Genomic DNA, 56,818 nt, shown 5'->3' with positions numbered 1-56,818 from the left:
GGCCCAGGCCCAGCACGGCGAGGAGGAAGGCGTTCTTCAGCAGGGACTGCAGGTCAATCTCCGCGAACCCGACGTTGATACTTTGATAAAGCGACCCGAGCAGGCCCCAGAACACCAGCTGCACGTACACCGGTGTCCCACGGAACACCCACAGGTACACCCATGCCACGCCGCGCAGCACCGGGTTGGGCGACATGCGCATGACGGCCAGCGTCGCGCCGAGGACCACGCCGATGAGCATGGCCAGCACCGTCAGCGCCAGGGTGTGCAGGGCGGCGGTGGCGATGCGGGTGTCGAAGAGGTACGCCCGGTAGGTCTCCCAGCCGTAGGCCTCGTTGCGCAGCGCGCCGATGATGAACCAGGCGAACAGGCCCAGCACGACGGCCGCGAGGATCCAGCGGCCCGGGTGGCGCAGCGGCTTCGCCTGGATCGGTGCCGGAGTGGCGGGGGTGCTCATGCGATCTCCTTCTCGTTGATCATGGCGCGGTCGATGAGACCGGTGGTCACGCCCCACTGGGCGAGGATGCGCTCGTAGTCACCGGTGTCGATGAGGTGCTGCAACGCGGTGGCCATCGCCGGGCCCAGCGGGGAGTCCTTCGGCACGGCCCAGCCGTAGGGGGCGGCGTCGAACATGTCGCCGGTGAGCTCCAGGCGGCCGTCGGAACGCGAGACGGCCCAGGCGGTGACGGGGGAGTCGGCGGACAGGGCGTCGGCACGCCCGATGAGCGCGGCGAGCGCCGCGTTGTCGGAGGTGTCGTAGGACAGGACGGTGACGGGGTCATCCCCGGCCTCCTCACACGCCTGGGACTTGGGGCGGACGTCGTCGGTCTCGGAGACGGTGGTGCGCTGCACCGCGACGGTCAGACCGCAGGGGTGCGCCGGGTCGACGTCGGACCCCGTCGGCTGCGCCCACTGGATGCCGGCGTAGAGGAAGTTGACGAAGTCGAAGTTCTTCCGCCGCTCCTCGTTGTCCGTCAGCCCCGTGGTGCCCGCGTCGAGGGTGCCGGCCTGCACGGCGGGCAGGATCATGGCGAAGTCCTGCTCCACCGGCTGGAACTCGAGACCCATGACGGCTGCGGTGGCCGCCGCCAGGTCCATCTCCAGGCCGATGATGGTGCCGTCGGAGTCCTTGAGCTCGAAGGGCGCGAACGGCGGGTTGACGCCGCCGGTGAGCACGCCGTCGGCGGCCACCTCATCCGGCACCAGCGCCGCGATTTCGGGAACCTCGTCCGGGATGATCGGCTGCCACCCCTCCGGGTGGCCGTCCTCGACGTTGGTGACACACGCCGACATGCTTATCGACGCCGCGACCGTCACCGCCGCCAGGAGGCTGCGGCGGGCGGTCATGCCGGCTGCTCGGTGGCGATGATCTCGGACTCGCGGCGGGTGGTGGCCACGCGGTCGGCGATGATGAACGTCGCGACCACGGCACCGCCGAGCACGATGAGACCGATGACCGGGAGAACGTTGTCGCCCGGGGACAGCAGGTCCGCGTCGGCGGTCTGCCACGGCCACAGGGAACGCAGGGAGCCGAGCATGAGGCCCGCCATGATGGTCAGGGTGATCGTGCGGTGCTTCTCCAGGGCCCAGGTGAGGACCTTGACGAACAGGGCGATACCGACCAGGGCGCCGGCCATGAACGTGAAGATGACGGGCCACTCGCGGTTCGACAGCGAGCCCATGATCGGCGTGTACAGGCCGACGGCCAGCAGCATGTAGGAACCGGAGATACCCGGCAGGACCAGCGCACACACCGCGACCGCCGCCGCGACGAAGATGATCGGCAGGGCGGGATCCTCGCGCGGGGCGGAGACGAAGCTGGTGCCCAGGAAGCCGACGACCGCGGCGACCAGGAACAGCGGGATGACCATGCCGACCCGGCGGCGCAGGTCACGGGGGTCCATCATGGCCAGCGGCACCCAGATGGACACGGCGACCATGCCGAGGAAGAGGGCGCGGGCGTACTCAGGGGAGTTCTCCACGAAGTTGTGCAGGACCGTGGACAGGGAGAACACGGCGGTGACCATGCCCACGCCGACGGCGATGAGGAACGCCCAGTCCACCTTGCCGAATTCACGGCGCAGGAGCTGGTTACCGGTGTTGAGGGCGCGCTCGTAGATACCGACGACAAGCGCGACGGTGCCGCCGGAGATGCCCGGCACGAGTTCCGCCATGCCGATGAGGCCGCCGCGGATGACATTCGCCAGGACGTGCAGCGGGGTGCGCGGCGTCTTGGCGGGGTAATGATGGGTGGTCGTCATGACCGTTCACATTACGGCACGGTGTCGGTTAGTTCTCCTCCGGGATCATGGATATGGCACCGCACGGACACTCCTCCGCGCAGATGCCGCAGCCCTTGCAGGAGTCGTACTTGAACTCGTACTCACCTGCTGCGATCTTGGTCACAGCGTTGTCGGGGCAGACGCCGAAACAGTTGTCGCACCCGTGAAGCGCTTCCCACGCATGGCGGCGCGGCAGTGGGAGGAGACGATGCCGCCGATGCCGACGGAGAACGCCTTCTCCAGGACGATGAAGCGGGTGGCGTTCTCCAAGGCGGCACGCACCGCGGCGGCGGGGAAGGGGCGGAACGAGACGATGGAGAGCACGCCGATCCTCTCCCCCTGCTCCCGGCGCTCATCGACGACGTCGCGCAGGGTGCCCGTCACCGAGCCGAGGCACACGATGATCGTCTCGGCGTCCTCCGTGCGGTAGTGGTGCATGAGCCCGCCGGAGGTGCGGCCGAAGATCTCCGCGAACTCGGCGCTCACCCGCGGGATGACGTCGAGGGCCTGCAGCTGCTTGTGGTGCGCCAGGTAGCGGACCTCGGTGAACGCCTCCGGGCCGACCATCGCACCGATGGAGATCGGCGCGGCCGGGTCGAGGACCTGACGCGGCTCGTACGGGGGAAGGAACGCGTCGACGTCCGCCGCCTCCGGGATGTCCACCTGCTCCATCGCGTGCGTGAGGATGAACCCGTCCATGCACACCATCACCGGCAGGGAGAGCTCCTCCGCGATCTTGAAGGCCTGGACGTGCAGATCGGCGGCCTCCTGGTTGTCGGTGGCGTAGAGCTGCAGCCACCCGGAGTCACGCTGGGACATTGAGTCCGTCTGGTCGTTCCAGATGTTGATCGGCGAACCGATGGCGCGGTTGGCCACCGTCATGACGATCGGCAGGCCCAGTCCGGAGGCGTTGTACACCGCCTCCACCATGAACAGCAGGCCCTGCGAGGCCGTTGCCGTGTAGGAGCGGGCCCCGGCCGCGGACGCACCGATAGATGCGGACATCGCCGAGAACTCACTCTCGACGTTGACGTACTCGCACGAACCCAGCTCGCCCTTCTTGCTCATCGCGGACAGGGCCTCGACGATGTGGGTCTGCGGGGAGATGGGGTAGGCGCAGATGACCTCCGGGCGGCACGCCGCGACGGCCTGCGCCACCGCCTGGGATCCCTCGATCTGCTTAAGCATGGGTTGCCTCCTGCTTCGACTCCTGCTGCTTGGACATGACCAGGTCATAAGCGGCCTGGGCGGCGGCGACGTTCATCTCGCCGACCTTGCCGGGGAAGCGCGCCATGATGGCGTGGCCCACCGACTCCATCCGGTACAGGCCGGTGAGCGCCGCGACGCCGCCGAGCAGCACCGCATTCGGGACCGTGCGTCCCGTGTACTCCCGGGCGATGTCGGTGGCCGGGATCGTCATGAAATGCCCCGCCGGCTGCCGGGCCTGCAGCTCACTCAGACCCAGCTCGGCGCTGCGCTTCGAGGAGTTGATGAGGACGTACCCGTCCTCCGTCAGACCCGAGAACACGTTGAGGATAGGCAGCAGCGTGCGGTCCTGCACCACGACGAGATCCGGGTTGAATACCGGCTCCCGGGTGCGGATTGGGGTGTCACTGATCCGGCAGTACGCCACCACGGGCGCGCCGGTCCTCTCCGAACCGAAGGAGGGGAACGCCTGCGCGTGCCGTCCCTCCTCGAAAGCGGCCATCGCGATGAGGTCGGACGCGGTGATCACGCCCTGTCCGCCCCGTCCGTGAATACGTACTTCGAGCCGGAATGTGCGGTAACCGGATCCTCCGCCGCGGGGGCGCCCTGGTGGCACCCCTGCCGACGGGAATGTGCGACAGTGGAGGGAATACATATCTGCACAGTTATCCGGGAAGTGATTCCGCATGTTCCTCCGCCGCATGGCCGCAGTGGCCCTCGCCTCCGCCCTCGCCCTCCCCGCCGTCGTCGGCGTCACCCCTGCACAGGCACAGCCGGGCAACGCCGTCGTCTTCGGTGACTCCTACACCGCGGTGCCGGACCAGTTCTACAACCACTACCGGAGCAGCTCCCTGTCCTCCGGCCTGGTGCCCGCCGACTACCCGCGTGCCAGCGGGGGGTGCCTGCAGTCACCGAACAACTGGCCCCGCAAGATGCAGCAGCAGACCGGCGTCCCCGTCGTCGACCGCTCCTGCACCGCCGAGACCTCCCTGTCCATGCTGGGCAAGATCGACGCCGCCATCCGCGACGGTCACCTGCACGGCGGCACCCGCGCGGTCTACCTCGCCATCGGTGCCAACGACTGGGGCCCGTTCGGACGCAATGAGGGCGCGAACTCCAGCGACGTGCCCTCCATGACCGAGCGCTTCTCCCACAACCTCTCCCGCGCCGGCGCCAAGATCCGCGCCGTCGCGCCGGGTGCCCGCATCATCGTCACCGGCATGCCGGAGATCACCAACGGCACCGGCCTGTGCCTCATCCAGGTGATCCCCAATCTGCCGCTGGGCATCCCGGTCCCGGGTCACCAGGTGGAGAACAACATCCGCGAGATGCAGCGCGTCGGTGCCGAACGCAACGGCATGATCTTCGTCGACAACTACGCGCTCACCCGCGGCCACAACACCTGCGCGCCGGACGCCTCCCGCTACGTCGCGGGCAGCATCGACGTCACCAGCCCGGCGTACACCATGTCCCTCCACCCGACGGACCTGGGCAACGAGGTCCTCGCCCGCAACAACGGCGCGGCGCTGCGGTAGGCGGGCGTCGGCCTCTCCCGGCCCGTCGGACCGTACTTCCCAGGACGCAGCGGGTGGTTAGAGCAGCGCCTCGATGTCGACGTCGTCCTGCGGGACGCCGTCGAGAAGCGAACCGGTGACGCGCTCGTCGAAACGCGCGCGCACCTTGTCGTAGGTCTCCTCCTGGAAGCGGTAGTAGTACACCAGCGGCAGGTGGTCGTGGACCTCGTCGAGGTACCCGGACACGAAGTCCTCCAGGTCCTCGCGCTCCTCGAGGGCCGCGACGGAGACGTAGAGGAACAGCAGGCGGGTGAGAGCCTGGTAGGAGCCGTCCTGGACACCGGCGAGGGAGGGCTCGACGCCGTCGACGGCGACCGTCGCCATGACGTTGCGGTCCTCCTCGTCCGCGGCGAGGTAGTTGCCGATGCCCATGAACCCGAGGGCGTCGGCGTCCCCGGCGATCCAGCCGGTGAGCTCGTCGATGTCGTCGGTGGCGCGGTAGTCCTCCCGGATCTGACCCGCCTCACCGTTGACCGCCGTGGTGAAGTAGTCGAAGGTGCCGGAACCCTCCGGGCGGCCGACCAGGACGATCTCCTCGTCCGGCCACCCGTCACGGACATCGGCCCAGGTGGTCACCGCGGAATCCGGTGCCCAGATCGCGCCGAGCTCCTCCATGGTCAGATCCCGGACGGCGCCGTTGGCGGAGTTGAGCACCACGGACAGGGCGTCGAGGGCGATGGGGAGCTCGATGAACTCGATGTCGTTCTCGGCGCAGAGTGCCGCCAGGTCGTCGGTGATGGGCACGGAGGCGTTGTTGATGTGCGACTCACCCCGGCAGAACTCCTCGAAACCGTCGAGGGTGCCGTCGGTGGTCTGCTCGATGGCGACCTGCTGCGCGCGGGCCATGTGCGCGGTGATGGGGGCGACGGTGGAGGAACCGGTGACCCGGACGGGGTCGACGCTCGTCGGCGTGCAGCCGGTGAGCAGCACAGCTGCGGCAGTGACGGTTGTCACGGCGGGGAGGATACGGCGCGGCATCATGCGTCCTCACCCTCCCGGCGGTCACGCAGGTCACTCATGAGCTCGTCGATGAACAGGCGGATGTTCTGCCAGCGGCTGCTCGTGGAGGCGAACAGCTCCGGAAGGCGTTCGATCTCCTCGCGCTGACGCTGCTCCTGAAGCTCCTGCAGACGACGCTCGATGTCGGAGAGGATCTCCTCGAGCTGCTCCTCCAGGGTGAGTTTGGGATCGGTGGTCATGGTCGTCTCCTTAGAGGATCACGGTGAGGAAGATGAGCAGGGCCGGCAGCGCCAGGAACACGCCGAGCACCCACCCGGCGATGTAGAGCTTGTTCTCCGAACCCAGGCGGGCCAGCGTCGTGGCGCCGAAGACGGGGATGTTGCGCAGGAACGGCAGCCCGTAGATGAGGATCGTGGCGAACAGGTTGAACAGCAGATGCACCAGTGCGGCCTGCAGGGCCAGACGGGCCTCGATACCGGTAAACGCGAACGCGGCGATGAGGGCGGTGATCGTCGTGCCGATGTTGGCGCCCAGCGTGAAGGGGTAGACCTGCTTGAGGGAGAACGTGCCCGAACCCGCGAGCGGGACCATGAGCGAGGTGGTCGTCGACGAGGACTGCACCATGACGGTGATGAGCGTGCCGGAGAGGATGCCGGACAGCGGACCACGGCCGATGGCGTTGTGGAGGACCTGCTTGGCCTTGCCCACCATGACCACCTTGAGCAGCACACCGATGAAGTTGATGACCGCCAGGATCAGGCCGATGCCGATGAGGATGAGGAGGATGCCGCCCCACGGTTCGGGGAGCACGTCCCCGATCATGCCGATGAGGTCGGCCAGCGGATCGGTGACGGTGGTCACCGCGGTGCCGATGCCGGCGAAGATGGTGGCGAACAGACCGCCGTCAGAGCCCGCCAGCTGATCGGCGAAGAACGTGGAGACCCGGTCGAGCAGGCCGAACATCATCTCCAGCGGGAGGAAGATGACCACGGCGAGGAGGTTGAAGAAGTCGTGCACCGACGCGGCGGCGAAGGCCCGCCGGAAGTCCTCCTTCTGGCGGACCATGCCGAGGGAGACCAGCGTGGAGGTCAGGGTCGTGCCGATGTTGGCGCCCATGAGCATGGGGATGGCCGTGGCCATGGGCAGGCCGCCGGCGACCAGGCCGACGGTGATCGAGGTGACCGTCGAGGACGACTGGATGAGGGCGGTGGCGAGCACACCGATCATCAGGGCGATGAGCGGGTTGGAGGCGAAGGCGAACAGCTCTTCCGCCTGCCCGCCGGTGGCCAGTTTGAAGCCGTCGCCGATGACGCTGACGGCGGTGATGAGCAGGTAGATGCCGAGCGCGACCGCCACCCAGTTGGCGATCTCGAGGGCCCGGCCCCGGAGGCCGAAGCGTTCCAGCGGGCTCCGCGCCGCAGCTGCCTCGTCCTGGTCCGTCGGAGCCTCATGTACCTCGTGGGCGCCGGGCATGGTGGGGGTGGACATGGTGTCTCTCCTCGGATGTGCGCGGGCCGGGACAGCCCGACAGGGAGCACATCGACCATATGTTTCCGAGGTAACCACCACGAAGCCCCCTGGTGAACCGGCGGTTGACCAGGGGGGCAACTCTGCGTGAAGGAGCGCGTCCGGCGGCGCGCCGCATCTCACAAAGTGCCCCCGGTGGGACTCGAACCCACACTGTGCGGGTTTTGAATCCGCTGCCTCTGCCAATTGGGCTACGAGGGCGTGCCGGACCAGTTTAATCCATGCGCGCCCCGCCGGGGCAATCCCCCTGGCTACACTTGGACAGCGTGACTGAGAACAACCGCCTCCTGCTCATCGACGGGCATTCGATGGCCTTCCGCGCCTTCTACGCCCTGCCCGCCGAGAACTTCTCGACGACCGGTGGCCAGCACACCAACGCTGTCTACGGTTTCCTCTCCATGCTGGCGAACATCCTCGCCGAGGAGCAGCCGACGCACGTGGCGGTGGCCTTCGACGTGGGGCGCCAGACGTTCCGGACGGAGATGTTCCCGGAGTACAAGGCGCAGCGCGAGGCGTCCCCGCCGGAGTTCAAGGGGCAGGTGGACATCCTCCAGGAGGTGCTGGAGGACCTGGGCATCTGCACGCTGAGCATGCCGAACTACGAGGCCGATGACATCGTCGCCACGCTCACCACCGCCGCGGAGCCGCTGGGTTACGAGACGCTCATCATCACCGGTGACCGTGATTACCTGCAGCTGGTGAGCGACGATGTCACGGTGCTCTACCCGATGCGGGGCGTGTCGACGCTGCACCGTTTCACCCCGGCCGCCGTCGAGGAGAAGTACGGCCTCACCCCGGCCCAGTACCCCGACTTCGCGGCCCTGCGCGGAGACCCGTCCGACAACCTGCCCAACATCCCGGGCGTCGGCGAGAAGACGGCCACGAAGTGGATCCAGCAGTACGGAACCCTGGACAACCTCCTCGAGCACGCGGACGAGATCAAGGGCAAGGCGGGTGACAACTTCCGCGAGCGCCTCGACCAGGTGCGGCTCAACCGGCAGCTGACGCACATGCTCACGGACATGGAGCTGCCGCTCGGCCCCGACGAGCTCACCCTCCGCCCCGCGGATGTGGCGAAGGTCGCGGAGCGTTTCGACGACCTCCAGTTCGGCGCCAACCTCCGCGAGCGCATCCTCGCCGCGGTCCCCACGGAGGGTGCCGTCGAGGCCCCCACCGAGGAGCTTGTCGACGTCACCGTCGACGCCGGTCCTCTCTCCGAGTGGCTGCCCGCCCGGGCGGGCCAGGGGCTGGCGATGTATGTCGTCGGCGACGGGTCGCCGAACCAGGGCGACGTGCAGGCGGTGGCGATCGTCGATAAGCAACGGCACGCGGTGAGCGCCGAGATGGCCGACCTTTCGCCCGCCGACGAGAAGGCCCTGGCCACCTGGCTGGCCTCGGAGGACCCCAAGTACCTCCACGAGTCGAAGGCGGCGTTCCACATGTTCGCCGGGCGCGGCATGGAGCTGTGCGGGGTCACCCACGACACCGCCCTCGCCGCCTACCTCCTGCGCCCCGGGCAGCGCACCTACGAGCTCAAGGACATCTACCAGCGGCACCTGCAACGGCAGCTCGCCGAGCCGGAGGGGCAGCTCTCCCTCCTGGGGGACACCTCGCTGGTGGATTCCGCGGCGGCCGTGCTCGAGCTGGCGGAGGAACTGACCGTCCAGCTGCAGGGCATCTCCGCCTACGAGCTCTACTGCGACCTGGAGATCCCGCTCGCCGCCATCCTCGCGCGGATGGAGGCCACGGGCATCGCGGTCGACGTCGAGACGCTGGAAGAGCAGCTGGCGAGCTTCATCGACCACGTCAAGGAGGAGGAGGCCGCCGCCCGTGAGCTGGCCGGCGACCCGGGGCTCAACCTGTCGAGCCCGAAGCAGCTGCAGGTCGTCCTGTTCGACACCTTCGGCATGCCCAAGACGAAGAAGACCAAGACCGGCTACTCCACGGCGGCCAAGGAGATCGAGGGCCTGGCGGTCAAGCACCCGCACCCGTTCCTCGACCACCTGCTCGCGCACCGCGAGTACCAGAAGATGAAGACGACCCTCGAGGGGCTCATCAAGACGGTGCAGCCCGACGGCCGCATCCACACCACCTTCCACCAGACCGTCGCGTCCACCGGCCGCCTCAGCTCCACCGAGCCGAACCTGCAGAACATCCCGGTGCGCACCCCGGCGGGCCGGAAGATCCGCTCGGCGTTCGTCGCCGGCGAGGGCTACGAGTGCCTGCTCACCGCCGACTACTCGCAGATCGAGATGCGCGTCATGGCGCACCTCTCCGAGGACCCCGGGCTCATCGACGCCTACCGGCAGGGCGAGGACCTGCACAACTACGTCGGCTCCCGCGTCTTCGACGTCCCCATCGACCAGGTCACCCCGGAACTGCGTCGCCGCGTCAAGGCCATGTCCTACGGCCTGGTCTACGGACTGTCCGCCTTCGGCCTCGGCCAGCAGCTGAGCATCCCCGCCGGTGAGGCGAAGGGCATCATGGACAACTACTTCGAGCGTTTCGGCGGCGTGAAGCGCTACCTCGCCGAGGTGGTGGAGAAGGCCCGCCAGGACGGCTACACCTCCACACTCTTCGGGCGGCGTCGCTACCTGCCGGAGCTCAACTCCGACAACCGCGTCGCCCGCGAGAACGCCGAGCGGGCCGCCCTCAACGCGCCGATCCAGGGCACGGCGGCGGACATCATCAAGGTCGCCATGCTCCGCGTCGACCGTGCGCTCACCGACGCCGGCGTGCAGTCCCGCGTCCTCCTCCAGGTCCATGACGAGCTCGTCGTCGAGGTCGCCCCCGGCGAGCTGGACCAGGTCCGCGGGATCCTCGAGCGCGAGATGGACTCCGCGATCACCCTCCGCGTTCCGCTGGAGGTTTCTGCCGGGGCGGGCGGGAACTGGGACGAGGCCGCGCACTGATGACGCTCCGGCCGGGCACCCCCGCCGGCGTGCTGCCCGCCTTCTTCCGTTCCTCCTTCGGGCACGTGCGCAGGCACGGGCGGCTCATGGTCGCGGTCGACGGCGCAGACACCGTGGTGGGGGCCATCGCCTGGTCCGCCCCCGGGCAGTGGAAGACCCCGGCGTGGCGGGGTGTCCTGGCGGCCCCGGCGCTGCTGCGGACCTTCGCCGATCGCGGCCGGCGCATCGACGCCGCCACCCACGCCGCCCATCCCACCGAGGAGCACTGGTACCTGGCCGGGGTGGCGGTCGATCCCGCAGCGCAGACCGGGGGAGTGGGCACCGCTCTCATCCGGGAGGGCCTCGACGTCGCCGATTCCGAGGGGCAGCCCGTCTACCTCGAGTGCGTGGAGGAGCTCATCCCGTCCTACGAACGCTTCGGTTTCGCCGTCACCGGGCGCATCGAGCCCGGTCAGGTGGGTATGTGGAGGCAGGTGAGGTCAGGGAGGACCTCGTAGCCCGCCAACTGCCCGGGGGAGTGGGAGGTGGCCACCGCGATGACGCGGCAACCGGCGCGGCGTCCCGCCTCCAGGCCCGCGGGGGCATCCTCCACGACGAGGCACTCGGCGGGATCCACCCCGAGCCGTCGCGCGGCCAGCAGCTCGGCGGCCCCGGGCAGCGCCACGACGGAGTCGAGGTCGGCCATCTCGAGGGAGAGGAGGCGCTGGTAGGCGGCGTCGACACGCTCGGGTGCCACGAAGTCCGCCAGCGTGTCCTTCGCGCGGCGGCCGTGGCTGACCTGCAGGATCGCCGCGGCGTCGAGGTCGTCCTCGGCGGCCCAGGTGCGCCACGCGCGTTCCACCGCCGGGGTGGAGTCGACGAGCGTGCCGTCGATGTCGAAGAGCCAGTACGTCACAGGCCGGCGTAGTACTCGTGGAGCTGGGCGGGATCGGATTCCACGCCCTCGAGCTCGTCGAGGATGAGGTGCCAGCCGAGGGCGTAGTCGACGGCCTCCGCGCCGAGCAGGCCCTCGTGGGTGAGGCGGATGTTGCCCTCGCCGATCTTCCAGGTGACGAAGGACTCCGGCAGGCCCGGCCAGTTCCAGGTGTGGACCAGCGCGCGCGGCGGGTCGGAGTGGGTGACCTGGCCGGTGGCGCGGCCCTCCTCGCCGAAGTCGTAGACGACGGTGTCGCCGTCGACGCGGGCGCTCACCGCCGCCCAGAGATCGTCCACGGAACCGGGGAGCGTGCGGTCGAAACGGATGGTGCCGTCGGAGATGGAACCGGCGCCGGCGGGCGTGATGTCGGGACTGAGGTTCACAGCGACTCCAGCAGTGCGGCGCACGCCTTCTCGCAGCGGCGGCAGGCCTCCGCGCAGATACGGCAGTGCTCGTGGTGGTCGGCGTGCTCCTCGCAGTCTGCCGCGCATGCAGCGCAGGCGGTGCGGCAGGCCTCGAGCAGTGCCCGTACGGTGGCGGTGTTGCTGCCGGTCAGGCGGGTGAGCACGGTGCCGGTGGCGGCGCAGATGTCGGCGCAGTCGAGGTCGGTGCGGATGCAGTCGCGCAGGTCAGCGACGGAGTCCTCGGAGAGACACGCGTCGGCGCAGGCGGTGCAGGTCTGAGCACAGCTGAAGCAGGCCTCGATGCACTCTGCGAGCAGCTGCTTGTCGACGCCCCCGCCCTGCGGGTGGCTGTCGATCATGGAGGATACGGCGGACATGACATTCCCCTTCGTTTATGGGTGGTGTGCTGCCCGCCACACTACCGCTTCCGGCACACGAAGATGGCGGTGCCGGGGAAGATGCGGCCGCGCTCCGGGGACCATTGACCCCAGTTCTCGGTGAGGTGCTCCGGCCACTCAGGTTCGAGGAGGTCGTGCAGGTGGAACCCGGCGGCATCGAGGGCCCGGACCCAGTCGCCGAGGGTGCGGTGGAACTCCGCGTAGGTGGCGGTGCCGTCCTCGTCGTGCTCGACGTACTCCCGCTCGAAGTAGCTGATCTGCGCTTCGAAGGCCTGCGGGTCGTCGGGGAAGATCCACCGCATGGGGTGGTTGACGGAGAAGACCAGGCGGCCGCCGGGGCGGAGGACGCGGGCGACGTCGATAAGCACCGATGTGACGTCGGGGACGAAGGGGAGAGCGCCGAAGACGGAGAAGGCGACGTCGAAGGAGGCGTCACGGTAGGGCAGCGCCTGGGCGTCGGCCTGGGTGAGGGGGACGCGGCCGTCGGCGTGGGTGAGCATCGCGTGCGAGAGGTCGAATCCGGTGACGAAGGCGCTGGAATGACGCGCCAGCCAGGAGGCGCACGGGGCGGATCCGCAGCCGATCTCGAGGACGTCCAGGCCCGCGACGTCCCCGAGGAGGCGGGCGTCCGACTCGGCGAGCATCTCCGGGCACCAGTGGAATCCGTCCAGGTAGGAGGCGTGACGGGAGTGGTAGTCTGCGGCATCGTGGTCCCACCAGGAGCGGTTGGCGGTGGCGGCCTGTGAGGCGGATGTTTCAGGTGTTGTCATGGACTTCCTTCACTTCCCGTGGTATTTGCCCTTGACTGGTTGAGGCACTAGTGTGTATTGGGCGTGTCTGTGTCTTGCGGTGCAGTGGACTGTAATAGGAGGGTCCGCGCATGCGCGGGGTGAGATCGGACAGCCGAGAGACACGTTCCTGTCCACTTTCTATCTCCTATCCAATTCGGAGCAACTGAACACATGCCCAACACCACTACCCCTCAGGTTGCCGTCAACGACATCGGCACCGCTGAGGACTTCCTCGCAGCAGTCGACGCCACGATCAAGTACTTCAACGATGGTGACATCGTCGAGGGCACCGTCGTCAAGGTCGACCGCGACGAGGTTCTTCTCGACATCGGCTACAAGACCGAGGGCGTCATTCCGTCCCGCGAGCTGTCCATCAAGCACGATGTCGACCCGGATGAGGTCGTCGAGGTCGGCGACCAGATCGACGCACTGGTCCTCACCAAGGAGGACAAGGAGGGTCGTCTGATCCTCTCCAAGAAGCGTGCACAGTACGAGCGCGCCTGGGGTGCCATCGAGGAGCTGCAGGAGAAGGACGAGCCGGTCACCGGTACCGTCATCGAGGTCGTCAAGGGCGGCCTCATCCTGGACATCGGTCTCCGCGGCTTCCTGCCGGCCTCCCTCGTCGAGATGCGTCGCGTCCGCGACCTGGACCCGTACATCGGCCAGGAGCTCGAGGCCAAGATCATCGAGCTGGACAAGCACCGCAACAACGTGGTCCTGTCCCGCCGCGCATGGCTCGAGCAGACCCAGTCCGAGGTCCGCTCCGAGTTCCTGCACCAGCTGCAGAAGGGTCAGGTCCGCAAGGGCGTTGTCTCCTCCATCGTCAACTTCGGCGCCTTCGTCGATCTCGGCGGTGTCGACGGCCTGGTTCACGTCTCCGAGCTGTCCTGGAAGCACATCGACCACCCGTCCGAGGTCGTCACCGTCGGCGATGAGGTCACCGTCGAGGTTCTCGACGTCGATCTCGACCGCGAGCGCGTCTCCCTGTCGCTGAAGGCGACCCAGGAGGACCCGTGGCGTGTCTTCGCCCGCACCCACGCTGTGGGTCAGATCGTCCCGGGCAAGGTCACCAAGCTCGTCCCGTTCGGCGCCTTCGTCCGCGTCGAGGAGGGCATCGAGGGCCTGGTCCACATCTCCGAGCTGGCTCAGCGCCACGTCGAGGTTCCGGACCAGGTTGTCACCGTCGGCCAGGAGGCCATGGTCAAGGTCATCGACATCGACCTCGAGCGTCGTCGTATCTCCCTGTCCCTCAAGCAGGCTGACGAGGACTACACCGACGAGTTCGACCCGTCCAAGTACGGCATGGCCGACTCCTACGACGAGCAGGGCAACTACATCTTCCCGGAGGGCTTCGACCCGGAGACCAACGAGTGGCTCGAGGGCTTCGACGAGCAGCGTCAGGCCTGGGAGGCCCGCTACGCCGAGGCAGATCGTCGCCACCAGCTGCACACCGCTCAGATCGAGCGTCACCGTGCCGCTGCCGCCGAGGCCGCCGAGCAGGCAGCCACCAACTACTCCTCCGAGTCCGAGGATGCAGCTCCGGCATCCGCTGAGGCTCCGGCTGAGTCCACCGGTGGTTCCCTCGCCTCCGACGAGCAGCTCGCTGCTCTGCGCGAGAAGCTGGCCGGCAACTAAGACAGTCGCCTGACAGGGCCCCGTCCTTCCCCGTTGTGGGGAGGGCGGGGCCCTGTTGCTTATCGACGTCCCCCGGCCCCCGTCCCGGTCGAATTCACGCGGTCGAAGGGAGACTCCTTTCGATACCGCGGGCACTGGTTTCGACGGGGTGAATTCGCGTCCGTGCGCTGGTGATGACCAGTGGCATGGCTCACGTTGGGGTGTCTCTTGTGGCGTTGTTGTTTATGGGCCTATGATGGGCGTAATGCCAACACTCCGGCACAAACCGGGCATGAACCCACCGTAAAAACAACCCTCAGGTGGTCATGACAACAGTCCGGATGAGCGGCAGCCGAGTAGCTCTGACATCCGAAAGGACAGCGTCCATGGCGTCCACAACCACGACAACGGCGCAACACATCATCAAACAGATCGGTGGGGCGGAGAATATCTCCTCACTGACCCACTGTGCGACCCGACTCCGCATGCAACTCAATGACCAGTCCCTCGTCGACCAGGAGGCGCTGGAATCCGATCCGGCGGTCCTCGGCGTCGTGAAGCAGGGCACCACCGGCCTGCAGGTGATCATGGGCGGCGGCGTCGCGGATTTCTATCAGGCGATGCTCAAGGAACCGGGCGTCCAGCAGGACGGCGGGGCGAAGGCGGCGTCGACAAGCAAGGACTACGGGGGAGTGCGTGGAAAGTACTCGTGGGTGGACTACGCCTTCGAGTTCCTCTCCGACACGTTCCGCCCGATCCTGTGGGCGCTGCTGGGTGCGTCGCTCATCATCACCCTGCTGGTGCTGGCCGACACCTTCGGCCTGCAGGACTTCCGCGCACCCATGGACGAGCAGCCCGACACCTATGTGTTCATGCACGCCATGTGGCGCTCCGTGTTCTACTTCCTGCCGATCATGGTCGGTGCGACGGCCGCCCGGAAGCTCGGGGCCAATGAGTGGGTGGGTGCCGCCATCCCGGCCGCGCTGCTCACGCCGGAGTTCCTGGCGCTCGGTGCCGCCGGCGACACCGTCACGGTCTTCGGCCTGCCGATGGTCCTCAACGACTACTCCGGCCAGGTGTTCCCGCCGCTCATCGCAGCGATCGGCCTGTTCTGGGTGGAGAAGCTGCTGAAGAAGATCATCCCCTCCGCGGTGCACATGGTGTTCGTGCCGTTCTTCTCGCTGCTCATCATGATCCCGGCGACGGCGTTCCTGCTCGGCCCGTTCGGCATCGGCGTCGGTAACGGCATCTCCAACCTGCTGACCGCGGTCAACGACTTCTCGCCGTTCATCCTCTCCATCCTCATCCCGCTGCTCTACCCGTTCCTTGTGCCGCTGGGTCTGCACTGGCCGCTCAACGCGATCATGATCCAGAACATCAGCACCCAGGGTTTCGACATCATCCAGGGCCCCATGGGCGCGTGGAACTTCGCCTGCTTCGGCGTGGTAACCGGCGTGCTCGTCGTCTCCATGAAGGAGCGCAACAAGGCCATGCGCCAGGTCTCCCTCGGCGGCATGATGGCCGGCCTGCTGGGTGGTATCTCCGAGCCGAGCCTCTACGGCGTGCTCCTGCGCTTCCGTAAGACCTACATGCGCCTGCTGCCGGGCTGTTTCGTCGGCGGTGTGGTCATGGGCATCTTCAACATCAAGGCCTACGCCTTCGTGTTCACCTCCCTGCTCACCATCCCGGCGATGGACCCGTGGCTGGGTTACGTCCTGGGTATCGCCGCCGCGTTCTTCACCTCCATGTTCCTGGTCATCTTCTTCGACTACCGCGGTAAGGAGGAGAAGGCCGAGATCCTCGCCCAGATCGAGGCTGAGCGCACCGCCGCCTCCGAGGCCGAGGACGCGCGTATCGACGCCGCGTCCGCCCCGGTCGCCGGTGCCGCCACCGCCGGTGGCGTCGCGACGCTGACCCGGACCGAGATCACCGCTCCGCTCGAGGGCCGCGTCCTCCCGCTCAGCGAGGTTCCCGACGCCGCCTTCGCCGGCGGTGCCCTGGGCAACGGCGTCGCCATCGACCCGAGCGGGGACACCGTCGTCGCCCCGGCCGACGGCAAGGTCCTCACCGTGCAGAAGTCCGGCCACGCCGTCGGCCTGCGCCTGGAGGGCGGTGTCGACCTGCTCATCCACATCGGCATCGACACCGTGCAGATGGGCGGCGAGGGCTTCGAGGTGCTCGTCGAGAAGAAGCAGGAGGTGACGGCCGGTACGCCGCTCATCCGTTTCGACCGCGCCGCCATCGAGGCCGCCGGCTACCCGGCGATCACCCCGGTGCTCGTGTCCAACACCCGCAAGTTCGCCTCCGTCGAGGGTCATCCGGAGGCCGCGGCGGGCGAGTCGATCATCACCGTCACCCCGAAGGAGGAACAGGCCTAGTATCGGGGCCATGAAGATCATCGGACTCACCGGCGGGATCGGCAGCGGAAAGACCTCCGTTGCCGATCTCCTGCGTTCCCACGGCCTGCCCGTCATCGACGCCGACCAACTCGCCCGCGACGTCGTCGAACCCGGACAGCCGGCCCTGGCTGAGCTGGCCGACGCGTTCGGTGCCGACATCCTCCACGCCGACGGGACGCTCAACCGCGGTGAGCTCGCGGCCCGCGCCTTCGCCTCCGAGGACGCCACGCAGCGGCTCAACGACATCACCCACCCCCGGATCATGGCGCTGCGCGACGAGCTCATCGACGACGCGCGTGACGACGGCGAGCCGGCCGTCATCTACGACATGCCGCTGCTCGTGGAGAAGGGGCAGCACGAGGACATGGACCTGGTCGTGGTGGTCCACGTGGACGTCGAGAAGCGTATTGAGCGTCTGGTGAACGGCCGCGGCCTCGACGAGGCGGACGTGCGCCGCCGCATCGCGGCGCAGGCCACCGACGAGGAGCGGCTGGCAGTGGCGGACGTCGTCATCGACAACAACGGTCTGCGCGAGAAGCTCGAGCCGCAGGTGCAGGCACTGGTCGACCAGATCAGCCTCTGATCCCGACAGTGAGCAAGGGTCCGCGGGACGTCGATAAGCATGGCGACTACAGTGGTGCAGCATGGGAACCTGGAACACCGGACCGTTCGACAACGATGACGCCGCGGAACTCCTCGACGACATCCGCGAGGGCCATATCTACTTCGACGAACTGCTGCCCGACGTCGGCCACCGCTACATCGAGGCCGACCAGGGCGCGATGATCATCGCCATGGCGCACCTCGCCGCCGGCGACGTGCCCGAAGGCATCGACGAGTCGCACCTGCAGTCCCTGCGCACCCCCGAGACCCGGGAGCGCCTGCGCCAGTGCCTCGAGGCCGTGCTCTCCGACGGTGCCGTCTCCGAGCTCGCCGAGCTGTGGGCCGAGAGCGGCCAGGAGGAGCTCCTCGAATGGAAGGCGAAGTCCCACGTCCAGCTCGTCTGACATCGGGGCCCTGCGGCGGGTCGTCCTGCTCGTCGCGGGCCTGAACTTCGCCTACTTCTTCGTGGAGTTCGCGGTGGCGCTGTCCATCGGTTCAGTCTCGCTGCTGGCCGACTCGGTGGACTTCCTCGAGGACACCGCCGTCAACCTGCTCATCTTCATGGCGCTCGGATGGGCGGCGTCCCGACGTGCCCTCGCCGGTAAGGTCGCCGCCCTCATCATCCTCGTCCCGGCGCTCGTCGCCGGATGGCAGGCGGTGGTGAAGGCGCAGGATCCGGTGGCACCCGACGTGTGGCCGCTCGTGCTCACCGCCGGTGGGGCGGCCGTGGTCAACCTCGTGTGTGCCCTCCTGCTCGTCCGTCTCCGGCAGCACGGCGGCTCACTCGGGGTGGCGGCATTCCTCGCCGCCCGCAACGACGTGCTCATCAACATCGCCATCATCGGCATGGGACTGGTCACCGCATGGACTCTCTCCGGATGGCCCGACATCGTGCTCGGCGTGCTCATCATCCTGCTCAACGCGGCGGCGGCGAAGGAAGTGTGGGAGGTCGCCACCGAGGAACAGCTGGCTGCCAAAGCCCTCGCCGGTGAGGACATCGACTAGCTTTTCCTGAACGCACGGTCGGTTTCTGGCATATCATCGTGCCCATGAACCTTCACCCGCTTGTGCAGCCCCTCACGTCCATCGTCGGCACCTGGAACGGCCTCGGCCGCGGCCACTTCCCGACGATCTCCGACTTCGACTACACCGAGACGATCTCCTTCGACGCGATCCCCGGCAAGCCGTTCCTGCGCTACGAGCAGAAGACCGCCAGTCCGGACGGCGCCCCGATGCACACCGAACTCGGCTTCCTCCGCCCCGTCGGGGACAACCGCCTCGAGTTCGTCATCGCCCAGCCCACCGGACAGACCGAACTGCTCCAGGGCACCTACGAGGAGAAGGAGGACGGCACCCTCCGACTCCACTTCGACCAGTCCGAGGTGGTCAACTCTCCGACCGCCAAGCAGGTCGACGCCACCACCCGCACCTACGTCTTCAACGCGCTGCGCTCCTCGGTGCACACCGAGTTCGACATGGCCGCCGTCGGGCAGGAGATGCAGCAGCACCTGGTGAGCGACCTGTCGAAGTTCTTCTAACCCAGCTCGACGCCGTCCGTGCTGACGGCGAAGCTGTAGAAGTCCACCGCACACATCACCCGGGTCTCGCCCTCCGCCACCGCGCAGGAGACGGGGCCCGTCGTGATTCGCTGACCGGGCTGGAGCGGCTGCGTGTTCTCCGTCGCCATGAAGATGCGGTTGGCGTTGTGCGTGGTCGCCGGTTCACCCTGGCGGACAGACACGGCGTTGATGTCGCCCTCACCCTGGTGGGTGCACATGGCCAGCACGGAATCCTCCGAGTACATCTCGCAGTAGGTGCCGTCCGGGCCGACGAATTGCCAGCCCGGCTGCTGCGGCATGATGTGGCTCGACGAGTAGGGCGCCGCGTCGGTCTCCGGGACGGCGGAAATCTGGTCGACGAACGAACTGCCCGGGATACCCATCGACGGTTCCGCGGACTCTGCGGGCGGCTCGGTCGGGGAGATCGTGGCCTCGTCGGTGACGGTGACCTCGACCGTCTCGGGAGTGGCCTCGTTGCTGTCACCCGCGCAGGCGGTGAGCGTCGCCGCGAGCAGCGCGACACCGAGGATGCGGGGAAGTGATGTGATGGGTGTCATAGGAAAACCGTAACAATTTCCGGCTGCGGGCGGAAGGAGCTCGTCGATAAGCGATGCCGGAAACCGCGTACCCTGGACACATGGCTTTCGCAGCAGAACAACCCGTCCTCTCTCATTCGGAGCACCGCCCGGTGGGCGAGATCGAGCGCAGCGACGGGCAATTCGAGGTCATCTCCGACTACGAGCCGGCGGGTGATCAGCCGCAGGCGATCAAGGAACTCGACGAGCGGCTCTCGCGCGGGGAGAAGGACGTGGTCCTGCTCGGTGCGACGGGCACGGGTAAGTCGGCGACGGCGGCGTGGCTAATCGAGAAGCAGCAGCGTCCGACGCTGGTCATGGCACCGAACAAGACGCTGGCGGCGCAGCTGGCCAATGAGCTGCGGCAGTTGCTGCCGAACAACTCGGTGGAGTACTTCGTCAGTTACTACGACTACTACCAGCCGGAGGCGTACATCGCGCAGACGGACACCTACATCGAGAAGGACTCGTCGATCAACGAGGATGTTGAGCGTCTGCGTCACTCGGCGACGTCCTCGCTGTTGTCGCGTCGCGACGTCGTGGTGGTCTCGTCCGTGTCCTGCATCTACGGCCTCGGTACCCCGCAATCCTACCTCGACCGGTCCGTGGTCCTGGCGGTGGGAGAGGAGGTCGAGCGCGACCGCTTCCTGCGTCTGCTGGTCGACATCCAGTACGACCGTAACGACATCGCCTTCCAGCGCGGTACCTTCCGCGTGAAGGGTGACACCGTCGACATCATCCCGGCGTACGAGGAGCTGGCGGTGCGCGTCGAGTTCTTCGGCGACGAGATCGACGCCCTGTACTACATCCACCCGCTCACGGGCGACGTCATCCGCCAGGTGGATGAGGTCCGCATCTTCCCGGCCACCCACTACGTCGCCGGGCCGGAGCGCATGGAGAAGGCCGTCGCGGACATCAAGGAGGAGCTCGCCGAGCGGCTCGCCGACCTGGAGAATCGCGGCAAGCTGCTCGAGGCGCAGCGCCTGCGCATGCGCACAGAGTATGACCTGGAGATGATCGAGCAGGTGGGTTTCTGTTCGGGCATCGAGAACTACTCGCGCCACATCGACGGCCGCGGCCCGGGCACGGCGCCGGCGACGCTCATCGACTACTTCCCCGAGGACTTCCTCACGATCATCGACGAGTCGCACGTCACCGTCCCGCAGATCGGCGGCATGTTCGAGGGCGACATGTCGCGCAAGCGCAACCTCGTGGAGTTCGGTTTCCGCCTGCCGTCCGCCATGGACAACCGCCCCCTGACCTGGGAGGAGTTCGAGGCGCGCGTCGGCCAGACGGTCTATCTCTCCGCGACGCCGGGCAGCTACGAGATGGCGGCCGCCGGCGGCGAGTTCGTCGAGCAGGTCATCCGCCCGACCGGTCTCGTCGACCCCAAGGTCACCGTCAAGCCGACGCAGGGCCAGATCGACGACCTCATCCACGAGATCCGCGAGCGCACCGCGAAGAACGAGCGCGTCCTGGTGACCACGCTGACCAAGAAGATGGCCGAGGACCTCACCGACTATCTCCTGGAGAACGGGGTGAAGGTCCGCTACCTGCACTCCGACATCGACACCCTGCAGCGCGTTGAGCTGCTCCGCCAGCTGCGCCTCGGCGAGTTCGACGTCCTCGTCGGCATCAACCTCCTGCGTGAGGGCCTCGACCTGCCGGAGGTCTCGCTGGTCGCCATCCTCGACGCCGACAAGGAGGGTTTCCTGCGCTCCACCACCTCGCTCATCCAGACCATCGGCCGTGCGGCACGAAACGTCTCCGGCGAGGTCATCATGTACGCCGACAAGATCACCGACTCCATGCAGCACGCCATCGAGGAGACCGAGCGCCGCCGCGAAAAGCAGATCGCCTACAACGAAGAACACGGAATCGACCCGCAGCCGCTACGGAAGAAGATCGCCGACATCCTCGACCAGGTCTACGAGACCGCGGACTCCGGGGAGGCGGGGGACGTGGCGGTCGTCGAGAAGCGCAACGTCGAGGACATGCCCGCCGAGCAGGTGCAGAAGCTCATCGACGACCTCACCGCCCAGATGGGTGCCGCCGCCCGCGAGCTCAAGTTCGAGCTGGCCGGCCGCCTGCGCGACGAGATCGCCGAGCTGCGGAAGGAGGTGCGGGGCCTGAAGGACGCCGGGATGTAGGATGTTCGTATGATCAATTACACCAAGATCGCCGTGGGAACCGACGGTTCCGATTCCTCCCTCGAGGCCGTCCGCGCCGCCGCCAGCCTGGCCCGCGTGTACGACGCCGAACTGATCATCATGTCAGCCTGGTACGCCGCCTCCGGATCCCTGCTCAACGCCCCGCACTCCGACGTCTCCTCCGTCCCGATCGTCGAGGAGGACGTCGCCGAGGAGCACCTCCGCACCGCTCAGGGGGTCGCGGAGGAGGAGGGAGCCACCCGCGTCGAGCTGCGGAAGATCGCGGGTGCCCCCGCCGCGGCGCTCACCAAGGAGGTCGCCGATCTCGGCGTGGACCTGCTGGTCGTGGGCAATAAGGGCGTGAATACCCTCACCGGCCGTGTCTTCGGCAACATCCCCACTGAGGTAGTGCGCAACTCCACGGTCAACGTCATGATCGTGAATACCGCACAGGACCGGATTTAGACGACAATCGTTGTTAAACTGGCGGTCAACAAATCATCCCCGAGGAAAGGTCCCGAGAGGTTCATGAGCACCTACCAGAAGATCGTCGTCGGCACTGACGGCTCCAAGTCCTCCCTGCTGGCCGTCGAGCGCGCTGGCGCCATCGCCGCCGCCTTCGACGCCACCCTCATCATCGGTTGCGCCTACTACGAGAACAACGAGGACGCATCCAAGACCCTGCGTCAGGATTCCGTCACCATTCTCGGCGATGAGACCGCCCAGAAGAACCTCGCCGCCGGTGAGGAGGCCGCCAAGTCCGCCGGCGCCACCAAGATCGAGAAGGCCGTCCGCCCGGGCACCCCGGTCGAGGCGCTCATGGCCATCGTCAACGAGAACAACGCCGACCTCCTCGTCGTGGGTAACCGTGGTATCAACTCCCTGACCGGCCGCCTGCTGGGCTCCGTCCCGGCTGACGTCGCCCGCCAGTCCGACTGTGACGTCATGATCGTCCACACCGTCGATTAATCGCTTATCGACGCTGCGTAGCAGCTGAATGCGGCCCCGGAGATGTGTTCTCCGGGGCCGTTTCTGTGTTGTTTCTACGCCTCCTCAGGAGTCGCCTCGATGAAGGCCTCCTCCTCGAAGTGGGACGAGTCCTCGGCAGCGATGCCCTGGCTGATGTCACGCTGCACCTTCTTGTCCAGCACCGATTCGATGAGCAGACACAGCTCCTCTCTGCGGGCGCTGAAAAAAGAGGCGAAGTTGTCGGTACGCAGATACTTTGGATCGATGAGGTGGGCCGTGAGGAGACGGTCCAGTTCCTCTTCCGTGATTCCTGCTTCCCGCTCAATCTTGCGCAGGTAGGACGAGGGGGCGACACCACCGATCATGCGGTTGGTCCTTGCCCCGAGCATGGTTTTGTTGACGATGCTTTCGCGGTGCTCGTCATCGATTCCATTCTCGTTGCACCATCGTTTGGGGAAAATGTGGTGGATGTCAACGGCCATGTCCTTGTGCTGCACGGCTCCGAAGAGTTTATCCTCCATCCAGTCCCGGGTATCGCCCGCCATGACGAGTGCCGCGACCCCCTTGTAGGCGGCGGAGTTACGGGTGCGCATGGAATGCAGGCGGGACTCAGTGAAGTTCGCGTCCAGGATGGTACGGGGAGTCGGGCTCTCCGGGTTCACAGCCCAGGTTGGTACTGCTTCGATGTCCCGGACGAAACGAGTCTCGGTGGCCGAGCCGTACAACTCTCCCAGGACCCCGGACCAGTACCACGTGGATAGACGGGCGCTGACGGAGTGCATGTCGGCGCTGTTCCCCAGGACCACCTTGATGGCGGCCAGCGGAACCAGCTGTTTGGGGTAGGGGATATCTCGGCTGGTGAAGATGTGGCGGTCAGCCAGGAATGCAGAGGCCCAGATGAAGGCTTCACGCAGCGGGTCCCGCCACTTGAGGTAGTCGGTCAGCTCCAGTTTCAGTACATCCTCACGCTTGGCTGAGATGGCCCGGGGGCGGCTGGACTCACTGGCGAGATGGCGCTCGCGAGTGGCCAGCATGGTCACAGCCTGGAGGAAGTCGGTGTTTTCGACGCCGGCGAGCACGGGGTAGTCAGCCCACTGTCGCCTGGTTTCCTGCCAGTCGTCGTTCAGACGGAAGTCGGACCCGGTGGCCGCAAAGTAGTCGCCGTCACCTGCGAACACCGCGGTGAGGAGCTCGAACACGTTCAAGGGAAGGCCACCGATATTGACCTTCTCAAACACTGTGGCTACTGCCGCCTTGTCGGTGTCAGCATCAAGCTCGATGGCCGGGATGTTGTATTTTCCTGCGGGGGAGACGAAGTTCTCCATGAAAGAGAAGGCCAGGCTCTTGTCCTCCAGGGCGAATAACCACTCCATGGAACCTGTGGGATCGAAAAGCAGATTCAGGGGGAAGTATCCTGCCTCGCGCTGCTTGTCAGGGGTGCTCAGATCGAGGACTACGTCGCGGTCGAAATTTGTCCTGATCACGCCGTCTGCGGGAACTGACCTGACTGCCTCGTCCATGCGGTTGATGTCCTCCAGGGCACTCTCCATGTGGACGAAATAGCGTCGCTCCAGCAGCTTGCCACGAACATCCTTGGTCTGGACGACACCGTCCTCAGTGAGGGCCTGAGTGAGGGAGGTCAGTCGCTGCTGTCCGTCCAGAAGCAGTTTTTCAGGTTCCGTACCGGGTTTCAGTTCCACGCCTGCGATGGGGCGGGGTTTGAAGCGGACCAGGGCGTTATTCGTCTCCAGGAGCATCACCACACCCATCGGATGACCGCGGAGAACCGTAATGAGGAGTTGTCGGATGCGCTCATCGTCCCACTTGTAGCCACGTTGGAAATCCGGTAGTTGAATGCGTCCGGACCGTGTCTCCTCCAAATACTGGGACAACGTGTACATCGGAGTCTGGAAACCCACACCTGCTCCTTACCTTTGCGGTTTCATATATTCACTTGAGTATAGGTTTCCTCGCTGAAAGAAGTACTTTTCGTGGCGGTCTTGAAGTGAATACAACTACACGGGCCATTCACCCACGACGGTGAGCGTCTGCGTCGCGCGGGTGACGGCGACGTAGAGGTCCTGCCAGCCCTGCGGTGAGGCCTCCACAATCTGGGTCGGTTCGAGCACGATGACGTGGTCGAACTCGAGGCCCTTGATCTCGCCGACGTTGGCGGCGGTGATGATCTGGGTGAGCCCGTCGTCGCGCACCTCGGGCTTGACGCCGCTGGGCAGCCACTGCACCTGGTGGCCGGATTCGCGGATGGCCACGGCCGGGGTGGCGGCCGGGTCGATGACGCCGAGTACCTCGTTGGCCACCTCCATGATCTCCACGGGGGTGCGGTAGTTGACGGTCAGTTCGTGGTGGCGGAAGCGGGTGCCCACGTAGGGTTCCAGCGTGGCGTCCCAGGTGTCGACGCCGGCGGGGGAGCCCGTCTGGGCGGTGTCGCCGACGAGGGTCATCCAGCGGGCGGGGCTGCGGCGGAACACCATGCGCCACTCCATGGGGGAGAGTTCCTGCGCCTCGTCGACGATGACGTGGCCGTAGGCCCACTGCAGGTCCTCGCGGGCGCGCTCGGCGGTGGAGCGGGAGTCGCGGATGATCTGACGCTGGGCGAGGGTCTTGGCGTCGATGACGTCGGTGGCGGCGAGGTGCTCGGCGTCGAAGATGTCGCCGAGGTCGTCGTCGTCGACGGAGGCCGAGGACTCGAGGATGTCGAGCAGGTCCTGGGCGACCTCGATGTCGTCCTCGGTGGTGGCGCCGTCCTCGTCGAGGTCGGGGAGGCCGATGAGGACGGCGAGTTCGTCGAGAAGCGCGGCGTCGGAGGCGGCCCACGGCGCACCCGCGGGGCGCAGCAGCGCGGACCGGGTCTCGTCGTCGTAGCCGGCGGCGGCGACGTCGATGGCCTCCGGCGACTCCAGCAGCCCACGCAGCACGTCCTCCGGGGTGAGCTCGGGCCAGTAGTCGTCGACGAGCTTCTCGACGCCCGCCTCCTCCGCCAGATCGTCGTGGAGCTGGTCGACGTCCGCCCGGGAGAGCAGGTTCTCCCCGCCGAGGGGGTCGGTGCCGATGCGGTCGGCGAGCTGACGTGCGAGGGAGTCGATGAGGTGCTCGGTGAAGACGGCGCGGGCCTCGTTGTGGGGGCGACGCGAGCGGCGGGCGCGGGTGCGGGCGGCCTTGACCATGGGGGCGTCGACAAGCAGGCGGAGCGAGCCGTGGGGGAGTTCGACGGGGGCGTCGGGAAGCGTCTGGTGGGCGAGGACCGCCTCCCGGAGGATGGTCACCATCTCCTCGGAACCTTTAATCTCCCTGGTCAGGAGTGATTCCGGGGCGGTGCCGGACACGCCGGGGAAAAGGTCGCCGATGGTCGACAGCACGACGCCCGTCTCACCGAGCTCGGGGAGGACGCGGGAGATGTACTCGAGGAAGGTCGAGTTGGGGCCGACGATGAGGACGCCCGTCTTCGACAGCTGCTCGCGCGCGGTGTAGAGGAGGTAGGCCACGCGGTGCAGCGCCACGGCCGTCTTGCCGGTGCCGGGCCCGCCCTCGACGACCATGACACCGCGAGTGTCGTCGCGGATGATGAGGTCCTGCTCGCGCTGGATCGTCTCGACGATCGACTTCATGTGCCCCGTGCGGGCCGCCTGCATCGCCTGGAACAGCGCAGACTCACTGCCGACGCCCTCGCGCCCTTCACCGGCACCCGGGCCTGAGAGCCACTCGTCGTCGATGCCGGTGACCTCACGGCCCTTCGTGCGGATGTGGCGGCGCAGGTGCACGCCCTCGGGCTGGGCGGTGGTGGCCAGGTAGAAGGGGCGGGCCATGGGGACGCGCCAGTCGAGGAGCAGGGTGCGGTAACCCTCCTCGCGGACGTCCAGGCCCATGCGGCCGATGTAGCGGCGGTCGAGCTGCGGCTCACCGGGGACGGGGTTCTCGGGCTCGGTGGCGGGATCGTCGATGTCGATGCGGCCGAAGACCAGGCCGAGCTGGGCGAGATTGAGACGGTCGAGCCGGGCGTTGAGGCCGTGGTACTCGGTCTCGCGGCGGATGAGGGCGTCGGCGTCCGGGTTGGCCGGATCGACCTCAAGCTGCACGCTGCGCAGGCGCTCGTTGGCGGCGGCGACCTCGGCGTCGAGACGCGCGAACAGGTCGTCAACGTAGTCCTGCTCGTGGGCGATCTCGTTGTTACTGCTCACCTGGGATGAAACCTCCTGAAAGAACGGACCATCCAGGATAGCGGAATCGACGCTGCCCCCACCCGAAGCGGGCGGGGGCAGGTCAGGGGACGTCCTAGACGCCGAGCTTCTTCTGGGCCTTGCCGATGGCCTTGTCCGCGCGGGACTGCAGCTTGTCGGCGTTCTTGCGGGCCTGCTTGGCGGCGCGGCCGGACTTCTTCTCGGCGGCGACGAGTGCCTCGTCGGCACGCTTCTGGGCGGTGGCGGCGGCCTGGACGAAGCCCTTACGGGCGGTCTTGGCGTTGTCCTGGGCGGCGGCCAGCCAGTCGTCCTTGTTGTCCTGGAAGTAGTCGGACACCTTGTGGGCGGCGGCTGCGGTCGCGGTGGTGGCGGCTGCGGCGGTCGCGGTGGCGGAGTCCTTCCAGTCGTCCTTGTTGTCCTCGTAGTAGTCCTGCGCGCGGTGGGCGTACTCGGTGACCTTGTCGGTTGCCTCATCGAACCAGTCGCGGGCGGAGTCGGTGAACTTCTCGGTCTCGGACTTGCTCGGCAGGGCCTTGTGGACCTTCTTGCTCGTCACCTCGGCGGCCTTGTTGGCGCGCCACTTCAGGCCCGGCTTGCCGGCGGTGTCGGCGGAGGTGATGAACAGACCACCGAGCAGGGCGAGGTTGGTGAGGAAACCGGAGCGGCGGGCGCTGCGCTCGGCCTTGTCCTGGGTCTCCCAGAAGGCGTGGCGGGAGATCATGGTGGGAATGGCCGTGGCGGCGAGCACGGTGGCGGAGACGCGCGGGAGGAAACCGACGGCGAGGGCACCACCGGCGGCGACCTTGGTGCCGCCGACCGCGCGGACGACGAGCTCCGGGTCGCGCGGGACGCGGCGCGCGTACTCGCGGGGGAGGATCGCGCGGGCGCGCTTGATGAGGGTCTCAGCGGCCTCGGTGTGCTCGGAGGTGTTGAGCAGGCTGTCGGCGCCGTCGGCAATGTAGACGGAGGCGATCATGGGGCGGGCGATCTTGCGGATCATCATAGTTCTCCTTGATTTATGCGTGATCTATGCGACGGTTTGTACCTATTCCACTGTAGCGACGAATCGTCACCAGCGACGCTCCCACCAGTCATCCAGGTGGGGACGCTCGGCGCCCAGGGTGGTGCCTTCACCGTGGCCAGGGTGCACGATGGCGGCATCGTCGAACTTCTCGAAGATCCGCTCGGTGACGTCCTTGAACAGGCGGACGAAGTCGCTCTCCGATGTCGTTTTCCCCAGGCCGCCGGGGAAGAGGCTGTCGCCGACGAAGAGGTGCGTCTGGCCGTCGATCTCCGCGGCGAGGGCGGCGCCGCCGGGGGTGTGGCCGCGGAGGATCGCGACGGGGAACTCGTGCCCGGCGAAGGGCAGGGTGTCGCCGTCGTTGAGCTCGACGTCGACGTCGGCGGGGAGGGCGGGGGCGTCGAGGAAGGGGGCGTAATGGGTGGCACCGGTCTCCTCCAGCACCGCGACGAGCGCCCGGTGGTGATCGGGGTGGCGGTGCGTGGTGAGCACGGCGGTGATGCGCGCCCCGGCCTCCTCCGCGAGGGAGAGGAGGGCGCGGGCGTCGTCCGCAGCGTCGATGAGCAGGCCCTCGTCGCCGGAGACGAGGAGGTAACAGTTGTTGTCCATCTCTGAGACGGAGATCTGGTGGAGGGTGAGGTTGTCGGTCATGTCACCCAGGGTAGCGGTGTCCGCGCCCTCGGTAGTATGTTCGAGGGAGTATCGAAACGGGAGGAACCAAGTGGCTGACCGCCTCATCGTGCGTGGAGCACGCGAGCACAACCTCAAGGGCGTGGACATCGACCTGCCCCGCGACACCATGGTGGTGTTCACCGGACTGTCCGGCTCGGGCAAGTCCTCGCTCGCGTTCGACACGATCTTCGCCGAGGGGCAACGGCGCTATGTCGAGTCGCTGAGCTCGTACGCGCGCATGTTCCTCGGGCAGATGGACAAGCCCGACGTCGACTTCATCGACGGACTGTCCCCGGCGGTCTCGATCGACCAGAAGTCGACGAACCGCAACCCGCGGTCGACGGTGGGCACGATCACGGAGATCTACGACTACCTGCGTCTGCTCTTCTCCCGCGCGGGTACCGCCCACTGCCCGGTGTGCGACGAGAAGATCACCCGCCAGACCCCGCAGCAGATCGTCGACCAGGTGCTCTCCCTCGAGGAGGGCATGAAGTTCCAGGTGCTCGCCCCGGTGGTGCGCACCCGCAAGGGGGAGTTCGTCGACCTGTTCAAGGACCTCGCGGCGCAGGGTTTCGCCCGCGTGCGGGTCGACGGCGAGGTGCACCAGCTCTCGGATCCGCCGACGCTGAAGAAGCAGATCAAGCACGACATCGACGTCGTGGTCGACCGCCTGCAGGTCAAGGAGTCGCAGAAGCAGCGCCTCACCGATTCCGTCGAGACGGCCCTGGGCCTGGCGGACGGCCTCGTCGCCCTCGAGTTCGTCGGCCGCGCGGAGGATGATCCGGAGCGCTACGTCCTCTACTCCGAGAAGCTGGCCTGCCCCAACGGCCACGCCCTCGACATCGACGAGTTCGAGCCGCGTGCCTTCTCCTTCAACTCGCCCTACGGCGCCTGCCCGGCGTGTGACGGCCTGGGCACCCGCACCGAGGTGGACATCGACCTCATCATCCCGGACCCGGACGCCCCCGTGATCCGGGCCGTGCAGCCGTGGACGTCGAGCCCGAACGCCGGCTACTTCGAGAAGCTCGTCGAGGGTCTGGCGAAGGCGCTGGACTTCGACCCGGAGACCCCGTACAGCGAGCTTTCGGCGGCGCAGCGCAAGGCGCTCGTGCACGGTTCCTCCACGGAGGTCTCGGTCCGCTACAAGAACCGCTACGGTCGCATCCGCAACTGGACCGCCCCCTTCGAGGGCGTCATGGGCTACCTCAACCGCAAGATCGACACGGTGGAGAGCGAGTGGTCGAAGGACCGTTTCCTCGCGTACACCCGCGAGGTCGCCTGCCCGACGTGTCAGGGGGCGCGCCTCAAGCCGGAGATCCTCGCCGTGCGCCTCGAATCGCAGTCGCAGGGTGCGCTGTCCATCGCCGGTCTCACGGAGCTGTCGATCGCGGACGCCAGCGAGTTCCTCTCCACTCTGGTCCTGGGCCGCAAGGAGGAGATGATCGCCGGAGCGGTGCTCAAGGAGGTGCAGGCCCGCCTGCAGTTTCTCCTCGACGTCGGCCTGTCCTACCTCACCCTCAACCGCGCCGCGGGCACCCTCTCGGGCGGTGAGGCGCAGCGCATCCGCCTGGCCACCCAGATCGGTTCCGGCCTCGCGGGCGTGCTCTACGTCCTCGACGAGCCGTCGATCGGCCTGCACCAGCGCGACAACCAGCGGCTCATCGCCACCCTCAAGCGTCTGCGCGACATCGGCAACACCCTCATCGTCGTCGAGCACGACGAGGACACGATCCGCGAGGCCGACTGGCTCGTCGACATCGGCCCCAAGGCCGGCGAGTACGGCGGCGAGATCGTCTACCAGGGCGATCCGGCCGGCATCTACGATGCCGAGGGCTCCATCACCGGCGATTACCTGGCCGGTCGGCGCGTGCTCGGCGTCCCCGCTTCTCGACGAGTGGTCGACCCCGAGCGTCAGCTCACCGTCGTCGGCGCCCGGGAGAACAATCTGCAGGGGATCGACGTGTCCATCCCCCTCGGCGTGCTGTGCTGCGTCACGGGTGTCTCCGGCTCCGGAAAATCGACCCTGGTCAACCAGATCCTGGCGAAGACCCTGGCCAATGAGCTCAACAAGGCCCGCCAGGTGCCGGGCCGCGCCAAGCGCGTGGAGGGCACCGATCACCTGGACAAGCTCGTCCAGGTGGACCAGTCGCCGATCGGCCGCACCCCGCGGTCCAACCCGGCGACGTACACGGGTGTCTTCGACAAGATCCGCAAGCTCTTCGCCGAGACCACCGAGGCGAAGGTCCGCGGATACAAGGCCGGCCGCTTCTCCTTCAACATCAAGGGCGGCCGGTGTGAGGCCTGCCAGGGTGACGGCACCCTGAAGATCGAGATGAACTTCCTGCCGGACGTCTACGTCCCGTGCGAGGTCTGCGACGGCGCGCGCTACAACCGCGAAACCCTCGAGGTCCGCTACAAGGGCAGGACCATCGCCGAGGTCCTCGACATGCCGATCTCGGAGGCCGCCGAGTTCTTCGAGCCGATCAGCTCGATCCACCGCTACCTCCAGACGCTTGTCGACGTCGGCCTCGGCTACGTCCGCCTCGGCCAGGCGGCGACCACCCTGTCCGGTGGTGAGGCCCAGCGCGTGAAGCTGGCGTCCGAGCTGCAGAAGCGCTCGCAGGGCCGCACCGTCTACATCCTCGACGAGCCGACCACCGGCCTCCACTTCGAGGACGTGCGCAAGCTCATGCTCGTCATCCAGGGGCTGGTGGATAAGGGCAACTCGGTCATCGTCATCGAGCACAACCTCGACGTGATCAAGGCTGCTGACTGGATCATCGACATGGGCCCCGAGGGTGGCTCCGGTGGCGGCCGGGTGGTCGCCGAGGGTACCCCGGAGGATGTCGCCAAGGTGGAGGGCTCTTACACCGGTCAGTTCCTCGCCGAGGTGCTCTGACTCTTCGAGCGCGTCCGCAGGGATGCCATCGCCAACAGCGCGATACCGGAGATGAGGAACGCCAGGGCCCGCGGCAGGCCCTCGAGGGTACCGAGGTCGAAGAACACCAGCTTCACCACCGCGGCCACCGCGAGGACCATGCCGGCGCCGAGGGACGCCCGGTCGGACAGACCCGGGGCGGCGAGCAGGATCCAGGCCGCCAGGACCATCCACAGGATGCTCACCAGCGCGTGGCCGATGAGGTAGCCCAGCCACATCCCGCCGGTGCCGCCGACGGCGCTGCCCAGCCAGGTGGCGGCGGTGACAACCGTGACCATCGACAGGTGCAGGCCGACGACGGCGAGGGCCACCTGCGCCCACACCGGCAGTCCGCCCAGCACCTTCCGACGGGAGAGCATCACGCCGAGGAAGACCGCGATGAGCCCCGCCTGCACGAGAGCGATGTGGTCGGTGAGCCACAGCGGGGACTTGGTGAGCACGTTCCGCGAGAGGGTGAACGTCACCGTCAGGGCTGCGCCCAGCCAGAACGCCCACGGGGCCACCCGCGTCTCCTCCCGGGTGTCCAGCCAGATGACGGCGAGGATCGCCGCCACGAAGAAGAGCGCGACGACGATGGTGGCGTCGATGAGCGCGCCCGCACCGAACGGGGGAGTGAGCCACCACACCAGCACGAAGGCCACGGCGGTGGCGCATACGCCGACGACACCGAGGAGGTGCTCCCGGCGGTAGCCGAGCACCGCCAGTGCCACCGTCGTGGGGACGAGCAGCCATATGGTCCACGTGTCGGCGGCTACCGGTGCGGCCAGGACCAGCAGGCCCAGAGGGACGATGAACGTGGTGAACAGGTCCGCTCGGTCATCCTCCGCGGGGAAGCGCAGCGTCACGACGGCGAAGGCCAGGGCGGAGAGCACGGCCACGACAGCGGCGACGACGGACGCAGCCTCCGGGGTGTCGAAGAACACCTCGAGGACCTCCATCGTCAGCCACAGCTGCACGAGCAGTGCCATCACTCCGGCGACGACGCGGACCTGCATCCGCTGCGGGGTGCGGACGAGCGCCAGCAGCAACACCGGGAGCAGCAGGACGAGCCACGTCGTCGGCTGGTGGGCGCTGTAGAAGTTGGGGACGATCGCGATGATCGACAGCCCCATGAAGAACGCCACCCAGCGCATGGCACGGGCCTCGGTGACCGCCAGCAGCGCCAGCCACACCGCCAGGAGGACGGCCACCGCCAGCCACACCGGCCACCACTCGAGGATCTCCACCAGAGCCCACAGGATCACCGTCGACACCAGCCACGCGGTGACGACGAGCGCCGTGACACCGGCCTCCATACCGGCGGTGTCGCGGTCGGTGATGCGGCGTCGATAAGCGTCCAGCCAGAGGCCGGCACCCAGCAGCGCGACAGCCAGCAGCGTCGAGAGCAGCACGCGGCCCAGCGGCCCCAGCAGGCCCGCCTGGATGGCCAGAGCCACCGCCAGACCCACACCCGCGACGGTGATGAGCGACCCCACGACCGCCACCGCCCGGATGACCTTCGTCTCCGTCGGAACCGGGGGCCTGGGCGGCTTAGCGGGCTTCTCCGGGTAGCGCGGGCGGATCGGGGCGGGTGCCGGCTGGGGGACCGGGGCCGGAGCGGGTGCTGGGACCGGAGCCGGGGTACTATGCCGGTCGATGAGCTGGCTGAGGGAGCGGCGGGCGTCGGCAAGCGCTGCTTCGGCGGCCTCCAGTCTGCGGAGGGTGAGGCGCAGTTCCATGGAATCCCGGGGGTCTGGCGTCATGCGGACAGCCTATGCCTGCGATTGGGTGTGCGCGACCTCTTAGGATGGGTCTCATGAATTCCGAGGAACCGGAGACGTCGTCCTTCCCGGCGCAGCACCCGGCACCGCAGTACCATCCGCCGGCACCGGAACCGCAGCGTGATCGTTCCGGTCTGGCGGCAGTGCTGCTGGCGCTGCTGCTTGTGGGTGCAGTGGCACTCGGGGTGTGGATGTACAACGCTTTCCTGCGCGGCGACGGGGAGCCGGCGGCCCAGCCGCCCACCCCGGAGACCACGGTGGTGACCGTGACACCGAGTTCCACGCCGCAGCGTCCCACGACGACGGTGACCTCGACCTCCCCGGTGGAGACGACGGAGACGACCGAGACGACCGAGGAGACCACCCCACCCCCGCCCGCCTTCCGCGCCCCGGACCACGCGGTGCAGTGCGCGGCCAACGTCAACTGGCGCATCTTCCGGGCGTCGGATCGGACGAGCTGTGGTTTCGCGGAGAACGTGGCCATCGCGATGGGGCCGCACACGGGGTCTGACACGACCCACGAGGTCACGGTCACCAGCCCTGTCACCGGGCAGAACTACCGCATGACGTGTCAGGCGGAGGGCGGCAACTCGTACACGTGTCGGGGTGGCCTCAATGCGGTGGTCGTGCTCGAGGACCGGGGAGTACGCGACTGACCCCACCGGGGTATAGTTCCCAGCCGTGAAGAAGTGGATGTCCGGGGCGGTCGTGCTCCCGCTGTGCGCCGGTCTGCTGGCTGCCTGCTTCTCCGACGGCACCGCCGGGGAGTCGGCTGCGGAGCAGACTCCCGTCGACGCCCACCACAGCCCGGCGGATCTGCGTGCGGAACTGCTGGCACTGGCGACGCAGGTGAGCGCGGACCACGGGGGCCGGGTGGGCATCGCGGTGGCCACGGGCGAGGAGGTCGTCCATGTCGGGCTCACCGGCAACTCGTACGCCTGGTCCACGGTCAAGGTGCCGGTCGCGGTGGTGGCGGACCGGGAGGGGGTGGCGACGGAGGCGTTGATCGCGGCGTCGATAAGCAATTCCGACAACGCGGCCGCCTACCAGCTCTCGCGGGCCATCGACCTCGACCTCGGCGACCTCGCCCACGCCCCGGAGCTGGAGCCGCTGCCGGGGGAGACCTTCTGGCCGCTCACCGAGCAGGCGCTGTTCGCGGCGCAGCTGCCGTGCCTCGACACCGAGGGAACGACGTACGAGGCGATGGCCGACATCGTCGACTGGCAGCAGTACGGCCTGGCGAACATCGACGGCGCCCATTTTAAGGGCGGCTGGGGGCTCGACGCCCCGCGCGTCTACGCGCTGCGTCAGCTCGGGACCGTGCCGGTGGAGGGTGGACTCATCGGCGTGGCGCTCATGACGCACCCGGATGACGCGGACCACGACACGGGCGTCGACATCCTCGACGCACTCAGCCTCGGGCTCGCCGAGCTCATCGACGCCGACGCCATCGCCCCGGCGACCTCCTGCGGGGCGTGATTTGGTCCTGGCCGGGGTGAGTGTTAGAGTACTCCCCACTACCACCCGTGCACCTTCTCCGGGAGCTCGGGCCACAAGCGGAGATCATCCCACCTCATGCCGCCGGCGCGTCCGGTTGGATACAGGTCAAGAGTAGGTCAGCCTCAGGCTGTCTTATTTTGAGAGATCTCCCGCCGTCGGAACCATCCGGCAGGCGGGTTTTTCTCGTGGGGGAAATCCTCGCAGGTGGCACGGTACGTTTCACGAAACCCGCTACTTGAGGAGTCACACATCAGCGCTGAAGCTCGCATTAATGAGCGTATCCGAGTTCCCGAGGTCCGCCTTGTCGGCCCGGGTGGTGAGCAGGTCGGCATCGTCCGCACGGATGATGCCCGCAAGCTCGCATACGAGGCCGATCTCGACCTGGTCGAGGTGGCCCCGAACGCCAAGCCGCCGGTCGCGAAGATCATGGACTACGGAAAGTTCAAGTACGAGCAGGCCCAGAAGGCCCGCGAGTCCCGCAAGAACCAGCAGCAGACTGTGGTCAAGGAGCAGAAGTTCCGTCCCAAGATCGACGACCACGATTACGAGACGAAAAAGGGCAACGTGATCCGCTTCCTGGAGAAGGGATCCAAGGTCAAGGTGACCATCATGTTCCGCGGTCGTGAGCAGTCGCGTCCGGAGCTCGGCTTCCGACTCCTGGAGCGTCTCGCAGAGGATGTCAAGGACTACGGCATCGTCGAGACCCGCGCCAAGCAGGACGGCCGCAACATGACCATGGTGATCGGACCGCTCCGCAAGGGCAAGAAGTAGACACCGTTTTCAACCGGGATTTAAGGACTTAATTCTCATGAAGCAGAAGACCCACAAGGGCACCGCCAAGCGCGTGAAGATCACCGGCTCCGGCAAGCTGCGCCGCGAGCAGGCCAACCGCCGCCACCTCCTCGAGGGCAAGCCGTCCACCCGCACCCGTCGCCTCAAGGGCACCGTCGACGTGGCCCCGGCTGACACCAAGCGCATGAAGCGCCTCCTCGGCAAGGCTTAAGACAAGCCGCCTCTCCACCCCACACTCATCAAGATTTAAGGAAGTATCACCGTGGCACGTGTCAAGCGGTCCGTCAACGCCAAGAAGAAGCGTCGCGCAATCCTCAAGTCCGCCAAGGGCTACCGCGGCCAGCGCTCCCGCCTCTACCGCAAGGCCAAGGAGCAGTGGCTGCACTCCATGACCTACTCTTACCGCGATCGCCGCGCGCGTAAGGGTGAGTTCCGCAAGCTGTGGATCCAGCGCATCAACGCTGCCGCCCGCATGAACGACATCACCTACAACCGCCTCATCCACGGCCTGCGCCTGGCTGAGATCGATGTCGACCGCAAGATCCTCGCCGAGCTGGCCGTCAGCGACTTCGCTGCCTTCTCCGCTCTCTGCGAGGCCGCCAAGGCCGCTCTGCCGGAGGACGTCAACGCCCCGGTCGCCGCTGCCTAAAGCTGCTTGTCGACGCCCCGCTGGTTCGCCCGGCGGGGCGTCGCTGATTCCGGGTGGTTTCGGGGTGGGTGACGGTTTCGTCGTACGCCCGGTGTCGAAACCACGGTGCAGTGTCCGGTGCCCCACACCTTGAGAGGGGTGGGTGGGGGACGATGTGGCGATCGCAGGGAACCTTTCCTCCGAGATCCCGGTCCAATAGTGCATGGACCTACAGGGGGAGTACTGGACCAGGGATGAACTGAAGGCGCAGGGGGTGTCGGACCATCAGATCAAGCGGGCGCTGGCGGCTGGGAAGCTCCACCGTCTGGCGCACGGCATCGACATGAGGGACGAGCCGGGCGGGATGGCCCTGCTGCGAGCGCTCCATCACCGCTACCCGGAGCTCGTGTTCCGCGGTCATACCGCGATGTCCGTGTACGGGCACCGGTCCACGGTGATGACTCCGGTGGCGGCGGTCATACCGAAGGGACATCGTCACCCGGGGACGCCGTTGGTCAAGTCGCGGGTGTCCCGCAGCATTGACGCCAGGGAGCACCAGGGGCTGCCGGTGGTGTCGCCGGCCGCGGCGGTCGCCGAGGATGTGCACCTCAATCGCGTCGCGCGCCTCAAGTGCCTCGAGCAGTCCTACGCCGGTTTCCGCGGGCAGGAGCGGTTCGAGAAGGATTTCGCGACGCTGCATCCGTCGCTGCAGGAGGGTCTGGTGCCGCTGCTCGGGCGGTGCGTGGTGGGCGCGTCGAGTCAGATGGAGCGGTTCTTCCACCTGGAGTTGCGCGCGCGGGGGATCGACACCATTCCCAATTACCGCCTCGGCCCGTACACGTGGGACATCGGGATCGAGTCCGCCACGACGGTCGTCGACCTGGACAGCCTGTTCTTCCACGGCCCGGAGAATACGCGGACCTTCATCATCGACCGTTGGAAGGCCAATCACGCGGAGATGATGGGTTGGGGTCATCTGCAGTTCACGGATGCCTGCGTGCAGGATCCGCTCGCGAAGACGGCGGCGATCCAGGAGATCGAGAACATCATCGCTTATCGACGCCACCTCGAACCCGTTCCCGTGCCGGGGCGTGTCGAGGCGGGGGTGTGGGAGATCCACGGGCATCTGCGCTGATGACGGTATCGTCACCCACCCGCCCTCGGCTATGTCCGTGCGGTCGGACATGCACCCGGAATCCCGCTCGAGGCGTACGACGATATCGCCGGTGACCTGCCCACTGCTAGCCTGAAGCCCATGAACCTCGACTTCACGGATCCCTTCACCGAGCGCACCCCCCGCATCGTCAACGCCGCCAAGCTGCAGCGGGCGGCGGGACGGAAGAAGGCGAACCAGTTCATCGTCGAGGGGGAGAACGCGGTGGAGGCGGCGGTGGCCACCGGGGCGGCCCGCGACGTCTTCGTAACGGAGCAGGCGGCCCGCCGTTTCGAGGAGATCCTCATCACCTGCGGCCACATGGGCGTCTACGTGCACCCGATCACCGACAAGGCCGCGAAGTCCCTATCGGACACCGTGACCACCACGGGTCTGTTCGCGGTGTGTGAGCCGGTGCTGTGGACCGTCGGCAAGGCGCTGCGTGGGCGCCCCCAGCTGGTGTCCGTGCCCGTGGAGACCTCGGAGCCGGGCAACGCCGGCACCCTCGTCCGCGTGGCGGACGCCATGGGCGCCGACGCCGTCGTGTTCGCCGGCGAGACCACCGATCCGCAGTCGAGCAAGGCGGCCCGCGCCTCCGCCGGGTCGTTGTTCCACCTGCCGGTGGCCCGCAACGTCAATGTCAAGGACGTCCTCGGGCAGCTGCGCGCCGCTGGCCTGCAGATCCTGGCCACCGCCGCCGACGGCGAGGTGGAGCTGGACGACGCCGACGAGCTCCTGACCAGGCCGACGGCCTGGCTGTTCGGCAATGAGGCCCACGGGTTGGGGGAGGAGCTGCTGGGGCTCGCCGACCACCGGGTGCGCATCCCGATCCGGGGGCGGGCGGAATCCCTCAACCTGGCGACGGCCGCGTCGATCTGCCTGTATGAGTCGGCGAAGGCCCAGGCGCGTGGGCGTCGATAAGCATAGGTATGCTGTACAGGTCTGAAAATTCTGCGCCCAGGTGAAAAGGTTTGGCACGTGTCTGACACTCCCGAAATTGAACTGACTGAGGCGGGGCTCAACGCCGCCGCGGACCAGGCTCTCGCCGCGTTCGACGCGGCCACCACCCTCGAGGAACTGAGCGTCGCTCGCCGCGACCACCTCGGTGACGAGGCCCCGATTCCGCAGGCCCGTCGCGCCCTGGGCACCCTGCCCAAGGACCAGCGCAAGGACGCGGGCCGGCTGGTGAACATGGCGCGGGGTCGCGTCGAGAAGCACTACGCCGAGGTGCTCGCCGAGCTGGAGGTCAAGCAGCGGGCGGAGCAGCTCAAGGCGGAGAAGGTCGACGTCACCGTCCCGACCACCCGCGAGCAGGTCGGTGCCCTGCACCCGATCACCTCTCTCATGGAGACCATCTCCGACATCTTCCTCGGCATGGGCTGGGAGATCGAGGACGGCCCGGAGGTCGAGGCCGAGTACTTCAACTTCGACGCCCTGAACTTCCTGCCGGACCACCCGGCCCGCACCCTGCAGGACACCTTCCACGTCGGCGACGAGGGGTCCCTGCAGGTCCTGCGCACCCACACCTCCCCGGTGCAGGTGCGTTCCATGCTCGACCGCGACGTGCCACTGTACATCGCCTGCCCGGGTCGCGTGTTCCGCACCGACGAGCTCGACGCCACCCACACCCCGGTGTTCCACCAGGTGGAGGGGCTGGCCGTGGACAAGGGACTGACCATGGCGCACCTGCGCGGCACCCTCGACCACCTGGCCAAGACCCTGTTCGGCCCGGAGACCAAGACCCGCATGCGCGCGAACTACTTCCCGTTCACCGAGCCGTCGGCCGAGGTCGATGTGTGGTTCCCCAACAAGAAGGGCGGCGCCGGCTGGATCGAGTGGGGCGGCTGCGGCATGGTCCACCCGAACGTCCTGCGCGCCGTGGGCGTGGACCCGGAGGTCTACACCGGTTTCGCGTTCGGCATGGGCCTGGAGCGCACCCTGCAGTTCCGCAACGGCCTGTCCGACATGCGTGACATGGTCGAGGGCGACGTCCGTTTCACCCTGCCGTTCGGCATCCAGAAGTAACCCGGTTCTAGAGAGGAACAGAAACAATGCTGCTTGCACAGAACTGGGTCACCGGGCTGCTGCGCCACGCCAACCCGTCCTTCGGCGTCACCCCGGAGGAGCTCGACGCCGGATACGTCCGCGTCGGTTTCGAGACCGAGGGCTACGAGCCCATCCCGGAGACCACCGGCCCGCTGGTGTTCGGTGTGGTGAAGGACATCAAGGAACTCACCGAGTTCAAGAAACCCATCCGCTACTGCCAGGTCGACGTCGGCGACGCGAACGGCACCGGTGAGCTGCAGGGCATCGTGTGCGGTGCCACCAACTTCGCCGAGGGCGACACCGTCGTCGTGGCGCTGCCGGGTGCCGTGCTGCCGGGCAACTTCGCCATCGCTGCGCGCAAGACCTACGACCACATCTCCGACGGCATGATCTGCTCCGCCGCGGAGCTGGGGCTGACCGACAAGTCCGCCGGCATCCAGACCTTCGACCCGTCCTACGGTAAGCCGGGCGAGGACGCCCGCGAGGCCCTCGGCCTGGGCGACACCGTCTTCGACGTCAACGTCACCCCGGACCGCGGCTACGCCCTGTCCGCCCGAGGCCTGAGCCGCGAGCTGGCGTCGGCCTTCGATCTGGAGTTCACGGACATCGCGCAGCAGCCGGAGGTCGGCGGTGTGGACCTGTCCGGCGTGCCCGCGCCGACCGGTGAGCTGCTTCCCATCGACGTCCGCGAGGAGACGAAGACGGTCCGCTTCGGCCTGCGCAAGGTCACCGGGATCAACCCCGCCGCGGAGTCCCCGTTCTGGCTGCAGCGCGAGCTCATGCTCTCCGGCCAGCGCCCGGTCAACGCCGCCACCGACGTGACCAACTACGTCATGCTGCTGCTCGGCCAGCCGATGCACGCCTTCGACGCCGCGCAGATCACCGGCGGCCTGCTCATCCGCAACGCCGAGGTGGGGGAGAAGTTCGAGACCCTCGATCACGTCGAGCGCACCCTCGACTCGGCGGACGTGGTCATCTGCGACGACACCGGCATCCAGTCCATGGCCGGCGTCATGGGTGGCACCCGTTCCGAGATCTCCGGTGAGACCACGGACGTCTACTTCGAGGCCGCCACCTGGGATCCGCTCACCGTCGCTCGTACCTCGCGCCGCCACAAGCTGTCCTCGGAAGCTTCCCGACGCTTCGAGCGCGGCGTCGATCCCGACATCGTCGAGGTCGCCCTCGACATGGCGTGTGCGCTGCTCGTCGACATCGCCGGCGGTGAGATCGCGCCCGAGCGCACCATCGTCGGTGACGTGCCGGGCATGCCGACGATCACCATGGCCGCCTCGCACCCCTCCGACCTGGCGGGCGTGGAGTACTCCCGCGAGACCGTCGTGAAGCGTCTCGAGGAGGTCGGCTGCACCGTCGCAGTCTCCTCCTGCGGCGGCAAACTCGAGGTCACCCCGCCGACCTGGCGCGGCGACCTGACGATCCCGGCTGACCTCGTCGAGGAGGTCCTGCGCCTCGAAGGCCTGGAGGACATCCCGCTGGTCCTGCCGACCCCGGTCGGCGGCCGTGGGCTCACCCCGGCGCAGCGTCGTCGTCGCGCCGTCGGCCACGCCCTGGCCTATAACGGCTACGCGGAGATCCTGCCGAGCCCGTTCATCGCCAACGACACCTTCGACGTGTGGGGCTTGTCTGAGGAGGACGAGCGCCGCAACGTCGTCAAGGTGCAGAACCCGCTGGAGGCCGATCGCGCCGTCCTCGGCACGACGCTGCTGCCGACGATGCTCGACGCCGTTGTTCGCAACGTCGCCCGCGGTCGTCACGACGTCGCGCTCTTCGGCCTGCAGCAGGTCGCCTTCAAGCGTGCCGACGCTTCCCCGATGCCGTCGGTGGCGCAGAAGCCCTCCGATGAGACGATCGCGGAGCTCGTCGACTCCCTGCCGTACCAGCCGCTGCACGTGGCCACCGTCGCCACTGGCCAGGTCGAGTACGAGGGTCCCTGGGGCGAGGGCCGCGCCTACACCTGGGCCGATGCGATCGAGTCCGCTCGCGTCGTGGCCCGCGCCGCCGACGTCGAGCTGGAGATCGCCTCCGCCGAGGCACTGCCGTGGCACCCGGGCCGCTGCGCCGCCCTGCTTGTCGACGGCGAGGTGGTCGGTCACGCCGGCGAGCTGCACCCGCAGGTGCTGGAGGCCCTCGGCCTGCCGGCGCGCACCTGCGCCATGGAGCTCGACCTGACGGCCCTGCCGCTGACCGAGAACTTCCCGGCCCCGGTGCTGTCCTCCTACCCGGCGCTGCACCAGGACATCGCGCTCGTCGTCGACGAAGATGTCCCGGCCGAGCAGGTGCGCCGTGTCGTCGCCGAGGGCGCCGGCGATCTGCTCGAGGACGTCGAGCTTTTCGACGTCTACCGCTCCGCCCAGCTCGGTGAGGGCAAGAAGTCCCTCGCCTTCTCCCTGCTCTTCCGCGCGGGGGATCGCACCCTCACCGACGAGGAGGCCAACGAGCGTCGCCTCGCCGCCGCTGAGCTGGCGAAGTCGACGTTCGGCGCCGAGATGCGTGCTTAGGTTCAGGAAAGTTCAGTAGGGTCGGGGCATGACCATTTCACGTCGTGCCCTGACCCTTCTTTCTGTCCCCGCCCTGTCTGCCGCCGCACTCATCGGCGGCGCCTCCGCCGCGAATGCGGCCGAAGGCGATGTCCAGTTCACCAACGCCGCCGGCGACGTTCGCTGTGACGTCGTTATGACGCAGAACGGCCCCCACGTCATCTGCGTCAGCGACGGGGCCCGCCAGACCATGCCCGAGTGCAACCCGCCGGAGGAGAAGATCCCCGCGGTCATCGTCTCCGGCAACGGCCCCGGTGTCGTCGGCTGCTGGAACCAGGGGCTCGTGGGCGAGAAGCAGGCCCTCGGCGCGGGCCAGCCGGGCAACGCCCACGGCATCACCGTGTTCGCCGACCCCATGGGCGGCCTGCACGTGCTCTCCGGTTCGCTGAACTACGTTGCCTACGCAGGGCCCTCCACGGTGGGGAACAACCCCACGGCGATGAGCTCGCAGCTGAGCAGCTAGACCCGTCGGCGGGCAAGATACCTGCGCAGCGACGCCGATACCCCGGCGACCGGGAAGGCTGGTCCCGCGACTATGAGCAGACCCATGGACATCACCGGGCCGGGGGACCGCGGGAAGACCGGAGAGGATGAGGAGCTGGTCGGTCGAGCAGAAAGACCGGGGTTCATCGTTCGTCGATGACGTCGGCGAAGGGCGCGACGTGGGTGCGGAGCGCGTCAAGGAGCTCGTCTCCTTCCTTCTGCGAGTACTCAGCGGCGCGGGGATCGTCCCACCCGGTGTCCCAGTGATGGTGCTCTGTCCAATGGGAGGCCCAGGCCCGGAGCCTGTCCGACAGGGAGGTGGGGAGGCCGTAGTCTTCCGGGGCCGGGAGGTAGAAGTCCGTACCTGACTCCCAGAGAGGGGAGTCAGCTCCCCAGTCAGCGAAGAAGCGAATGGTTCTTCTGGTCTGCGGCGGCACGGTGCCTCCCGTGGTCGGTTGTGATATCCGTCCACTCTAGGCGCCCGGAGACACGCCACTGCATACTTTTCATATGACTGCATAAAGTGCTACACTGGTCGGCATGACATTCAAGGTTGCAGTCGCTGGTGCCTCCGGTTACGCGGGTGGAGAGATCCTCCGCCTCCTGCTCGGGCACCCCTCCTACATCTCCGGTGACCTGGAGATCGGTGCGCTGACCGCCGGGTCCTCGGCGGGGCAGTCAGTCGCTGATCTCATGCCGCACCTGCCGCAGCTGGCGGACCGGGTCATCGAGGACACTACCCCTGAGGTCCTGGCCGGGCACGACGTCGTGTTCCTCGCCCTCCCGCACGGCCATTCCGGTCCCATCGGCCAGGTGCTGGCCGACACCAACCCCGAGGCCGTGGTCATCGACTGCGCCGCCGATTTCCGCCTGCAGGAGGCGGGGGAGTGGGAGCACTACTACGGCTCCGAGCATGCCGGCACCTGGCCCTACGGCATCCCCGAGCTGCCCGGTCAGCGGGAGGAGCTCACCGGCGCCAAGCGCGTCGCCGTCCCAGGGTGTTTCCCGACGGGTGCCACCCTTGCCGTCCTGCCCGCCGTCGCGGGCGGTCTCATCGTCCCGGACCTGTCCATCGTCTCCATCACGGGTGTCTCCGGTGCGGGCAAGAAGGCCGCCGTCGGGCTCCTCGGTGCTGAGATCATGGGCAGCCTGCGCGCCTACAACACCGCCGGCAAGCACCGCCACACCCCGGAGGTCATCCAGAACCTCTCCGCCGTGACGGACGATGAGGTCTCCGTCTCCTTCACCCCGGTCCTGGCGCCGCTGCCGCGCGGGATCCTCACCACCATCACCGCCCCCCTCAAGGAGGGTGTCACCGCCGAGGCGGCGTACGAGACCTACCGCGCCTTCTACGCCGACGAGCCCTTCGTGCACCTCCTGCCGGTCGGGCAGCAGCCGGAGACCCAGAACGTCGTGGGCACCAACATGTGCCATCTGCAGGTCGAGGTCAACGAGCGCGCGGGCGTGCTGCTCATGACCGGCGCCATAGACAACCTCACCAAGGGCACCGGCGGCGCCGCCGTCCAGTGCATGAACCTCTCCCTCGGCCTCGATGAGACTGCCGGCCTGCCCATGGCCGCCGTCGCCCCTTAATCCCACAACCCCGGAAAGCCTTCCCTCATGAGCATCACCGCCCCCGCAGGATTCACTGCCGCCGCCCTCACCGCAGGCATCAAGCCCTCGGGTAACCCTGACCTGGCCCTCGTGGTCAACAACGGGCCTGAGTTCCACGCCGCCGCGGTGTTCACCCGCAACCGCGTCGTCGCCTCCCCGGTGAAGATCTCCCGTGAGTCGATCAAGGACGGGCAGATCCGCGCGGTGCTGTTCAACGCCGGCAACGCCAACGCCTGCAACGGCACCCAGGGGGATAAGGATGCGCAGGCGGCCGTCGATCAGGTGGCGAAGCTTCTCGACGTCGCGCCCACCGACGTCGGCGTGTGCTCCACCGGCCTCATCGGCGAGCCGCTGCCGATGGACAAGATTCACGCGGGCGTCGAGAAGCTCGTTCCGGGCCTGGGTGATCACGGTGGCGATGCCGCGGAAGCCATCATGACCACCGACCTGGTGAAGAAGGAAGTCCTGGTAAAGGGCGACGGCTGGACCCTGGGCGGCATGGGCAAGGGCGTCGGAATGATGAGCCCCTCGCTGGCCACCATGCTCGTCTGCCTGACCACCGACGCCTCCGCCACCCCGGAGATGCTCGACGAGGCCCTGCGCGCGGCCAGCAGGGTCACCTTCGACACCCTCGACATCGACGGCTCCACCTCCACCAATGACACCGTCTTTCTGCTCGCCTCCGGCGCGTCCGGTATCTCCCCGAGCCAGGAGGAGCTCAACGCCGCCGTGCTCGAGGCCAGCGAGGACATCGCCCGGATGATGCAGGCCGACGCCGAGGGTGTGACCAAGCGCGTCACCGTCACCGTTGAGGGCACCGGCTCCGATGAGCAGGCCGTCAACGCCGCCCGCACCCTGGCTCGCGACAACCTCTTCAAGTGCGCGATGTTCGGCTCCGACCCGAACTGGGGTCGCGTTCTCGCCGCCGTCGGCATGGCCGACGCCGACATGGACCCCGACCACATCTCCGTCTACTTCAACGGCCACGCCGTGTGCGAGAACACCACGGGCACGCCCACCGCCCGCGAGGTCGACCTCTCCGGCGCCGACATCGACGTCCGCGTCGACCTCGGCACCGGCGGCCCCGGCCGCGCGACGGTCCGCACCACGGACCTCTCCCACGACTACGTCCACATCAACTCCGCCTACTCCTCCTAGGACCCCACCATGGAAGCACTGAAGAAGCTCAGCAACGAGGCCCGCGCCCACGTACTGGCCGAGGCCCTGCCCTGGTTGCAGCACTTCCGCGACAAGATCGTCGTGGTCAAGTACGGCGGCAACGCCATGATCGACGATGACCTCAAGGCCGCCTTCGCCGCCGACATGGTCTTCCTGCGCACGGTCGGTGCCAAGCCGGTCGTCGTGCACGGCGGCGGCCCGCAGATCTCCTCGATGCTCAAGCGACTCGGCCTCGACGGCGAGTTCAAGGGCGGATTCCGCGTGACCACCCCGGAGGTCATGGAGATCGTCCGTATGGTGCTCTTCGGCCAGGTCGGCCGCGATCTCGTCGGTCTCATCAACTCGCACGGCCCCTACGCCGTGGGCACATCCGGTGAGGATGCCGGTCTGTTCACCGCGGAAAAGCGGCTTGTCGACGTCGGTGGCGTCCCCACCGACATCGGACTGGTCGGCGACATCACCGCCGTCAACCCCTCGGCCGTCATGGACATCATCGAGGCCGGCCGCATCCCGGTCGTCTCCACCATCGCCCCCGGTGAGGACGGCGAGGTGTACAACATCAACGCCGACACCGCTGCCGGGGCACTGGCCGATGCGCTCGGCGCCGAGCGTCTGCTCATCCTCACCAACGTCGAGGGCCTCTACACCGACTGGCCCAACCGCGACTCGCTGCTGTCGAAGATCGTCACCTCCGAGCTCGAGTCCATCCTGCCGAATCTCGACTCCGGCATGATCCCGAAGATGGAGTCCTGCCTGCGCGCGGTGCAGGGCGGGGTGTCCGCGGCGCACGTCATCGACGGTCGCATCGCCCACTCCGTCATCCTCGAGCTGCTCACCATGGGCGGTATCGGCACCATGGTGTTGCCCGACAACTACGACCGCGGCGATTACCCCGCCGGCGCTGTGTTCAGGAAGGACGCCGACAAGTGACCGACCACATCAAGTGGAACGACGTGCTGATGAACAACTACGGCACCCCGCCGATCGAGCTCGTCTCCGGCAAGGGTGCCACCGTGGAGGACTCCCAGGGCCGCGTCCACATCGACCTGCTCGCCGGCATCGCCGTCAACGCCCTCGGCCACGGTCACCCGGCGATCGTCGAGGCCGTCACCCACCAGCTCTCCCAGCTGGGGCACGTGTCCAACCTCTTCGCCTCCGGACCCGTCATGCAGGCCGCCGCCACCCTCAAGGAGCGCGTCGGCGACGACTCCGCCCGCGTGTTCTTCTGCAACTCCGGCGGCGAGGCCAACGAGGCCGCCTTCAAGCTGGCCCGCCTCACCGGCCGCTCCCGCATCCTGGCCGCGGTCCACGGCTTCCACGGCCGCACCATGGGCTCCCTGGCGCTCACCGGCCAGCCGGACAAGCGCAAGGCCTTCGAGCCGCTGCCCACCGGCGTGGAGTTCTACCCCTACGGCGACGTCGAGTACCTGACCAAGCTCGTCGAGACGAACCCGTCCGATGTCGCGGCCATCTTCCTCGAGCCCGTCCAGGGTGAGACCGGCGTCGTCCCGGCCCCCGCCGGCTTCCTGCAGGCCGTCCGCGACCTGTGCGACGAGCACGGCATCCTCATGGTGTGCGACGAGGTGCAGACCGGCGTCGGCCGCACCGGCGACTTCTTCGCCTTCCAGCACGATCGGGTCCTGCCGGACGTCATCACCATGGCCAAGGGCCTCGGCGGCGGCATCCCAATCGGCGCTACCATCGCCCGCGGAAAGGCCGCCGAGCTCTTCCAGCCCGGTGCCCACGGCACCACCTTCGGCGGTAACCCCGTCGCCTGCGCGGCCGCCAACGCGGTGCTCGGGATCGTCGACGACGAGTTCTGTGCGGAGGTCCGGGAGAAGGGTGCGTACTTCGCGGAGAAGCTCACCGCCATCGGGGGCGTCGACCATGTCCGCGGGCGCGGGCTCATGCTCGGCGTCGTGCTGGAGAAGCCGGTGGCCAAGGAGGCTGTCAAGCAGGGCTTCGACCACGGGCTCATCCTCAACGCCCCGGCGGAGGACATCATCCGCCTCACCCCGCCGCTCATCATCAGCCACGACGAGATGGACGCGGCCGTCGAGAAGCTCTCGGCACTCATCAACGACCTCACAAAGGAGGACTGACCATGACCACCCCGAACGTGCGGCACTTCCTGGCCGACGACGACCTCACCCCGGCCGAGCAGGCCGAGGTCCTGGCCCTCGCGGCCGAGCTGAAGAAGGCCCCCCTGTCGAAGCGCCCGCTCGAGGGTCCGCTGTCGGTCGCGGTGCTCTTCGACAAGACGTCGACCCGCACCCGCTTCTCCTTCGACGCCGGCATCGCCCACCTCGGTGGCCATCCCATCGTCGTGGACTCCGGCTCCTCCCAGATGGGCAAGGGTGAGACGATCCAGGACACCGGTGCGGTGCTCTCGCGCTACGTGGAGATGATCGTGTGGCGCACCTACGCGCACCAGAACTTCCACGACCTGGCCGAGACCGCCACGGTGCCGATCATTAACTCCCTGTCCGACGACCTGCACCCCTGCCAGATCCTGGCGGACCTGCAGACCTGCGTGGAGAACCTCTGCCCGGAGGAGGGCCCCGCGGGCCTGAAGGGGAGGAAGGCGGTCTACCTCGGCGACGGCGACAACAACATGGCCAACTCGTACATGATCGGCTTCGCCACCGCGGGCATGGACATGACGATCATCGCGCCGGCGGGCTTCCAGCCGAAGGCCGGGTTCGTCGAGCGGGCGCAGGCCCGGGCTGCCGAGACCGGCGCGACCGTCGAGGTCACCTCCGACGTGGCAGCGGTCGCCGGCGCGGACGTGGTCATCACCGACACCTGGGTGTCCATGGGCATGGAGGCCGACGGCAAGGACCGTCGCACCCCCTTCCTGCCGTACCAGGTCACCGCGGACATCATGGCGAAGGCCGGGGAGGACGCGATCTTCCTCCACTGCCTGCCGGCCTACCGCGGCAACGAGGTCACCGCCGAGGTCATCGACGGACCACAGTCACGCGTGTTCGACGAGGCCGAGAACCGGCTGCACGCCCAGAAGGCGCTCATGGTGTGGCTGCTGGAGCACCAGCCGGAGTAGATGATGTCCGCTCCCGTCTCCCGCACCGCCCGCCAGGGCAAGATCCTGGAGATCCTCGGCAAGACCCGGGTCTCCAGCCAGGTGCAGCTGTCCGAACTGCTTCTCGACGAAGGCGTGGACATCACCCAGGCCACCCTGTCGCGCGACCTCGACGAGCTGGGTGCCAAGAAGATCCGCCCCGACCAGGGGAGGGCTTTCTACGTCGTGGGCCACGTCGAGAAGCAGCTCGCGGCGCAACTGACCGGCCCGAAGGAGAAGCTGCGCCGCATGCTCGACGAGCTGGTCGTCGCGGTGGACCATTCGGGCAACATCGCGGTGCTGCGCACCCCGCCCGGGGCGGCGCAGTACCTCGCCAGCTTCATCGACCGCGTCGGTCTCGATGAGACCGTCGGCACCATCGCGGGTGACGACACCATCTTCGTCCTCGCCCGCGAACCCCTCACGGGCCGTGAGCTGGGGGACCTGCTCACCGGCTCCTAGAGCCCCCGGTATCCTCAATAATCAGTAACACCAAAACCCAAGGAGAACCCCCTATGTCTGCACGCGTCGTCCTCGCCTACTCAGGCGGCCTCGACACCACCGTCGCGATCCCGTACCTGGCCAAGATGACCGGCGGCGAGGTCGTCGCCGTGTCCCTCGACCTCGGGCAGGGCGGCGAGGATATGGAGTCCGTGCGCCAGCGCGCCCTCGACTCCGGTGCCGTCGAGTCCATCGTCATCGACGCCCGCGACGAGTTCGCCGACGAGTACTGCCTGCCGACCATCAAGGCCAACGGCATGTACATGAAGCAGTACCCGCTGGTCTCCGCGATCTCCCGCCCGCTCATCGTCAAGCACCTCGTCGAGGCGGCCAAGGAGCACGGCGGCACCCACGTCTCCCACGGCTGCACCGGCAAGGGCAACGACCAGGTCCGTTTCGAGGTCGGCTTCCGCAACGCCAACCCGGACCTGGAGATCATCGCCCCGGCCCGCGACTACGCCTGGACCCGCGACAAGGCCATCGCCTTCGCCGAGGAGATCGACCTGCCGATCGAGCAGTCCGCCTCCTCCCCGTTCTCCATCGACCAGAACGTCTGGGGCCGCGCCATCGAGACCGGCTACCTCGAGGACCTGTGGAACGCCCCGACCAAGGACATCTACGCCTACACCGAGGAGCCGACCCTGGGCAACGCCCCGGATGAGCTCATCATCTCCTTCGAGGGCGGCAAGCCCGTCGCCATCGACGGCAAGCCCGTCACCGTCCTCGAGGCCATCGAGGAGCTCAACCGCCGCGGCGGCGCACAGGGTGTCGGCCGTCTCGACATGGTCGAGGACCGCCTCGTCGGCATCAAGTCCCGCGAGATCTACGAGGCCCCGGGTGCCATGATCCTCATCAAGGCCCACGAGGCCCTCGAGGACGTCACCCTCGAGCGCGAGCTGGCCCGCTACAAGCGCCTCGTCGACGCCCGCTGGTCCGAGGAGGTCTACGACGGCCTGTGGTTCGGCCCGCTCAAGCGCTCCCTCGACGCCTTCATCGACTCCACCCAGGAGCACGTCACCGGCGACATCCGCCTCGTGCTGCACGCCGGTTCCATCACCGTCAACGGCCGTCGCTCCAACCACTCCCTGTACGACTTCAACCTGGCCACCTACGACACCGGTGACACCTTCGACCAGACCATGGCCAAGGGCTTCGTCAAGCTCCACGGCCTGTCCTCGGAGATCGCCAACAAGCGTGACCGCGAGGCGACGAACTAGATGGAACAGCACGGTACGAACGAAGGTGCCCTGTGGGGTGGCCGGTTCTCCGGCGGCCCGTCCGAGGCGATGTTCGCCCTGAGCGTGTCCACCCACTTCGACTGGGTGCTCGCCCCCTACGACGTCCTGGCGTCGAAGGCGCACGCCAAGGTCCTGCACTCCGCGGGCCTGCTCTCCGACGCTGACCTGGAGACCATGCTCGCCGGCCTCGACCAGCTGGGGCGCGACGTCGCCGACGGCAGCTTCGGGCCCGAGCCCTCGGACGAGGACGTCCACGGGGCCATGGAGCGCGGTCTCATCGACCGCGTCGGCCCGGAGGTCGGCGGCCGCCTGCGCGCGGGCCGCTCCCGCAACGATCAGGTGGCCACGCTCTTCCGCATGTGGGTGCGCGACGCCGTCCGCGGCATCGCCGTCGGCGTCACCGAGCTTGTCGACGCCCTGGTCGCCCAGGCCGCCGCCCACCCGGAGGCGATCATGCCCGGCAAGACCCACTTCCAGGCCGCGCAGCCCGTGCTGCTCGCCCACCAGCTGCTGGCCCACGCCCAGCCGCTGCTGCGCGATCTCGAGCGCATCCGCGACCTGGACAAGCGCCTGGCCGTCAGCCCGTACGGCTCCGGCGCCCTGGCGGGCTCCTCGCTCAAGCTCAACCCGGAGGCCATCGCCGAGGAGCTCGGCTTCGACTCCGCGGCGGACAACTCCATCGACGCGACCTCCTCGCGTGACTTCGCCGCCGAGACGGCGTTCGTCCTCGCGCAGATCGCGGTGGACATGTCGCGCCTGGCCGAGGAGATCATCGCGTGGTGCACCCCGGAGTTCGGGTACGTCACCCTCTCCGATGCCTGGTCCACCGGCTCGTCGATCATGCCGCAGAAGAAGAACCCGGACGTCGCCGAGCTGACGCGAGGCAAGACCGGCCGCCTCATCGGCAACCTCACCGGCCTCATGGCCACCCTCAAGGCGCAGCCGCTGGCCTACAACCGTGACCTGCAGGAGGACAAGGAGCCGATCGTCGACTCCGTCGCCCAGCTCAACCTGCTGCTCCCGGCGATGACCGGCTTGGTCTCCACCCTGACCTTCCACGAGGAGCGCATGCGCGAGCTTGCCCCGGCCGGCTTTACCCTGGCCACCGACCTCGCCGAGTGGATGGTGCGCGAGGGCGTGCCGTTCCGCGAGGCCCACGAGGCCTCCGGTGCGTGCGTGCGCATCGCCGAGTCCCGCGGCGTCGGCCTGGTCGATCTGACGGACGAGGAACTGGCGGGCGTCGATAAGCGTCTGACCCCGGCGGTGCGTGAGGTCCTCACGATCGACGGCGCGGTGGCCTCCCGGGCCACGCGCGGCGGTACCGCCGGCGTGCGCGTCGGTGAGCAGCGCGAGCGGGTGGCGGAGGCCTCTCGCGAGCACCACACGTGGGCCACGACCCCGGTTCGGGGCTAGAGGTCCAGACCGTTCGAGTGGCCGAACCGAAAGAAGCGTCATAAGCTTCGCCCATGAGTAAGGCGCAGGGCAGATCAGGCCGAGGATGTTCCGTCATCGTCGGCCTGATTTTGCTTGTTCTGGCAGTGGTCGCGGTCCTCATCGGGCGCGGCACCCTCAGCCTCCCCGGTATCCCCGGTGTCCCCGGTGTCGGAAGCAGCGCCGGGGGCGGCGGGACCGTGCAGGTCTCGGGTGTCATCGGCTCGGAGAAACGGGGGTTCTTCGAGGACCCGCGGGTGCAGGACGTCCTCGCCGAGCACGGCTTCGAGGTGGACGTCGACACGGCCGGTTCCCGGCGGATCGCCACCGACGTCGACCTGAACTCCTACGACTTCGCCTTCCCGTCCTCGGCCCCGGCGGGGCAGAAGATCGTCAGCAGCGTGCCCAACCGGGGAGTGAACACCCCGTTCCACTCGCCGATGGCGGTGGCGACCTTCACCCCGATCCTGCAGATCCTCGAGCGGGAGGGTGTGGCACGGCAGGAGGCCGGCCACTGGTTCATCGACATGGAGCGCTACATCGAGCTGGCGCGCAGTGAGACCCGTTGGCGGGACCTGGGACCGGAGTACCCCTCGCCGCGGACCGTGCAGATCTCCTCGACGGACATCCGCACCTCGAACTCCGCTGCCATGTACCTGTCGATCCTGGCGTGGGTGACCCGCGGCGGGGGAGTGGTCACCTCCGACGCGCAGGTCAGGGAGGTCATCGACGCGGTCAGCCCGCTGTTCGTCGGACAGGGCTACACCGAGTCGACCTCCGCCGGGCCCTTCGCCGACTACCTGGCGCAGGGCATCGGTGCCCGCCCCATGGTGATGGTCTACGAGGCCCAGTACCTGGGGGAGAAGATGGCGGAGAACTCCCGCATCCGCGACGACATGGCGCTGGCCTACCCGGACCCGACGCTCAACTCCACCCACATGCTCGTCGCCCTCACCGACGACGGTGCGGAGGTCGGACGCCTGCTCACCACGGACCCGGAGCTGCAGCGCCTGGCCGCCGAGCACGGTTTCCGCCCGGGTGATCGGAGCCTGTTCGCCACGGCGCTGGGGGACCACGGCATCGCGGAGCCACCGGCCTTCCTGGCCACCGTCGACCCGCCCGTCTACGACCGCCTCGAGGAACTCATCGAGGGTGTCGGGGCCCAGTATTCTAGCCCGGCTCCGCCGGACGACATCGAGGAGGATGCACCATGAGGACCCGCCTCACCGCCGCCGTGACCGCCCTGGTCACGGCCCTCACGCTCACCGCCTGTGGCGACACCGAGCTGCCCGTCGTCGGCGGCGGCACAGGCGGCACGGACGGTACGCCGCTGCGTATTGTCGCCGCCACCGAGCTGCAGGATCTCGAGCCGGTCATCGAGGATGCCGCCGACGATCTCGGGTTCCCCATCGAGTTGAGCTTCCCGGCCGGCACCCTCGACAACTCGCGCACGCTTCTCGACGGCGGCTTCGACGACGAGTACGACGCCACCTGGTTCGCCACCAACCGCTACGTCGACATCCTCGGCGCCTCCGGTCACCTCGCCGACCAGACCAAGATCGGGTTGTCTCCCGTGGCCTTCGGCGTCACCTCCGACACGGCCGCCGAACTGGGGTGGGACGCCCGCCAGCCGATGTGGTCGGAGATCGCCGGAGCCGCCGCCGACGGCGACATCACCTTCGGCATGACCGACCCCTCCGCGTCGAACTCCGGTTTCTCCGCCCTCGTGTCGGTGGCCACCGCCCTGGCGGACACCGGTGCCGCCCTCACAGAGTCCGACATCGACCGCGTCAGCCCGCAGCTGCAGGGCTTCTTCTCCGGGCAGACGCTCACCTCCGGTTCCTCCGGATGGCTCACCGACACGTTTCTCACGGACCGCTCGCGTGCCGACGCCCTCATCAACTACGAGTCCGTCCTCCACACCGTCAACCGCGACGAGGGTGCCGACCTCACCGTCATCGTTCCCGCCGACGGTGTCGTCTCCGCGGACTACCCGCTGTCGACGCTCGCCCGCCCCGCACAGCCGGAGGCCCGCGAGAAGGTCGCCGCGCTCAGCGAGTGGCTGCTCGAGCGCCCCGAGGTCATGACGGACTCGTATCGACGCCCCGTCGACGCCACCTCTGACCTCCCGCCCGAGCTGGCCGGTCAGCTGCTCATCGAACTGCCCTTCCCGGCCACCCGCACCATCACGGACCGTCTCGTCGCCGCGTTCCACAATGAGCTGCGCCCGCCGGGCGACACCGTCTTCGTTCTCGACACCTCCGGGTCCATGGAGGGGGAGCGCCTGGCGATGCTGCAGGACACCCTGCGTTCGCTCATCGACGGCACCGCCCACGGCGCCGCCGGCAGCGTCGGCTTCCGGGACCGCGAGAGGATCAGCCTGCAGCCCTTCGCCGACGCCCCCGCCGCGCCGCTCACCCTGCGGTACTCCGCGGAGGACCCGCAGGCCACCGGGGAACTCTCGGCGGCGGTCGACGGACTCCACGCGGAGGGGGCGACCGCGATCTACTCCGCACTCATCAACGCCTACGGCACCGTCGCCGCGGAGGAGGGGGCAATCCCGTCGATCGTGCTCATGAGCGACGGCGAACTCACAGCCGGGGTCACCCTCGACCAGTTCCGCGAATTCCACGCCGGCCTCTCCGGCCCGGCGGCCGACATCCCCGTGTTCGTCATCCTCTACGGGGAGGCCAACGTCGGCGAGATGACCGAGGTCGCCGAGCTCACCGGTGGCAAGGTGTTCGACGCCCTCGACGGGGACCTCGAGGCGGCCTTCAAGGAGATCCGTGGATACCAGTGACAACTTCTTCCTCTCCCGGAAGAACCTCGTCGGCATGCTCATCGCGACCGCGATCCTCGTCGTCCACCTCGTCGCCGGGCTCGGCTTCCTGTGGCCCGTCGTGGCCCTGGCCGGCTGGGGTGCGGGCGTCGCGCTGACCCCCGCACCCCGCCAGCAGGCCCTGCCCCCGGCCCCGGAACGCCCCGACGCGGATGAACTGCTCCGTCGACTGGACCGCAGTACGAGTCGACTCTACGAATCGGGTCCGGCGTCCGGGGTCCTCGACGCCACCGCCTCCCTCCGTGGAGCCCTCGTCCAGGTGCTTCTCGAGTGGGAGCACCTGGAGGACGTGCCCGAGCAGCGGGTGGTCATCGAGACGATCATCGACGACTACGTGCCCGCCACAATCGACGCCTACCTGCAGGTGACGGACCGTCAGCACCCGGCGGCGGTCCCCCAGACCGTCGACGCCCTGGGGATCCTCGAGGAGGAGACGCTGCGCATCCACAAGGCCGTGGTCAACGACACCCTCCGCGAACTCGAGGACCAGACCCGCGCACTGCGCCTCCAGTTCGGGCGCCTCCCGGCCCCCGGGTACGATACTGAGTCATGAGTCTCGATCCGAAGTTGCTGGAAGTCCTCGCCTGTCCGAAGGACAAGGGCCCGCTGACCTATCTCGAGGACCGTCAGGTCCTGGTCAACGACAGGCTCGGCCTGGCCTATCGCATCGACGACGGCATCCCCGTGATGCTCATCGACGAAGCGACCCCGTGGCCGCCCACCGCCGAGTAACACCCTTTTCCCGCTTCTTCCCATTTGCACGAGAGATCCTTCATGAACATCATTGACGAGTTGACCTGGCGCGACCTCATCAACCAGTCCACCGACCTGGACGCCCTGCGCGAGGCCACCGACGGCACCTCCATCACCCTGTACTGCGGATTCGATCCGACCGGCCCGTCCCTGCACGCCGGCCACCTGGTACCGCTGCTCATGCTGCGTCGTTTCCAGCAGGCCGGGCACCGTCCGATCGTCCTCGCCGGCGGTGCCACCGGCATGATCGGTGACCCGCGTGACGTCGGTGAGCGTTCCATGAACTCCGCCGACACCGTCGCCGACTGGTCCGAGCGCATCTCCGGCCAGCTCTCCCGCTTCGTCTCCTTCGAGGGGGACAATGCGGCGCTGCTGCTCAACAACAACGACTGGACAAAGGACCTCACCGCGATCTCCTTCCTCCGCGACATCGGCAAGCACTTCCCGCTCAACACGATGCTGTCCCGCGACACCGTCAAGCGCCGCCTGGAGACCGACGGCATCTCCTACACCGAGTTCTCCTACGTGTTGCTCCAGGCGAACGACTTCGTCCAGCTGCGCCGCAACTATGACTGCGTTCTGCAGGTCGGTGGTGGTGACCAGTGGGGCAACCTCGTCGCCGGCGTCGACCTCAACCGCCGTATGGACGGCGAATCCGTCCACGCGATGACCGTTCCGCTGGTCACCGACTCCGAGGGCAAGAAGTTCGGCAAGTCCACCGGCGGTGGTTCCCTGTGGCTCGATCCGGAGATGACCAGCCCGTACACCTGGTACCAGTACTTCATCAACGCCTCCGACGCCGACGTCATCCGCTACCTGCGTTGGTTCACGTTCCTCACCGCCGAGGAGCTGGCCGAGCTGGAGACCGAGGTCGCGGAGCGACCCTTCAAGCGGGAGGCACAGCGTCGTCTGGCCCGCGAGATGACCAACCTCGTCCACGGCGAGGAGGCCACCGCTGCCGTCGAGCTCGCCTCCCAGGCACTCTTCGGCCGCGCCGAGCTGACGGATCTCGACGAGAAGACCCTGGCCTCCGCCGTGTCCGAGACCGAGGTGTTCGAGGTCGGCGCCGGCGAGCCCCGCACCATCGTCGATCTCCTCGTCGGATCGGGCCTGGTTGACTCCCGCGGTGCCGCCCGCCGTGCGATCAAGGAAGGTGGCGCCTACGTGAACAACGAGCGAATCGCCTCCGAGGAGTGGGAGCCCGCCGAGGGTGATCTGCTGCACGGATCCTGGCTCGTGCTCCGCCGCGGCAAAAAGAACTTCGCCGGCGTGAAGGTCACCGCATAGCGTTACTTTACGACGAACGTTACCCCGTCTGACCTGGCGATTTGGTGAAGACGGGGGACGTGAGTAACTTAATGGAGGTCGCCGAGAGCGCCGCAGAGAAACACTGCGGAGGGCACGAGGTGACAGGGAGATGAACACCATGTTGACTTCTTGAAAACAGTCAGCTAGAGTTGAATCTCCAGCCGCAGAAACAAATCCGGTTCATCCGGAAGCGTAACTGTGTGCGGTTGTTGTGTGAGAACTCAATAGTGTGCCAATGTACTTTTGTTTGTGGTTGTTGGTTGTGTGTGCTGGCTGGCTGCCTTGATGGGTGG

The 56,818-nt window shown here is 67.7% G+C and carries 55 protein-coding genes and 1 tRNA gene (1 of these 56 cut by a window edge); 36 read left to right on the top strand and 20 right to left on the bottom strand.

Going from position 1 to position 56,818, the window contains the following annotated elements; translation table 11 throughout:
- The 6 genes in view from B9Y70_RS07795 to B9Y70_RS07770 are tightly spaced (at most 28 nt apart) and all read right to left on the bottom strand, a layout consistent with a single transcriptional unit that may run on beyond the window.
- On the bottom strand, positions 1-457 hold the start of the coding sequence (locus tag B9Y70_RS07795; RefSeq protein WP_085549705.1) for an amino acid ABC transporter permease. It extends 458 nt beyond the left edge of the window; only the first 457 of its 915 coding nucleotides appear in the window; its start codon is at positions 455-457; the stop codon falls past the left edge of the window.
- Entirely contained in the window at positions 454-1,347 is an 894-nt protein-coding gene (locus B9Y70_RS07790) for an ABC transporter substrate-binding protein (RefSeq protein ID WP_085549704.1), read from the bottom strand. Before B9Y70_RS07790 ends, B9Y70_RS07795 begins: the two co-directional genes overlap by 4 nt.
- Positions 1,344-2,261, bottom strand: coding sequence for a DUF368 domain-containing protein (locus B9Y70_RS07785; RefSeq protein ID WP_085549703.1), 918 nt, complete (start codon positions 2,259-2,261; stop codon positions 1,344-1,346). The genes B9Y70_RS07790 and B9Y70_RS07785 overlap by 4 nt, the downstream gene beginning before the upstream one ends.
- 28 nt (positions 2,262-2,289) lie before the next feature.
- Positions 2,290-2,406, bottom strand: coding sequence for a 4Fe-4S binding protein (locus B9Y70_RS07780; RefSeq protein WP_205410432.1), 117 nt, complete (start codon positions 2,404-2,406; stop codon positions 2,290-2,292).
- Entirely contained in the window at positions 2,403-3,470 is a 1,068-nt protein-coding gene (locus B9Y70_RS07775; protein WP_085549702.1) for a thiamine pyrophosphate-binding protein, read from the bottom strand. Before B9Y70_RS07775 ends, B9Y70_RS07780 begins: the two co-directional genes overlap by 4 nt.
- Positions 3,463-4,143 (bottom strand): 2-oxoacid:acceptor oxidoreductase family protein, encoded by a 681-nt coding sequence (locus tag B9Y70_RS07770; protein WP_085549701.1) that lies wholly within the window; start codon positions 4,141-4,143, stop codon positions 3,463-3,465. The genes B9Y70_RS07775 and B9Y70_RS07770 overlap by 8 nt, the downstream gene beginning before the upstream one ends.
- A 31-nt stretch (positions 4,144-4,174) precedes the next feature.
- On the opposite strand from B9Y70_RS07770, the gene B9Y70_RS07765 reads away from it, so the two are divergent.
- Positions 4,175-5,023 (top strand): GDSL-type esterase/lipase family protein, encoded by an 849-nt coding sequence (locus B9Y70_RS07765; protein ID WP_085549700.1) that lies wholly within the window; start codon positions 4,175-4,177, stop codon positions 5,021-5,023.
- Positions 5,024-5,080: 57 nt separating this feature from the next.
- On the opposite strand, the gene B9Y70_RS07760 is transcribed toward B9Y70_RS07765, so the two are convergent.
- The 4 genes from B9Y70_RS07760 to B9Y70_RS07745 all read right to left on the bottom strand — a co-directional run bounded on the left by B9Y70_RS07760 (position 5,081) and on the right by B9Y70_RS07745 (position 7,750).
- The gene (locus B9Y70_RS07760) at positions 5,081-6,016 is read right to left on the bottom strand and encodes a substrate-binding domain-containing protein (protein ID WP_240309172.1); all 936 of its coding nucleotides are present in this window, start codon (positions 6,014-6,016) and stop codon (positions 5,081-5,083) included.
- 23 nt (positions 6,017-6,039) lie between these two features.
- A complete protein-coding gene (locus B9Y70_RS07755; protein ID WP_085549698.1) occupies positions 6,040-6,261 on the bottom strand; it encodes a hypothetical protein in 222 nt (73 codons plus the stop codon).
- A gap of 10 nt (positions 6,262-6,271) precedes the next feature.
- Entirely contained in the window at positions 6,272-7,510 is a 1,239-nt protein-coding gene (locus B9Y70_RS07750; RefSeq protein WP_085549697.1) for a Na/Pi symporter, read from the bottom strand.
- Between the two features lie 166 nt (positions 7,511-7,676).
- A tRNA-Leu gene (locus B9Y70_RS07745) sits at positions 7,677-7,750 on the bottom strand.
- A 20-nt stretch (positions 7,751-7,770) separates the two neighbouring features.
- Here B9Y70_RS07745 and polA point away from each other — a divergent pair.
- Positions 7,771-10,461, top strand: coding sequence for a DNA polymerase I (gene polA, locus B9Y70_RS07740; RefSeq protein WP_085549696.1), 2,691 nt, complete (start codon positions 7,771-7,773; stop codon positions 10,459-10,461).
- Positions 10,461-10,958: a GNAT family N-acetyltransferase gene (locus tag B9Y70_RS07735; protein ID WP_085549695.1), complete on the top strand. Its 498-nt coding sequence runs from the start codon at positions 10,461-10,463 to the stop codon at positions 10,956-10,958. Before polA ends, B9Y70_RS07735 begins: the two co-directional genes overlap by 1 nt.
- Here B9Y70_RS07735 and B9Y70_RS13045 read toward each other — a convergent pair.
- The 4 genes from B9Y70_RS13045 to B9Y70_RS07715 are packed head-to-tail and all read right to left on the bottom strand — an operon-like array spanning position 10,913 to position 12,949.
- The gene (locus B9Y70_RS13045) at positions 10,913-11,356 is read right to left on the bottom strand and encodes an HAD-IA family hydrolase (protein WP_085549694.1); all 444 of its coding nucleotides are present in this window, start codon (positions 11,354-11,356) and stop codon (positions 10,913-10,915) included. The genes B9Y70_RS07735 and B9Y70_RS13045 overlap by 46 nt on opposite strands.
- Entirely contained in the window at positions 11,353-11,760 is a 408-nt protein-coding gene (locus B9Y70_RS07725; RefSeq protein ID WP_085549693.1) for an SRPBCC family protein, read from the bottom strand. The genes B9Y70_RS13045 and B9Y70_RS07725 overlap by 4 nt, the downstream gene beginning before the upstream one ends.
- Positions 11,757-12,158, bottom strand: coding sequence for a four-helix bundle copper-binding protein (locus tag B9Y70_RS07720; protein WP_085549692.1), 402 nt, complete (start codon positions 12,156-12,158; stop codon positions 11,757-11,759). Before B9Y70_RS07720 ends, B9Y70_RS07725 begins: the two co-directional genes overlap by 4 nt.
- 41 nt (positions 12,159-12,199) lie before the next feature.
- Entirely contained in the window at positions 12,200-12,949 is a 750-nt protein-coding gene (locus B9Y70_RS07715; RefSeq protein WP_085549691.1) for a class I SAM-dependent methyltransferase, read from the bottom strand.
- Between the two features lie 192 nt (positions 12,950-13,141).
- On the opposite strand from B9Y70_RS07715, the gene rpsA reads away from it, so the two are divergent.
- The 6 genes from rpsA (at position 13,142) to B9Y70_RS07685 (ending at position 19,124) form a co-directional block, all read left to right on the top strand.
- Positions 13,142-14,605, top strand: a complete 1,464-nt coding sequence (gene rpsA / locus B9Y70_RS07710; RefSeq protein ID WP_085549690.1) for a 30S ribosomal protein S1 — start codon at positions 13,142-13,144, stop codon at positions 14,603-14,605.
- Positions 14,606-14,970: 365 nt separating this feature from the next.
- A complete protein-coding gene (locus B9Y70_RS07705) occupies positions 14,971-16,962 on the top strand; it encodes a glucose PTS transporter subunit IIA (RefSeq protein ID WP_085549689.1) in 1,992 nt (663 codons plus the stop codon).
- A gap of 10 nt (positions 16,963-16,972) precedes the next feature.
- A complete protein-coding gene (gene coaE, locus B9Y70_RS07700) occupies positions 16,973-17,566 on the top strand; it encodes a dephospho-CoA kinase (RefSeq protein ID WP_085549688.1) in 594 nt (197 codons plus the stop codon).
- Between the two features lie 61 nt (positions 17,567-17,627).
- On the top strand, positions 17,628-17,990 hold the full coding sequence (locus B9Y70_RS07695; RefSeq protein WP_085549687.1) for a DUF4259 domain-containing protein: 363 nt from the start codon (positions 17,628-17,630) through the stop codon (positions 17,988-17,990).
- A 1-nt stretch (position 17,991) separates the two neighbouring features.
- Positions 17,992-18,591, top strand: a complete 600-nt coding sequence (locus B9Y70_RS07690; RefSeq protein ID WP_085549857.1) for a cation efflux transmembrane domain-containing protein — start codon at positions 17,992-17,994, stop codon at positions 18,589-18,591.
- A gap of 44 nt (positions 18,592-18,635) precedes the next feature.
- Positions 18,636-19,124 (top strand): heme-binding beta-barrel domain-containing protein, encoded by a 489-nt coding sequence (locus tag B9Y70_RS07685; protein WP_085549686.1) that lies wholly within the window; start codon positions 18,636-18,638, stop codon positions 19,122-19,124.
- Here the strand turns inward: B9Y70_RS07685 and B9Y70_RS07680 are convergent.
- Entirely contained in the window at positions 19,121-19,702 is a 582-nt protein-coding gene (locus B9Y70_RS07680; RefSeq protein ID WP_085549685.1) for a hypothetical protein, read from the bottom strand. The two genes, B9Y70_RS07685 and B9Y70_RS07680, sit on opposite strands and share 4 nt — an antisense overlap.
- An 80-nt stretch (positions 19,703-19,782) precedes the next feature.
- Here B9Y70_RS07680 and uvrB point away from each other — a divergent pair, with 80 nt between their 5' ends.
- The 3 genes from uvrB to B9Y70_RS07665 all read left to right on the top strand — a co-directional run bounded on the left by uvrB (position 19,783) and on the right by B9Y70_RS07665 (position 22,839).
- Positions 19,783-21,870 (top strand): excinuclease ABC subunit UvrB, encoded by a 2,088-nt coding sequence (uvrB, locus tag B9Y70_RS07675; RefSeq protein ID WP_085549684.1) that lies wholly within the window; start codon positions 19,783-19,785, stop codon positions 21,868-21,870.
- A 9-nt stretch (positions 21,871-21,879) separates the two neighbouring features.
- On the top strand, positions 21,880-22,335 hold the full coding sequence (locus B9Y70_RS07670; protein ID WP_085549683.1) for a universal stress protein: 456 nt from the start codon (positions 21,880-21,882) through the stop codon (positions 22,333-22,335).
- 63 nt (positions 22,336-22,398) lie between these two features.
- Positions 22,399-22,839: a universal stress protein gene (locus B9Y70_RS07665; protein ID WP_085549682.1), complete on the top strand. Its 441-nt coding sequence runs from the start codon at positions 22,399-22,401 to the stop codon at positions 22,837-22,839.
- Positions 22,840-22,913: 74 nt separating this feature from the next.
- On the opposite strand, the gene B9Y70_RS07660 is transcribed toward B9Y70_RS07665, so the two are convergent.
- The 4 genes from B9Y70_RS07660 to B9Y70_RS07645 all read right to left on the bottom strand — a co-directional run bounded on the left by B9Y70_RS07660 (position 22,914) and on the right by B9Y70_RS07645 (position 28,707).
- Positions 22,914-24,758 (bottom strand): GmrSD restriction endonuclease domain-containing protein, encoded by a 1,845-nt coding sequence (locus B9Y70_RS07660; RefSeq protein ID WP_085549681.1) that lies wholly within the window; start codon positions 24,756-24,758, stop codon positions 22,914-22,916.
- 96 nt (positions 24,759-24,854) lie between these two features.
- Entirely contained in the window at positions 24,855-27,035 is a 2,181-nt protein-coding gene (locus B9Y70_RS07655; protein WP_240309170.1) for a HelD family protein, read from the bottom strand.
- Between the two features lie 94 nt (positions 27,036-27,129).
- Positions 27,130-28,035, bottom strand: coding sequence for a DoxX family protein (locus tag B9Y70_RS07650; RefSeq protein ID WP_085549855.1), 906 nt, complete (start codon positions 28,033-28,035; stop codon positions 27,130-27,132).
- Between the two features lie 69 nt (positions 28,036-28,104).
- Positions 28,105-28,707, bottom strand: coding sequence for an MBL fold metallo-hydrolase (locus B9Y70_RS07645; protein WP_085549680.1), 603 nt, complete (start codon positions 28,705-28,707; stop codon positions 28,105-28,107).
- 70 nt (positions 28,708-28,777) lie between these two features.
- Here B9Y70_RS07645 and uvrA point away from each other — a divergent pair, with 70 nt between their 5' ends.
- Positions 28,778-31,627 carry an excinuclease ABC subunit UvrA gene (gene uvrA / locus B9Y70_RS07640; protein WP_085549679.1) on the top strand — a complete coding sequence of 950 codons (2,850 nt, stop codon included), beginning with the start codon at positions 28,778-28,780 and terminating at the stop codon, positions 31,625-31,627.
- Here uvrA and B9Y70_RS07635 read toward each other — a convergent pair.
- The gene (locus tag B9Y70_RS07635) at positions 31,603-33,408 is read right to left on the bottom strand and encodes a DUF2339 domain-containing protein (protein WP_143337572.1); all 1,806 of its coding nucleotides are present in this window, start codon (positions 33,406-33,408) and stop codon (positions 31,603-31,605) included. The genes uvrA and B9Y70_RS07635 overlap by 25 nt on opposite strands.
- Before the next feature lie 53 nt (positions 33,409-33,461).
- Here B9Y70_RS07635 and B9Y70_RS07630 point away from each other — a divergent pair, with 53 nt between their 5' ends.
- The 23 genes from B9Y70_RS07630 to tyrS all read left to right on the top strand — a co-directional run bounded on the left by B9Y70_RS07630 (position 33,462) and on the right by tyrS (position 56,504).
- Positions 33,462-34,082 carry a hypothetical protein gene (locus B9Y70_RS07630; protein WP_085549677.1) on the top strand — a complete coding sequence of 207 codons (621 nt, stop codon included), beginning with the start codon at positions 33,462-33,464 and terminating at the stop codon, positions 34,080-34,082.
- Between the two features lie 25 nt (positions 34,083-34,107).
- Positions 34,108-34,905 (top strand): hypothetical protein, encoded by a 798-nt coding sequence (locus tag B9Y70_RS07625; protein WP_085549676.1) that lies wholly within the window; start codon positions 34,108-34,110, stop codon positions 34,903-34,905.
- Positions 34,906-35,130: 225 nt separating this feature from the next.
- Positions 35,131-35,697: a translation initiation factor IF-3 gene (gene infC, locus B9Y70_RS07620; protein ID WP_085549675.1), complete on the top strand. Its 567-nt coding sequence runs from the start codon at positions 35,131-35,133 to the stop codon at positions 35,695-35,697.
- 37 nt (positions 35,698-35,734) lie between these two features.
- Complete coding sequence (gene rpmI / locus B9Y70_RS07615) at positions 35,735-35,929, top strand: 50S ribosomal protein L35 (RefSeq protein ID WP_085549674.1); 195 nt, start codon at positions 35,735-35,737, stop codon at positions 35,927-35,929.
- 51 nt (positions 35,930-35,980) lie between these two features.
- Positions 35,981-36,367, top strand: coding sequence for a 50S ribosomal protein L20 (gene rplT, locus B9Y70_RS07610; RefSeq protein WP_085549673.1), 387 nt, complete (start codon positions 35,981-35,983; stop codon positions 36,365-36,367).
- 253 nt (positions 36,368-36,620) lie between these two features.
- Positions 36,621-37,481, top strand: coding sequence for a hypothetical protein (locus tag B9Y70_RS07605; RefSeq protein WP_240309169.1), 861 nt, complete (start codon positions 36,621-36,623; stop codon positions 37,479-37,481).
- A gap of 120 nt (positions 37,482-37,601) precedes the next feature.
- The gene (locus tag B9Y70_RS07600) at positions 37,602-38,420 is read left to right on the top strand and encodes a TrmH family RNA methyltransferase (protein WP_085549671.1); all 819 of its coding nucleotides are present in this window, start codon (positions 37,602-37,604) and stop codon (positions 38,418-38,420) included.
- A gap of 57 nt (positions 38,421-38,477) precedes the next feature.
- On the top strand, positions 38,478-39,524 hold the full coding sequence (gene pheS, locus B9Y70_RS07595) for a phenylalanine--tRNA ligase subunit alpha (protein ID WP_085549670.1): 1,047 nt from the start codon (positions 38,478-38,480) through the stop codon (positions 39,522-39,524).
- Positions 39,525-39,550: 26 nt separating this feature from the next.
- On the top strand, positions 39,551-42,061 hold the full coding sequence (pheT, locus tag B9Y70_RS07590; protein ID WP_085549669.1) for a phenylalanine--tRNA ligase subunit beta: 2,511 nt from the start codon (positions 39,551-39,553) through the stop codon (positions 42,059-42,061).
- A 28-nt stretch (positions 42,062-42,089) separates the two neighbouring features.
- Positions 42,090-42,563: a hypothetical protein gene (locus B9Y70_RS07585; RefSeq protein WP_085549668.1), complete on the top strand. Its 474-nt coding sequence runs from the start codon at positions 42,090-42,092 to the stop codon at positions 42,561-42,563.
- Between the two features lie 560 nt (positions 42,564-43,123).
- Entirely contained in the window at positions 43,124-44,176 is a 1,053-nt protein-coding gene (gene argC / locus B9Y70_RS07575; protein WP_085549666.1) for an N-acetyl-gamma-glutamyl-phosphate reductase, read from the top strand.
- A gap of 27 nt (positions 44,177-44,203) precedes the next feature.
- A complete protein-coding gene (argJ, locus tag B9Y70_RS07570) occupies positions 44,204-45,355 on the top strand; it encodes a bifunctional glutamate N-acetyltransferase/amino-acid acetyltransferase ArgJ (protein WP_085549665.1) in 1,152 nt (383 codons plus the stop codon).
- Positions 45,356-45,364: 9 nt separating this feature from the next.
- Positions 45,365-46,306 (top strand): acetylglutamate kinase, encoded by a 942-nt coding sequence (gene argB, locus B9Y70_RS07565; RefSeq protein ID WP_085549664.1) that lies wholly within the window; start codon positions 45,365-45,367, stop codon positions 46,304-46,306.
- Between the two features lie 29 nt (positions 46,307-46,335).
- Entirely contained in the window at positions 46,336-47,478 is a 1,143-nt protein-coding gene (locus tag B9Y70_RS07560) for an acetylornithine transaminase (protein ID WP_240309188.1), read from the top strand.
- A 2-nt stretch (positions 47,479-47,480) separates the two neighbouring features.
- Positions 47,481-48,437: an ornithine carbamoyltransferase gene (argF, locus tag B9Y70_RS07555; protein ID WP_085549662.1), complete on the top strand. Its 957-nt coding sequence runs from the start codon at positions 47,481-47,483 to the stop codon at positions 48,435-48,437.
- A gap of 3 nt (positions 48,438-48,440) precedes the next feature.
- Positions 48,441-48,917 (top strand): arginine repressor, encoded by a 477-nt coding sequence (locus tag B9Y70_RS07550; RefSeq protein ID WP_085549854.1) that lies wholly within the window; start codon positions 48,441-48,443, stop codon positions 48,915-48,917.
- Between the two features lie 53 nt (positions 48,918-48,970).
- Positions 48,971-50,173, top strand: a complete 1,203-nt coding sequence (locus B9Y70_RS07545; RefSeq protein WP_085549661.1) for an argininosuccinate synthase — start codon at positions 48,971-48,973, stop codon at positions 50,171-50,173.
- The gene (argH, locus tag B9Y70_RS07540) at positions 50,174-51,607 is read left to right on the top strand and encodes an argininosuccinate lyase (protein ID WP_085549660.1); all 1,434 of its coding nucleotides are present in this window, start codon (positions 50,174-50,176) and stop codon (positions 51,605-51,607) included.
- A 53-nt stretch (positions 51,608-51,660) separates the two neighbouring features.
- The gene (locus tag B9Y70_RS07535) at positions 51,661-52,839 is read left to right on the top strand and encodes a hypothetical protein (RefSeq protein WP_085549659.1); all 1,179 of its coding nucleotides are present in this window, start codon (positions 51,661-51,663) and stop codon (positions 52,837-52,839) included.
- Positions 52,836-54,425, top strand: a complete 1,590-nt coding sequence (locus B9Y70_RS07530; RefSeq protein ID WP_085549658.1) for a vWA domain-containing protein — start codon at positions 52,836-52,838, stop codon at positions 54,423-54,425. The genes B9Y70_RS07535 and B9Y70_RS07530 overlap by 4 nt, the downstream gene beginning before the upstream one ends.
- On the top strand, positions 54,412-55,017 hold the full coding sequence (locus B9Y70_RS07525) for a hypothetical protein (RefSeq protein WP_085549657.1): 606 nt from the start codon (positions 54,412-54,414) through the stop codon (positions 55,015-55,017). The genes B9Y70_RS07530 and B9Y70_RS07525 overlap by 14 nt, the downstream gene beginning before the upstream one ends.
- A complete protein-coding gene (locus B9Y70_RS07520) occupies positions 55,014-55,196 on the top strand; it encodes a Trm112 family protein (RefSeq protein ID WP_085549656.1) in 183 nt (60 codons plus the stop codon). Before B9Y70_RS07525 ends, B9Y70_RS07520 begins: the two co-directional genes overlap by 4 nt.
- Before the next feature lie 42 nt (positions 55,197-55,238).
- The gene (tyrS, locus tag B9Y70_RS07515) at positions 55,239-56,504 is read left to right on the top strand and encodes a tyrosine--tRNA ligase (protein WP_085549655.1); all 1,266 of its coding nucleotides are present in this window, start codon (positions 55,239-55,241) and stop codon (positions 56,502-56,504) included.
- Positions 56,505-56,818: the final 314 nt, after the last annotated feature.

The organism is Corynebacterium pollutisoli, from assembly GCF_900177745.1.
Lineage (GTDB): Bacteria > Actinomycetota > Actinomycetes > Mycobacteriales > Mycobacteriaceae > Corynebacterium > Corynebacterium pollutisoli.
This window is presented reverse-complemented; position numbering and strand designations above follow the sequence as displayed.

Bases quoted from the DNA above. Each gene is read 5' to 3' on its own strand.
- B9Y70_RS07750 (WP_085549697.1), bottom strand. From the start codon at position 7,510: ATGTCCACCCCCACCATGCCCGGCGCCCACGAGGTACATGAGGCTCCG.
- B9Y70_RS07535 (WP_085549659.1), top strand. From the start codon at position 51,661: ATGAGTAAGGCGCAGGGCAGATCAGGCCGAGGATGTTCCGTCATCGTC.
- B9Y70_RS07630 (WP_085549677.1), top strand. From the start codon at position 33,462: ATGAATTCCGAGGAACCGGAGACGTCGTCCTTCCCGGCGCAGCACCCG.
- B9Y70_RS07550 (WP_085549854.1), top strand. From the start codon at position 48,441: ATGTCCGCTCCCGTCTCCCGCACCGCCCGCCAGGGCAAGATCCTGGAG.
- B9Y70_RS07560 (WP_240309188.1), top strand. From the start codon at position 46,336: ATGAACAACTACGGCACCCCGCCGATCGAGCTCGTCTCCGGCAAGGGT.
- B9Y70_RS07520 (WP_085549656.1), top strand. From the start codon at position 55,014: ATGAGTCTCGATCCGAAGTTGCTGGAAGTCCTCGCCTGTCCGAAGGAC.
- B9Y70_RS07705 (WP_085549689.1), top strand. From the start codon at position 14,971: ATGGCGTCCACAACCACGACAACGGCGCAACACATCATCAAACAGATC.
- B9Y70_RS07645 (WP_085549680.1), bottom strand. From the start codon at position 28,707: ATGACCGACAACCTCACCCTCCACCAGATCTCCGTCTCAGAGATGGAC.
- B9Y70_RS07665 (WP_085549682.1), top strand. From the start codon at position 22,399: ATGAGCACCTACCAGAAGATCGTCGTCGGCACTGACGGCTCCAAGTCC.
- B9Y70_RS07530 (WP_085549658.1), top strand. From the start codon at position 52,836: ATGAGGACCCGCCTCACCGCCGCCGTGACCGCCCTGGTCACGGCCCTC.
- B9Y70_RS07650 (WP_085549855.1), bottom strand. From the start codon at position 28,035: ATGATCCGCAAGATCGCCCGCCCCATGATCGCCTCCGTCTACATTGCC.
- B9Y70_RS07680 (WP_085549685.1), bottom strand. From the start codon at position 19,702: ATGACACCCATCACATCACTTCCCCGCATCCTCGGTGTCGCGCTGCTC.
- B9Y70_RS07715 (WP_085549691.1), bottom strand. From the start codon at position 12,949: ATGACAACACCTGAAACATCCGCCTCACAGGCCGCCACCGCCAACCGC.
- B9Y70_RS07635 (WP_143337572.1), bottom strand. From the start codon at position 33,408: ATGACGCCAGACCCCCGGGATTCCATGGAACTGCGCCTCACCCTCCGC.
- B9Y70_RS07585 (WP_085549668.1), top strand. From the start codon at position 42,090: ATGACCATTTCACGTCGTGCCCTGACCCTTCTTTCTGTCCCCGCCCTG.
- B9Y70_RS07600 (WP_085549671.1), top strand. From the start codon at position 37,602: ATGAACCTCGACTTCACGGATCCCTTCACCGAGCGCACCCCCCGCATC.
- rpmI (WP_085549674.1), top strand. From the start codon at position 35,735: ATGAAGCAGAAGACCCACAAGGGCACCGCCAAGCGCGTGAAGATCACC.
- argJ (WP_085549665.1), top strand. From the start codon at position 44,204: ATGAGCATCACCGCCCCCGCAGGATTCACTGCCGCCGCCCTCACCGCA.
- B9Y70_RS07670 (WP_085549683.1), top strand. From the start codon at position 21,880: ATGATCAATTACACCAAGATCGCCGTGGGAACCGACGGTTCCGATTCC.
- B9Y70_RS07720 (WP_085549692.1), bottom strand. From the start codon at position 12,158: ATGTCCGCCGTATCCTCCATGATCGACAGCCACCCGCAGGGCGGGGGC.
- pheT (WP_085549669.1), top strand. From the start codon at position 39,551: ATGCTGCTTGCACAGAACTGGGTCACCGGGCTGCTGCGCCACGCCAAC.
- rpsA (WP_085549690.1), top strand. From the start codon at position 13,142: ATGCCCAACACCACTACCCCTCAGGTTGCCGTCAACGACATCGGCACC.
- B9Y70_RS07770 (WP_085549701.1), bottom strand. From the start codon at position 4,143: ATGTATTCCCTCCACTGTCGCACATTCCCGTCGGCAGGGGTGCCACCA.
- B9Y70_RS07765 (WP_085549700.1), top strand. From the start codon at position 4,175: ATGTTCCTCCGCCGCATGGCCGCAGTGGCCCTCGCCTCCGCCCTCGCC.
- B9Y70_RS07545 (WP_085549661.1), top strand. From the start codon at position 48,971: ATGTCTGCACGCGTCGTCCTCGCCTACTCAGGCGGCCTCGACACCACC.
- coaE (WP_085549688.1), top strand. From the start codon at position 16,973: ATGAAGATCATCGGACTCACCGGCGGGATCGGCAGCGGAAAGACCTCC.
- polA (WP_085549696.1), top strand. From the start codon at position 7,771: ATGCGCGCCCCGCCGGGGCAATCCCCCTGGCTACACTTGGACAGCGTG.
- B9Y70_RS07775 (WP_085549702.1), bottom strand. From the start codon at position 3,470: ATGCTTAAGCAGATCGAGGGATCCCAGGCGGTGGCGCAGGCCGTCGCG.
- B9Y70_RS07785 (WP_085549703.1), bottom strand. From the start codon at position 2,261: ATGACGACCACCCATCATTACCCCGCCAAGACGCCGCGCACCCCGCTG.
- B9Y70_RS07735 (WP_085549695.1), top strand. From the start codon at position 10,461: ATGACGCTCCGGCCGGGCACCCCCGCCGGCGTGCTGCCCGCCTTCTTC.
- B9Y70_RS07685 (WP_085549686.1), top strand. From the start codon at position 18,636: ATGAACCTTCACCCGCTTGTGCAGCCCCTCACGTCCATCGTCGGCACC.
- tyrS (WP_085549655.1), top strand. From the start codon at position 55,239: ATGAACATCATTGACGAGTTGACCTGGCGCGACCTCATCAACCAGTCC.
- B9Y70_RS07790 (WP_085549704.1), bottom strand. From the start codon at position 1,347: ATGACCGCCCGCCGCAGCCTCCTGGCGGCGGTGACGGTCGCGGCGTCG.
- uvrB (WP_085549684.1), top strand. From the start codon at position 19,783: ATGGCTTTCGCAGCAGAACAACCCGTCCTCTCTCATTCGGAGCACCGC.
- B9Y70_RS07695 (WP_085549687.1), top strand. From the start codon at position 17,628: ATGGGAACCTGGAACACCGGACCGTTCGACAACGATGACGCCGCGGAA.
- argF (WP_085549662.1), top strand. From the start codon at position 47,481: ATGACCACCCCGAACGTGCGGCACTTCCTGGCCGACGACGACCTCACC.
- argB (WP_085549664.1), top strand. From the start codon at position 45,365: ATGGAAGCACTGAAGAAGCTCAGCAACGAGGCCCGCGCCCACGTACTG.
- argC (WP_085549666.1), top strand. From the start codon at position 43,124: ATGACATTCAAGGTTGCAGTCGCTGGTGCCTCCGGTTACGCGGGTGGA.
- B9Y70_RS07755 (WP_085549698.1), bottom strand. From the start codon at position 6,261: ATGACCACCGATCCCAAACTCACCCTGGAGGAGCAGCTCGAGGAGATC.
- argH (WP_085549660.1), top strand. From the start codon at position 50,174: ATGGAACAGCACGGTACGAACGAAGGTGCCCTGTGGGGTGGCCGGTTC.